Below are 54,914 nucleotides of genomic sequence, written 5' to 3'. Positions count from 1 at the left end.
CCTATGTTGAAATGTTGTGGTTGCCAGACCAACTCCATTCTAGCACTAGGAGGTTCTTTCCTTTTCTCTAAGAATTTTTACTGACCCCCAATTTAACTGAGGGTTTAGTCATGCCTATTCGGCGTACAACAAAAAGCTCGAGTTATATCGTTTCTAGATATAACTCGAGCTTTATTTAAATTATGTGTATTAAACAAACACTAGTATTGGTAATATTTTTATTCGTGAGGTGTTGTATAGTTAATATCTTGTGCCTTGTAACTTTCACCATGAGCTAATACATGAACGATGGTTTCCAATGTGGCACGTACAGTTTCAACAGCCATGCTTGGTTGATTTGGTTTATCCACCACTTGGGATGGCAAGTATGGAATGTGCATGAAGCCCGCCTTAATATTGCCTTTTTGTGCTGCATAATGACACACGCCATACATCAAGTGATTGCATACAAAGGTACCAGCTGTATTAGAAACCTTTGCAGGAATGCCATTTTGATGCAATGCGTTAACAATGTTTTTAATTGGCAACGTTGCAAAATAGGCACTAGGACCATCGGCTACAACAGGTTCATCTTCAGGTTGGTTGCCTCCATTGTCCGGAATGCGGAAGTCATCGCAGTTAATAGCAACGCGTTCCACTGTAATATCTGGGCGACCCCCTGCTTGACCTACACAGAGAATGAAATCTGGTTGGCACTCTTCAGCCGCTGCTTTTACAGTATCAACAGATTTATAACGAATAGTAGGAACCATTTGAGTCACTACCTTGTAGTCACCATCAGTATAACCATCCATTGTTTTTACCGCTTCCCAAGCGGGATTAATAGGTTCACCGCCGAATGGATCAAAGCCGGTAATTAAAATTGTTTTCATCACACTACCTCATAACGATATCTTATGGTTCATTAGAATAATCAAATATGATACATAATCTTAGAAGGATATATCATATAGTTTCATAAGCATATCGTACTTTCACAAAAGGGTTAAATAAAGTAATACATTAATAGAATATTCAATACGAGCATAATCAATGCAATTGGAAGTTGTGCTTTAATAACGCCGTATTGATCGCGCATTTCAAGGAGTGCTACCGGTACAATATTAAAGTTGGCCGCCATAGGTGTCATCAAAGTACCGCAATAGCCAGCAAGCATTGCAATAGCACCGACAGCTGCTGGGTTAGCACCATGAGCTACAACGAGCATTGGGATACCGATGGCACTTGTAATCATCGCAAATGCGGCAAACGCGTTACCCATAATCATTGTAAAGATAACCATACCGATGCAGTAAGCCACAACAACGAGGAATACATTATCTGCTGGTACTACACTTGCGACTGCACTGGAGATAAGTTTACCAACGCCAGCCAAATTAAATAGATACCCAAGAGCCGCTAATAACTGGGACAAAATAGCAGTCCAACTGATAGCATCGATAAGTCGACGGCCTTCATGGAAACCTTGGTTAAGTTCGCCCTTTGTAATATAAAGAGCAGCACACATAGCAATGATTGCGGCAATACCTAGACCAACAAGAGCTCCTAACTTAGTAAAGAAACCAATGAAGAATGTAATAATACCAACAAGTAACGCTGGTACGAAGATAACATTACCAATACGAACAGCTTCGCCTTTTTTGAATTCGATAGGAGATTCAAAGTAATGGCCTTTGCCGAGTTGTTTTACTAATACGATAGCTGCCATAGCAATTACAAGCCAGCCATTAATTTCCTTGGAGAGATAAGAACCAAAGATAAAGGATATGCTATATAAGAGCCAAAATAAGCCTGTACCAATGCGATATTTATGTTCTTTATCTAAAAATGATTGAATAGCAAAGATAAATAGAATAATCCCTACGAGAAGATATACATAATCTAAGGGCTGCATTTTATAAAGTATTTCTAACATATTATTCAGCCTCCTTCTTCAATTCTTCTGGTGTAACAAGAATATTTAACTCATTAGGTACTAATTTACCAGCTTTCATATCCGCTTCGTCACGAGCTACAGAGGCTTGAATTGTTTTATCAAAGATAATAAAGCGAATAAAGTTAACGATATAAGCACAAACAGCAGTTGGCAATCCGTACAATACCATATCTGTTAACTCTACAGAATAACCTAATTGTTCCATAACGCCTTTGATGAGTAATAACCCACCAGCAGCAAGGAATAAGTTTTGACCGAAGAAGTTACCTATATTATCTGCAGAAGCAGCCACACCGCGCACCTTATCAAGCGTACGTTGAGATACTGGACGGCCTTGAGCTACCGCAGCTTCACTCATAGGAGCAATCAATGGACGAACCATAGCAACCATACCGGACATGTTAATGCCAAAGGCTACAGTTACTTGACGCACAAATAAGTAAATCATAAAGATACGACCTGCCGTAGCAGCGTTGATCTTACCAATCAAAATTTCTGCCCGTTCACGCAAGCCGTGACGTTCCATAAGACCAATAACAGGTAAAATCAAAATAAATAATGACATATAACGATTTTTAACAAAGGCCTCTCCAATAGCACCAACGATATCGTTGATACTGAGACCACCTGCAAGGCCCGTTACAAAACCTGCGGCTACGACAACTAACAAGGCATTAAATCGCAGCATCAGACCGATGACCATCACTAAAATACCTGCCAAAATCAACATATGGACACATCCTTTCTACAAATCATCCATAACACATATAACCATAAAGATACGTTATATGTATATATTATATACTGAATAGTCATAATCTTACACAAAAAAATACCTTGTATCTAAATTTAGTGAATGTCCCTGATCTGCGATCAGAGCATAAAACACTCAAATAGAGTACAAGGTAATTTACGTAATTAATATAACGCTTTCTTTATTAATTTAATTCTTTCTTGAATAATATAGTTGTATGCTGTTTTCCTCTAAAATGAACCTTATCATACGCCGTAAACCCAAAGGATTCATACATTTTAGGCAACCACGGATGCTCCTTAGCCGTTCCTAGTGTAACAATATGTGTTTTAAACTGTTCTTTTAAAAGCTCCTCTGCATAGCCCAAGACTTCCCGTGCATATCCTTTGCCTTTGAAAGCTGGCGCCGTTACAAAATGAGCAATATGCGGATATTTATCCGGCGTTGAGTATTTCACCCAAGGCATACAAAACGTAATAGAACTAACTAATTGCCCATCAATATACAAGCCGTATACAGGATAATTTTCAATCCATTCCTTAGATTCCTCTTCCGTAAAATCAATTGCATCGAAGCTAATGGGATAGTCTTTTATAGCTGCGTAACCGTCAATTAATACCTTATGATATTCTGCTGTGTCTGCTACTGTTAATTGTCTAAATTCTTTCATGGTCTTTCCCTCATATCTATATTTTTATTCACGAAAACGAATATTAATTCACTTTGTGAAAGTAATTATACACCTATATGTATTTATTTGCAATATAATTACATAAATATTATACGAAATTATAATATCTATAAAGAAAATCGCATATGCAATAATGTAATACGTACACCAGGCCTCGGCTATACTAAGCATCAGATAAATTAAAGATCTAAATCTCAACAAAAGAAGGTTCGTATAAAAATAAGCACAATACAATTAAAATCTCAATCAAAGACTTTATCCTCTCTAACCCTGATTGACGTATTCGTATAAAATCAGCACAATACCACAAAAAGATTTAGACAAAAAAACAGGATGTATCAAAGATACATCCTGTTTTGAGCTTTTACAAACTCTAGAAAAGTTAATTCTATTGATTATTGTATATACGGGAACCGTATACGTCACGTTCATTTTTAGGTTCGTTATTAACGCGAACACGTTCAGTTTTATGACGATCGTTATCATCACCAGAAATACGATCAACACGGAAGTGGTTAAGACGAATATTTTGTAATTCAGGACCGAATTCATTCAATGCACGTTTCATATTTTCGTCAATAGGAGCACCATTTTGAAGTGCACGGTACAACATGGTAGCGAATTCGTAACGAGTCATCTTAACATCGCCTTTGAATGTGCCATCAGGGTAGCCAACAAGGATACCATTACCAGCCAATTGGCTAATATATTGGTAAGCCCAGTGGTTGCGAGGAACGTCTGGGAATTCAGCAGTTTTGCTTGGATCAATTGCATGTGGAGTCAAGATTTGTAACAAGTTATTATATTTGTTTTCCATATCTTGAAGACGTGCGTTCAATTCAGCAATTTCACGACCCATAGCTACGCGGGAACGGGATTCAGGGGAACGTTTACCTAGGCGAATAGATACACCTGCGTTCAATTGAGTTTCACCAGTACCTACAGTGCCACCAACGGAGAACATTGTATCTTCGTTAGGGCGGTAGAATGCGCCCAACGCAGCGGAGTTAGCATTATGGTAGTGACCATAACCAGCAGCAATTGTCCATTTGTCATCTGGGTTGAAGTCCAATGGATGCAATGCAGCCAATGCAGCAGAACCTGCACCTACTTTATTAACGCGTCTTTCAACAGTACCAACACGACTAGTCAAGTTCTTAATATTGTTATTGATTTGGCCAGGTGTGGAATTGTTGATTTGTGTTTGTAAGTCATTAGCTACGGAATATAATTGGCTACCGTTTACAGCATCTGTAGAAGTAGCGGAGATTTCCCCAGCCGCAACATTTTTAATTTGACGCTCAGCACCAACTTTACCTACAGACACGGAACCATTAGCAGCAGAACCTACGCCAGCAAAGCCACCGAACGTATGACCAGCGATTGTTGCACTACTTTGTGCTGTAGCTTCGCTTGTAGTGGAACCTGTACCTAAAGCGATAGAGTTTAAATGTGTTGCATTTGCATGATCACCAATCGCCATAGCATAGTCAGCTGTAGCACTTGCATCAGAACCAAACGCATTAGAACGCACGTTAGTTGCCTGTGCACCAGCGCCAAATGCTTGAGCATGATCACCAGATGCAAGAGCAGAGGAACCCATAGCAACAGAATGATTATTGGTTGCTTGTGCGCTAGAACCAATCGCATTAGATTTATAGCCAGACGCTAGTGCTTCATAGCCAATAGCTTGTGAGCGAACTTCGGAAGCCTTTGCACGAGTACCAATAGCGGTAGACCATGTACGTTGTGCTTCAGCAAAATGACCAATAGCAATAGATTCATTCATCAACGCTTTGGAAGAATTCCCCATTGCTAATGCAGAGGTACCTGCTGCAGTATTGTTAACACCTATAGCGACAGAATTACTTTTCCAGTCACCAGTTCTCTTTGTAGCATCATCTGGCTCATTTTCATAATCACGATCACGGAAGTTTGCATCAGATTCTTTTACAGTATTACCACTACCATACGCAACTGCATTATTAGCACCTGTAACAACATTAGTGTTGTCCATTACAACAGAAGCAGCGTCTACTGGATTAACATTCGCACCAACAGCAGTGACAGCAGCCAATACAGCAAATGCTAATTTTTTGGAATGTTTCATTTCTCTCATCTTACACCCTCACTAAATTAAAAAATTATCCAAATTACAATACAATTTTTCATTCTCTCTATGTTCCGTCTCTCACCTCGGTCTGAACAGGCGCATATTCTAAATTAGCATAAAGAAATACCCCTAATCAGTTTAAGAAAAATTTATATTGTCGATTACCCGCATAGCATATCAAAGTTTTACGATATACACAACCCTTTTTTCTAACACAAACCAAATTACCAAGTCTTTATACCTATCAAAATCCGCTTTATTCCTAGCTTTACAGGGAAATAAATTTTACTCATTATTTCCCCTTATGAGTTAAATTTTTCGCAACTTTGTAAACTTTTCTCATATAACAAACTGTATAACTTATAAATAAATAACCACCTTATAAGTACGCAAAATATACCTTATATCCTCATTAATTCACATTCACACTTAATTCATGAATTATATGTGAATTAAACTGTTTTGTATATTTAATCAACAACTTAACATTTTATTATAATTTTATATTTCTATAGCGCCAGTATCTATCAATGCAAATCGGTGCCCCAAAAAACGCTAACGAGAATGTTATGAGAATAAACATGACAAATACAATTTATATTGACTAATATTTTATGTATATGTTTAAAAAAAGAAGGCCCCTATTCTTCATGAAAATACCCCTTTTACTGATTATCCAGTAAAGGGGGTACATATCAAAAATAGGGGTTTTATAACAAGAATCTTTCTTTATTATATGTAATTATGCTAATAATGCACTTACAAGTGCTTCTGCTTTATTAAAGTCGGATTCTTCTGGGTTCCAGTTGCATTTGATTTCAGGTTCTACTACAGAGAATCCATATTTAGTCAACTCTTCACGGAGTACCTTTGTAGATTCACCAGACCAACCATAGGTACCGAATACAGCAGCCTTTTTATTTTTAAATTTCAACTCACGCAAGAAATCGAGCCAACCAGCTACGGAAGATAATACGCTATTACCTACTGTTGGGGACCCTACAGCAATGGCTTTAGACTTAAAAACTTCCGTCATGATGTCATTTTTATTGGTTTTGCTAATGTTAAAAATCTTAACACGTGTTTCAGGGGATTGTTTCGCAATTTCTTCAGCAATCTTATGGGCCAATTTCTTGGTGCCATCCCACATCGTGTCGTATACAATTGTGACTTGGTCTTCTTGATACGCTTGAGACCATTCATAGTATTTTTCTACGATTTGCATTGGATTTTCGCGCCAAATTGCACCATGACTTGTAGCGATGATATCGATTGGCAAATTGAGTTTTTGAATTTCTTCAACTTTGGCTTTTACCAATGGAGAGAATGGGTTCAAGATATTAGCGTAATACTTCATCGCCTCTTCCCATAGACGGCATTGATCCGCCTTGTCTGCCCACAGTTCTTCTACGGCAAAATGTTGACCGAATGCATCGTTGGAGAACAAGATATTGTCCCCTGTCATATACGTCGCCATGGAATCAGGCCAGTGAAGCATGCGCATTTCTACGAACACCAAGGATTTTCCGTTTCCAACATCTACGGAATCCCCTGTTTTAACGGTTTTAAAGTTCCATTCAGGGTGATGATATTGACCAACCAAGGACTTAACAGCATTTTCCGTACAATAAATAGGCGTATTAGGGATTTTTTCCATTAAAGCAGGCAAAGAGCCGCTGTGATCTACTTCGCCGTGGTTACATACGATGAAATCAATCGTATTCAAATCAATTTCAGATTCCAAATTATCAATGAACTCAGAGGAATGAGGTTTCCATACAGTATCAATGAGGACCGTCTTCTCCTCTTCAATCAAATAGGCATTTTGGCTAGACCCATTATTAATGGTGTAATCGGAACCGTGAAACTCTTGCAATTCCCAGTCGATTTTACCAACCCATGATACGTTGTTTTTAATGTGCTTTCTCATAATAACCTCCATGTTCTGTGAAAGTAAATATACTCACCTCATATCTTTTAATGAGTCTATAAAGGCCCACAGATGAGAGGAGCAACTTTCACCGGTATTACCCAATATATGGACCCATGTTGTATCAATAGATACAACACAAATCGGTCATTAACTATGGTTCTATTATACGGACATCACATAATGAAGTCTGTACCTGTAGGTACAGATTTGAGAATTATTATAAAAACCACTCATAGGTAATCACATGCCGTACATTAGTACACATCGATTTCCCATGAGTGGTTACGAGTATATGTAATTATATGATTATTTATTACCCGATTTAGATAGTCCAGGGATAGCTTTATAGATATATAATGCAATATATCCATCAACCAAACTATGAACGATGGTGCCGCCGCCTACAAGAACAAATACAACGTAGATGAGATCAATGTTTGGCATCGTAGTTGTAGTATAGAACAATAGGCATGCTAGTACCTCACCAATAGCATGAACGATAGCACAAGCAAGGTTAAACGCAACAAAGGATAGAGCCCCTGTTAATACGCCTGGATGATGTTTAATATAGTAAGCCCCCATCAAGGCAAAGATGATATGAGATGCAGCACGCATAACGATAACAAGTGGGAAGCCTGCTACAAAGAAGCCGAGCGTAGAACCTATGACAACACAAGCTGCCATCTTACGAGATAAGAACATGGCCAGGAATATAGGAACATGACTCGCCAATGTATACGATGCCGGTGGAATCACAACTTTCAAAGGCATCACAATAGGAATCATAATGGCTAATGCCATCAATAAAGCAGTAATGGTTAAATTTCGATACATCGAAGAATTCATAAAGGCCTCCTTAAAGAATATCTTGCCATACATCTACCAATATAGCACTCTAATATATGAAGAGCAACTACACATACCGCTAGGCGTCCTACAAAAAAGAGAGGGCCTTACAACCCTCTCTTATTTAATTAGACAAATATATTATAATATCTGTATTTTAACACTTATGATACGATTTTGAAAATGACGTAACTCACGTTAATAACTTTAAGGAATCTTAATTCATTGCTTTTATAAACGTTCGATTACAGCTTGCGCCATTTCTGTGGTGCCTACCCGTTTTAAACCTTCGCGGTAGATATCTCCTGTACGGTAACCATCAACGAGCACTTGTTCCACAGCACGTTCAATAGCATCAGCCACTTGAGGTAAATCAAGGGAATGACGGCACATCATAGCTGCGGACAAGATTGTACCCAATGGGTTCGCCAAGTTTTGACCCATGATGTCTGGTGCAGAGCCGTGAATTGGCTCATACAATGCTGTGCCTGTACCCATGGATGCAGATGGTAAAAGCCCGATAGAACCAGAGATAACAGCGCCTTCGTCAGACAAGATATCGCCAAACAAGTTTGTAGTAACGATAACATCAAATTGTGCAGGATTTACAACGAGTTGCATCGCTGTGTTATCTACATAGAAGTAATCTGTTGCAATATCAGGATTAGCAGCCGCTTTCTCTCGGGCGATTTTACGCCACAAGCGAGAAGAAGCCAATACATTTGCTTTATCTACGGATACGACCTTTTTATTGCGTTTACGAGCTGTTTCCATGGCAATATCCATGATGCGTTCTACTTCGTAACGGCTGTATGTTTCTTTATCCCAAGCGAACTCGTTAGCGCCTTCACCTTGCGCCTCTTCCCGTTCACCGAAGTAAATACCACCAGTTAACTCACGAACGATAACAAAATCTACATCTTGTACGAGCTCCTTTTTAAGCGGAGAATACTCTTGCAAAGATGGATAAATTTTTACAGGACGCAAGTTACAGAACAAACCAAGCTCCTTGCGAAGACCTAGAATTGCCTTTTCAGGACGGATGGACGGATCTACATTATCCCATTTAGGACCGCCTACAGCACCAAGCAATACAGCATCAGCCGCTTTACAAGCCTCGATAGTATCCTCAGTCAAAGGCACACCATGCGCATCAATAGACGCACCGCCCGCTTTCTTATCAATCCAATTAACCTTTACACCGGCTTTCTCAAAAGCCATATCACACACAGCCTTCGCTGCTGCAATAATCTCAGTACCGATACCATCACCAGGAATCAATACAATATTCTTTTCGCTCATCTTACCTCTCCAATATATAGTAAATACTCATAGATGAACCACAACCCCATCAGCCTTTATTCCACTATTTAATTCTATATGCCGGGGTCGAACCTTCACACTCCCGAGAGCCGAATGCTCGTCGAAAACGACTTTGGCCCTGCGGAGGCCGCAGGCCGGAGTCAGACCTGGCCAGTGGAGGCTTGAGACGAGTGTTCGGCTCGCCCCTATTTGCGGTTTTTCGCAAAGTTCACAAGACCACCGGCTGCCGCAATGTCTTGAATGAATTGTGGCAACTCAGTCCCTTGGTATTGTTCGTTTTTCGTCAAATTGTACACGATACCTTTAGACAAATCTACGCCGATTGCATCGCCTGCATCGATACGATCAACTTGTTCACCGATTTCCACAACTGGTAAACCAATGTTGATAGCATTACGGAAGAAGATACGAGCAAAGGAGTGTGCAATGATAACAGGCACGCCTTTTGCTTTGATAACGCCTGGGGCATGTTCACGCGAAGAACCACAGCCAAAGTTTTTGCCAGCTACCATGATTTCGCCAGCTTTCACATTAGGAGCGAACGTCGTATCAATATCTTCCATCGCATGTTCGGCCAATTCGTTCCAGTCAGCAATCGCCAAGTAACGAGCCGGAATGATTACGTCTGTATCTACATCGTCGCCGTAGCGCCAGATTTTCTTGCTTTCAAAATCCATATTAAACCTCCTCAGGGCCTGCAATACGGCCTAGTACAGCACTCGCTGCCGCCACATACGGGCTTGCCAAATACACCTCGGAATCCACATGTCCCATACGACCACGGAAGTTACGGTTTGTAGTGGAAACGGTACGTTCCCCTTCAGCCATGATTCCCATGTAACCACCTAGGCATGGACCACATGTTGGCGTGGACACTGCGCAGTCAGCTTGAATGAAGATATCTAAAAGGCCATCTTTCATAGCTTGGTCGTACACATCTTGGGATCCAGGGATTACGATGCAACGAACAAATGGAGCCACCTTGCGGCCTTTGAAGATTTCTGCAGCTGCTACCAAGTCTTCGTAACGGCCATTTGTACAGGAACCGATGATAACTTGGTCAATTTTAATATCTTTGTCGATTTCGTTGATGTAATGTGTGTTGGATGGCAAATGAGGGAATGCTACCACTGGTTGCAATTTGGACAAGTCGATGGTAATAGTTTGAGCATATACCGCATCAGCATCTGGAGCGATTGGCTCAACAGGACGATTGACACGGCCTTTGATATATTCTTCAGTAATTGCATCATAAGGGAATACACCACATTTACCACCAGCTTCGATAGCCATGTTACAGATTGTGAGGCGATCAGCCATAGTCATATGTTGTACGCCTTCGCCGGCGAATTCAAGGGCCATGTAACGAGCGCCGTCTACGCCGATTTGACCGATTAAATCAAGGATTACGTCTTTACCAGTTACCCATTTGTTAGGTTTGCCGATAAGCTCAACCTTAATTGTTTCAGGTACTTTGAACCAAGTTTTACCTTCTGCCATAGCAACGCCCGCATCAGTGGAGCCTACGCCTGTGGAGAATGCATTTACCGCACCATATGTACAAGTGTGGGAGTCAGCACCGATCATCATTTCGCCAGGGCCGATAAGACCTTTTTCTGGCAAAATAACGTGCTCGATACCCATTCTACCGACTTCAAAGTAGTTTGTAATGCCATGTTCGCGCACGAAGTCGCGCATTACTTTCGCTTGTGTAGCGGATTGAATATCTTTATTTGGTGTAAAATGATCCGGCACTAAGTAGATTTTATGACGATCAAATACAGGTTTGCCAATCTTCAAAAACTCTTTACGAGCCGGTGGGAATGTGATGTCGTTCATCAATACCGCATCCAACTGACATTCGATGATTTGTCCCGGTTTAACGACATCAAGACCCGCGTGGCGAGCCATATTCTTTTCAGTAATGGTCATACCCATATTATTCTTCCTCCTGTTGTTCTAGCTCCATAGCTAGGAATACTGAGTTTACTGCATTAATATATGCATTTACACTTGATTTAACGATATCTGTGCTGATACCACGACCATGGTACAAGCGACCGTTATATTCTACCTTGAGGGTTGCTTCCCCAAGGGCATCTTTACCGGCTGTGATAGCACGGATTTGGTAGTCTTTTAAGCTAATTGGCAAGCCAACAACACGTTCAACCGCTTTAAGGGATGCGTCTACTGGACCATCACCAACGGCAGCATCCGCTCTTTCACCATCTGGAGTCATGAGACGAACGTCAGCGTATGCGTAGCCTTTTTCACCCAATTTGTAATATTGAGCCACGAGCTCGAACGCTTTTTTGTGGTGAAGATTATCTACAACAAGGGCTACGATATCATCATCGTATACTTGTTTTTTGCGGTCTGCTAACTCTTTAAACTTAGCGAAAAGATCGTTGATTTTTTCCTCAGCAAAAGATTGGAACCCAAGTTTTGCCAAGTGATCCGCAAAGGCATGACGACCGGAGTGTTTGCCCAATACGAGGTCTGTTTTTTCAGCCCCTACGGACTCAGGAGTCATGATTTCATACGTTTCAGGATTGCTCATCATGCCATGTTGATGAATACCAGACTCATGAGCAAAGGCGTTAGAACCCACGATTGGTTTATTTGGAGGAACTACAACCCCTGTTAAACGGCTCACAAGTTTAGATGCTTTCGTAAATTGTTTTGTATCGATGTTCACTTGAAGGTCATCAAAATAATCATGGCGTGTTTTAAGAGCCATTACCACTTCTTCAATCGCTACGTTACCAGCCCGTTCACCCAGACCATTAATTGTGCCTTCTACTTGGCGTGCACCTGCTTTAATAGCGGCTAACGTATTCGCATTGGCAAGGCCTAAGTCGTCATGGCAGTGAACAGAGATAATTGCATTTTCAATTCCTGATGTATGTTCTTTAATGTAGCGGATTTTATCACCGAACTCATTAGGGTTCATATAACCTACTGTATCTGGTACGTTAATAATTGTAGCGCCACCAGCAATTGCAACACCAAATACTTGGCATGCGAAATCTAAATCAGCGCGTGCCGCGTCTTCACCAGAGAACTCGATTTCATCAACCTTACCTTTTGCATATGCCAACACGGATTTAACCTTATCCAATACCTCTTGGCGAGTCATTTTTAATTTATATTCCATATGAAGTTCGGAAATAGCAATGAATACATGTAAACGGCTACGTTCCGCATCTTTCAACGCATCAATCGCTTTTTGTACGTCCTTTTCATTAGCACGAGCCAACGCACAAATTGTTGCACCTTTGACTTCGCGTGCAATCGTTTGTACCGCTTCAAAATCTCCAGGGGATGCCGCCGGGAAACCGGCCTCAATAACGTCAATGCCGAGACGTACTAGGCCTTTCGCAATTTCAATTTTTTCAGGAGTTTGTAAAGATACACCTGGTGTTTGTTCCCCATCACGAAGGGTTGTATCAAAGAAATATACGCGATTCTGTTCCATAATAGCCACCTTTTCTATCCTCATAAAACATAACACTTTATTATATCTATCCATAGTGAAAGTTTGTAAAATCGCCAATGTCGACACCATATATAATCTGTGACTTACTAGACTTTCACAAATAAAAAAGCCCCTCAGAACAACTGTCGTTGCTCAAAGGGGCGTTATATTCATAACACGGTACCACCCTAATTGGGACTCGTTTCGGGTATAACGGAACCACCGTCAATGACTACTGCTGTATTCGCCATCAAAGCTCACGGGAGAGTGTCAGCGTACAACCTCTATTGCCTCGCACCAGCCGGCAACTCTCTGAAAGCAGGATTTGTAAACCTTTATACCCGTTCATCGCTTGATTTAAGATATAAAAGTATTATACGGCATTCTATAGAACTGTGTCAACAGGATGGACATGTGAGTTTTGTGAAAGCACAGTTTTATCGTTACAATTTGACATTCCCCATGATTTCACGCATACTGAAAATAGGCAGTACCAATGATTGGAGGAATTATTATGAGTGGTTCAAGCAAATTCTTCTTTATTGTATCGGGTATTGTAAGCATTATCCTGGGGATATTCTTACTATTAAACCCCGTTATTAATCTCATGGCTTTTGCCTGGCTTTTTTCTATTATCTTTTTCGTCAATGCGGTCAGCTCCATTATAAATTATTTTATGTTACCGGCTGAATTACGTAGCGGCTGGTATCTCATCAGCGGCATTATCAATGCTCTATTCGGTATCTTTCTCGTATGCGGCGGATTTGCATTCCTACCGTTAGTATTCCCGATCACAATCGGCATCTGGATGGTATTTGAAGCCATCTTTATTTTCATTAAATCAAGAAAGTCCGACAGCATGGTATCACTCATGGGACGTAATGCAAAATGGCTTGCACTAATTCTTTTACTATTAGGCCTATTACTTATATTCGAGCCGATCGCTTTTGGTGAAGCATTTATCTATTGCATCGCTTTCGGCTTCTTATTTGACGGGATTTATTCCATCGGTGAGGCTTTCAGAAAATAAAATAACAATACACTGTTAGATTGACCATGTACTGCCAAAGCAGCTGTCATAAATTACGATGTCTATTTCGTATTTGTGACAGCTATTTTATTTGAAAATATCTATCCAAAAGCATACCTCTAGGCAATCAATCTTAAAAGCGTATCCACTCTAAATTCACAAAATTTTTTAGAATTCGTTTATCCACTTTTACAACTTGATTAGTAAGCTCTATTCGATTATTAACAAATGAAATATCTGTATACCATCCCTTTAAACTAGCATACACTTCATTCTCTAAATCAATAATGATGGATTCTATGGGATTCCATATTTTGCATCTTACAGACTCTACCATAACCATACTACCTATGAAAGTAACATCTCTACCATAAATCCAAAATGGCAATACTTTGCCCTTTATAGAAATAGAATATATAGCATCTCCATGAGGCGGTTCCGTTTCATATTTCGTGTGTATTTGGTACCTTTCCATAATTTCATTACTACCATTTTCTATATATGATAGCTTTGAAATCTTGTAATTTTCTGCTTTCATTAGTTTATCTCCACTATCTAAAAAAATCCCCCAGAGCTACAACTCTGAGGGACTTCGTAGTTAATTGCACAACTATCAATTGGCTATCTAGAATATACTACACTTAAAGTATTTTTTCAATATTCTACACGCTTAATCATTTCTCTAGCTCGCTCAACAGAAACTGGCTCATTAAACAAAAACACGTGATTCTGTCCCTCATATTCCCAAGATGCCAAATACACAGCATCATCCACCATTCGATAGGTTACCGTCATCCCATTTACAACATCTGTTTTTTGAGGTAAGTAATCCTTATAATCGCCTGCGATATTACCTGATAGAGTCGATACACGATACTTAATATATTTCGGCATATCATCTACACGATCAAAATATCTCCCTTTTAAAAGCTCATGATAGGCATGCACGACTTGTAATACATCGTGATCCACAATAGATACATGTACAGGACATAATCCCCCTAATCCACTTGGCAAATGCGGTTTAAAGTTCAAATGCTGTTTAGCCTCATATAGAGTATCAAACACCTCTAGCGATTGACCTTTACGAGTGCTTCTATAATCCTCATCAGTCATAGTGCAACTTCCAAGTCTATCTGGACAAGGAAACTCATTTCGATCACCATAAGGCTGATTATAAATAGAATTACCATTAAGACGGAACCGCATCAAGTCATCTGCGGATGCAACATTGATGGAACCTATGAAAGCTAATGCAGACAATGCACACACAATCTTTTTCATGATACATTCCCCTGTAAACAAACTACATTTATTAAGTAAATTATATCACTTAAAATTCTAATATTTTTATATTCTTATATTTATAAGGATTTTCTCTACAGAAAAAGAAAAGCATTTTGATTGCAAAATGCAATCATTTGATTGCGAATATAAATTATTTGCATTACAATATAAGTAACAGGAGGTGATACTATGGCTAAAACAGCCTCTATCAGTTTGCGTATCGAGCCAGCTGTAAAAGCACAATTAGAAGCATTATATGCTAGCTTTGGCATATCCGTAACTGATGCGATTAATATTTTTCTCCACACATCACTAATGGAAGGTGGATTTCCATTTCAACCTAAACAACCTCGTTATAATGCAGAAACAGAAGCTGCTATTCAAGAAACGAAAGATATATTAGCAGGAAAAGTAAAAGCAAAATCATATGCTAATGTAAAAGAAATGATTGAGGATTTAGGATTGGAGTAATCAGTTATGTTGAGATTAGTGCTTAGCAGTAAGTTCAAAAAGGACCTAAAGCGCTCCAAGAAACGCGGTAAAGATCTCAATAAACTCTATTCAATCATCACTAAATTACAGAATCAAACGCTATTAGATCCTAGTTATAAAGATCATCCATTAACAGGAAACTACGAAGGCTTTAGAGAATTACACATCGAGCCAGATTGGCTTCTAATTTATGCAATTAAAGATGATATGTTAGTATTATCTTTAACTCGCACAGGCAGTCACTCAGATTTATTCTAACCAAGTTAAAGAGGAATGCGAAAGCATTCCTCTATTCTATTTCCCCAAAAAATTTAAAACAGCTATCATCATAAATCTATCACATTTGATAGTATCTATCGTAAATTATTCTACTATTCAAAATTACTGTAGATGCTATAATGTACTCAACAAAAGGAACAGGTGCTCATATGATACTAAATGCACTTTTCCAAAACTATAGTTAGTAGTTTATAAAAGGAGATCATCATGACACATACACAATTAACACAACTCGTGCAAGCTTTATTAGATGCACCTACAAGCAACCCTACAGTAAAAGAATTTGCTCAATCTTGGATCAACGCAGAAGGCAAACCTGAGCAAGAAGAGCTTACAAAACAACTCGTACCATTAGCAGAGCAAAACATTGCACTCATCGATGAAACAATCGGCTTTGCAGGCTCTGAATTAGCTACACAAATCCTTGGCGAAGAAGGCGCAGCTAACCTATTACAACATGCTAAAGACATTAAAGCAAAAGGCGCTGAATTCTGCGACTGCCCTGGTTGCGTAGCTGCTAAAAATATAATTGATTTGAAAGCGAAAATTGAATAAACCTATATATTTCAAATTAACTATTAAGTGGTTACCGACGTATTGCTGGCAACCACTTTTTTATCATATTAAATAAGCATATGTAACTAATCTATACTGGACTCACTATTAGAAGAATTACAACTAAGCCAAGTCTCATATGGTAACAAAATATTCTGACTTCTTATATAAGTTATTGCAATCGCTTTACCAACACTCGTAAGTACTGCTTTAGATAGATATGAGTTATCCCATAATTTAATTATTTCTCTAAAACAGGGCTCTGTATTAAGTAATTCATTCATATCATTTGGATCATTAGAAATTCCAACACCAAAACATACCTCCATATAAGGCTCAAACGTAGCAAAAGCGGGATGCATAAACGCATTAGTTGGAGTAATACATCTACTATAAGCTAAATGATCAAATACGATTTCAGTATTAGTATTAGTACATTTTTTTATAAACTCTAAAACAATGTTAAAATAATCTATGATTTCATATCTATTAACTGCGTGATTTTTAACATATCGCATAAAGAAAATAGCAGCCAATATATTTAAATGTTCTTTAGTTAATAAATTAATTACATTTAAGGATTCATTTAATATAATTTTACTTAGGTCATCTTCATGCTGATTGACTCGTTCTATTAAAAGTGTTATTAGCAAATCTTCAACATCTTTATCACCCGACTTTGCATACGCAATTTGCGCATTTACCAATGTATATTGCATATCAGGGTCTTGAAAGACTTCAGGCTTTATAAGTCCTCTCTCCGCTAACTTTTGAAGAAATCCATTTATAAGTTCTTCAGCTCTTTTAGTTGCAATAGCTTCTGCGGCTTCCTTCAATTTATAAAAATTTAACTGAAACAAATCATTACATATTGCTTTTGCCTCCATGTATGTTATCCCATTATTAAAATGATTAACGTCTCTTCCAGCCATAACTGTAGTTGAATTATCCCCTGTTTCTATCCTTTGTTTCTCTAACATTATTAATGTCCCCCAAATTCACATCATTATTTGACTGAATATTAATTGAATTTTTTCCTGCTCTTATCTTTTGCGATACATTTGCAGATTTACCAAAAATAGATTTTATTAATACAATTAATCCAACTACCCCTCCACTTCCTAAAACCCAAGAATTCTCCTTAATGAAATCTAGTATCGAATTAAAATCCATGTTAATTTTCCTCCAACTAACTCACTACTTATATATTTCTTCAATTTAACAAAATCTCCTGCATATATAAGTATTATTAATTTAATTTATAAAAATTATACTTATGATAATCATAATTATTGCTGGATACCTCCAAACACTTACGTACTTAAATAATAAATATATAGCAAAAGGCCCCTGTTTCAAACAGGGGCTCTTTGCTTTTTACTCACTCGCTTCCACGAGTGCTTGTGTATATGGATGTACCGCTTCTTTTAATCGTTTTGATTCGATGGTTTCTACGATTTGTCCGTCTTTCATGACGATGATTCGGTCTGTTACGGCTTGTAATAGTCCGATGTCATGGCTGACGAATACGTAGCCGAAGGGTTGTTCCGTATGGAGTTTTTGTAATAGGTCTAGCACCAGTTTTTGATTCACTGCATCAAGGGCTGATGTAGGTTCATCAAAGAGTACTAGTTTTGGATTCATCAACATTATTCGTGCTAATACAACGCGTTGCAATTGACCGCCGCTGACCTCATGCGGGTATTTGTTAACGATCGTTTCAGGTAGGTCTACATGTTGAATCCACTTACGGATATCGTCCTTTGCTGCCGCTATATCCATAAGCTCATAGTTGATATACGGCTCTAAGAGAAATGCTTCTAAGTTCATTCTCGGTGGAATCACCGCCAAGGGATTTTGGAACATCATCTGCATAGAGCGATATATTTCTGTATGATTTTGAATGGAATGGATTTCCTCACCAAAGAGTCGCAAGGTGCCAGATGTAGGTTTTTCTAGCATAGCAATCAGCCTAAGCAGCGTGCTTTTACCAGAACCACTACCACCAGCAATACCTACCCGTTCATTCTCCACTACAGAAAAAGATACATCATCAACAGCACGAACCGTATGATGGTGGTTTGTATATTGTTTACATAAATGCTCAACTTGAATCATACTACACCACTTTCATTACGGAATCTAACAAGATGCGAGTATACTCATCCTTTGGATGGGCCATGACCTCTTCGGTGGATCCCACTTCAACGAGTTGCCCCTTATTCATAACACCGATGCTATTGGCAATGCGCGCGGCCGCCTTGATATTATGAGTTACAATAATCACCGTTGCCCCAAGAGCCTGCGTTACCTCTTTCATAAGATCCAATACAGAGGCTTGCACCAGCATATCTAAGGCACTAGTCGGTTCGTCAGCAAATACGATACCAGGCTTCAAGATGAGGCTCAAGGCTATTGCTAACCGTTGTTGCATACCACCGCTCAATTGAAACGGATAGGACTGCAAGATACGCTCTCCGTCAGTTAAGTGAACAAGATTAAGCATATCTATAACGCGGCTTACATCATAGCTTTCACCATGAGCACGGAATAAATCTTTGAAGTGATTTTCTACGGTGCGATTTGGATTTAGATAGGCGCTGGGATTTTGAAAGATCATAGAAATCTTCGCGCCCCGCAATTGTCGCCAATCACCATCACTCAATGTAGAAACATCGGTGCCATTTAGCAAAATTTGGCCGCTAATGCTAGCTTGTTTTAACATGCCAAAGGCGGCACGAACTAACGTAGATTTACCAGAGCCGCTTTCACCAACGATGGCAAAGACCTCACCATTGGGCACGGAGAAGGATACATCGCGTACCGCTTGCTCCGCACCATATGAAATTGTAACCTTATCAAATACGATACAATCAGATTTATTCAATAGTAGAATCCTTTGTTAATAAGTAGTAATCGATTGGATGTACCGGTACATTTTTAACTTTTGTAGTAGATACAACTGTTGCACTTGGATACAACAAATAGATATCTGCTACGTCATCAACTAAGATTTGTTGTGCTTGTTTTGCAATATTAGAGCGTTCGTTTTGATCAAATGTTACTGACAATTGGTCGATTAACGCATCTACTTGAGGGTTAGAGTAGCCACCAACGTTTGCTTTCGCACCAGTTTTGTAGAATAAGCTGAGGAACCAGTAAGGATCGTTTGTAGACATAGTCACTACATTGCGTTCTACTAAATCAAAACCATCTGTACCAAGTGTATCTACTTCATCAGGGCTTTGTAATTTCTTAAGAGTTACAGCAATACCTGCTTTTTTCAATTCTTGTTGAATTTCTTCGTATAAGCTTGTGTCTTTACCCCAAATAGCAATAGTAATCGCTAATTCTTTGCCATCTTTTGCATACATGCCGTTTGCATTCTTAGCGTAACCAGCTTGAGTCAAGATTTGGTCAGCTTTTGCTACATCTGTCATCGGTTTATTAGCAATCGCATCATAACCTAAATTGGCAGATGGAGGGAATGGTGCTGCCCCTGGTGTAGAGCCATTGCCGATGATTTTAGCCATGGAATCATAGTTAATGATATGAGCAATAGCGGAACGCACAGCTTTATCATGCAATGGAGATGCTTCTGTGTGGTTTGCTTTCAACATAAACACACGAACGCCAGCAACGTCTTGAATATTAAAACCGTCTTTGAACAAGCTGCGGTTAGCAGAGTCCACTTTTTGAATTACGTCTACGTCTTTAGATTGCAACGCCATAGCGCGTTTGTTATTGTCTTCGATGTCTTTTACAGTTACAGTATCAAGACCTGGTTTGCCACCCCAGTAATCTGCGAAGGCTGCAAGTTCAATTGTTTCACCTTTTTTGAAAGCAGTGATTTTATAAGGGCCTGTAAGAACTGGTTTAGATGCTACATCTTTAAGATCTGCAGTATCCATGATAACAAAAGCAGGTTCAGTCAAGCTAGATAACAAGGAACCATTAGGCTCTGTAGTCTTAATAATCAAGTTTTGACCATCTACTGTGATGGACTCGATTTTAACAGCTTTAGCGGAACGAGCACTTTGTTTCATCGTATACTCAATGGACTCTTTTACCTTTTGAGGTGTCATCGGAGTACCATTGTGGAATTTTACGTTTTCACGGATGTGGAATTTCCATGTTGTAGGGTCTACATTTTCCCAAGAATCTGCCAATTGTGGGGCAAATTTCATATCCGGTGTTACAACGGCTAAGGTTTCACCTGCACCGATACGAGTCAATGTCCACGCATCCCATTCGTGAGTTGGGTCTAATGTTTCACCAAACCAATACAAACCAACATTCATATGCTTCCCTTGTTTGCCATCTTTAGCAGTATCATTGCCACAGCCAACCAAGAGAGCTACCATGCATAGCATGGACAAACATGCTAACAACCAACGTTTCATAATATCTCCTTTAAAATACATTGCCTCGTCGAGGCTTTCACCATAAAAAATCTATACACAGCACGGTTAACGAGATACATCAAGGGCATCGCGCAACGCATCACCAATATAGTTAAATAAAACAACGGTAATAAAAATAGCGAGCCCCGGATAAATTAGCAGCCACGGTGCCGTTTGTAGAAAATCTCGGGAGCTCAACAAGATAGCGCCCCACTCCGGATCCGGCGGTTGTACACCGATGCCGATGAGCGAAAAACTGGCTACCAAAATGATGGCGTCCCCTAAATGTTGAATAATAACGATCACCAACGGTGGCAATACATTCGGCAGAATATAGCGCCACAGAATTCGTAGATTTGAAGCACCTGACATACGAGCAAAGGTAATGTACTCCGCGTAGCGTTCAATCTGTACGAGGCCTCTAGTGATACGGGCATATTCCGCCCATTTCGTAATGCACAAGGAAATGATTACATTCGTTATGCTAGGTCCCATAATACCGATGAAAGCAATGGCAATCACCATGTTCGGGAACCCTAGTACCAAATCAATCAAGCGAGATAACCAACGGTCAATGCTAGGTGTAGAGAATCCTGCTAACCCACCAATAGCGATACCGATGGCCCCACTAATGCCAATGATGGTGAAAGCAATCCCTAAAGAGGCTTTACCACCGTACAGAATACGAGACCACACATCACGACCGAGTTGGTCAGTACCTAATAGATGGGTACTACTAATGTCTTGTAAGCGGTCCGCAATACTCGTCGTTTCAGGATCAAAGGGTGCTATATAGGGAGCACATAAGAAAAATACGATCCACAGAGCTGCTAATACTAACATAGCGTATAAAGTATAGGGCTTTTGTCTATTCATAAGAGCCTCCTTTTATAGCGACTCTTCGCTTCGGATTCAGCCAAACACCCAATACATCAATGATGATATTTATCACGATGAACACCAAGGTAATCCAGATGATATAGCCTTGCATCAATACATAATCGCGAGCCATAATACCCTGCACCATCATGTAGCCGATTCCTTTAATGGAGAATACCGTTTCAATAACGGCAGAACCCCCAAGCATGGCCCCCATGGTTACGCCCATCATAGGCAACAACATAAGTCCCACATGAGGGAATATGTAACGGGTGTAGACCATCCATTCTGGCAAGCCCAATGCTCGCGCCCCCTGTACAAAGGGCTGTCGCGACACTTCTAAAATAGCATTGCGCAATCGACGAATGTAGAGACCACATATCCATAAAGCAAGGGTTACCGCGGGCAATACATAGGCAGAAAAGCCATTGGTATTCGTTATCGACACTAGCTGTAATTTAACACCAAATAAGTACAGTAATAATAAACCGACCCAGAACCCAGGGATTGCTAATGCTAGGAATGTAACGAGACGAACCCCATGATCAATCCATGAGTCTTGATACTTTGCAGATAACATACCGAGCGGTATGGTTACCACTATCCCCATAACAAGAGCTAAGGATACTAGCCCCAAGGTATTAGGCAAGGCGCCACCAAGAATAGTCGCCACTGGTAAAGCATACAGAATGGACTCACCAAAGTCTCCTTGCACAATTTGACTAAGCCAACGCATATATTGTTGCCACCAAGGGTCATTGAGACCTAACTGCTCTCGTATCTGTGCAACTACAACTGGATCTGGTGTAGCCCCTACAAGATTAAACTTCATCGACACGGGATCAATAGGAGATAATTTTATCAATACAAATGTACCGATGGTAACAACAAATAAAATACCTACAATACTCGCCAAACGCTGTAGTATTAATCGATACAACACATCACCTGCCTTCTTTATCACAAAATAGCTATATTTATATTTTAACAATGGTTCAAATTTTTATATATACCCATATAGGTATATCAGAATGATTCTCATTATGAAATTTTAACATATATACCAAAACGGCTCCTCATCAATCATAGAGGAGCCGTTTTACTTAACAATATATTTGTGAAAGCTTTACTTTTACAGTCTACTCAGGCGTTTATTGTATCCGTTGAAGCATTTTAAAGCTCACAACGATATTAACGAAAATAATCAAAAGTGTTAGGAACGAATAGGCTAATAGCATATAGTTTGCCGACACTGCATCATATATCTGATATGTGCAATATCCAGCTGTGATAATGCCGCTGAGGACACCCGGTATATACTGTCGCAGAAATATACTTTGAAATACATGCCCGATCACGTGATATATATAGGCTATGATTATGGTAATATAAAAATCGAAGCTTTCAAAATATATACTTAATCCCAGTATAATCAACAAAAGTATGAATTCCTGACAGACGATGGCATTGAATCTGAAGGGGGTAAAAGTGGCTGATAAAAATTGTTGTTGCAGTTTTGGATTCCTTCGCATGAATTGTGGAAATAGAAGAATCTCTTCAAATTCGTGCAATATAAAAATGCTTGGGAATAATAAGAAAAAACTATTCAGATCCATAAAACGCCTCCTTTATAAATCCGATTAAGTTTATTATGACGCTCTATAATTATCCCTTTTTCACTTGCACACGCAACACGGTTTTCAATTTTGCGGGCTCCACCTTTCGCGCATCGGACAAATAGATTTCCCGATGCCACTCGTTGTTAGCACGTTGCAAATTATGAGCAGCGCAGAAATCATCTACTTTCATAAATGATTCCGGCTCGTCATCATAAGATCCGACGTGCAATATCTGTACGCAATCTCCATCCTCTATTGATTCAAGACGCACATCCTTAAATCGAGGCAACGATTTTTTCTTAGACACATTAACAATCGCCGCCTCCAACACTTCAGACGTCACAAAATCCGGTTGTCTGATCATCACCCGGTATTGCAGATTATTCTTGTCAAACTGCTTCGTATGCTCAATCTGCTTCCAGAGTGCCTCCAACGGATACACGGTGTAATCAAAGTATCCATCCGGCGTCACGCCTTTTTTCGGCAACATCTTTATCCCGTAGGACAACGAATATAAAGCCTCGATATCATCGGCAAAAGCCGCATGATTAGGATTTCCCACGCCATCTAGCACGAGGAACTTCATGCTCGGCACCGTAACCTGCACCGCCTGCTGCTTCGGACAATACAAATCCTTTTCGTGCTTACGCCATTCATGCTTTACTGCTGTCATAATTAACCCCTCTTTCTGAAAGAAAATATATGATTTCTTTTATGGTAAAGGAGGATTATGAAAGTTGATTAAAGAGACCCTACTAGATTAAATTTCATTGACATGCAATCTAAGGTACATTAAATTCCTTCACATTATGAAAGTTTTGCATACCAATAAAAACGGCCCCTCATATGAGGAGCCGTTCCATATAAAACCCTTACAGTGTCCATGCGAGTGCTTCACTACAGCTCGCATGCCTATCCCATTAGGCCTGGACTTTTATATTATTTTGTATGCTGTTTTGGAGCTACTGTATTAGCAACGATGGCTTTAGCCATGTCACGAGTTACAGGCCGTTCAAAATACATCCCATGAGTTTGTCCGTCTTTTGTCCAACCTATGAGATATACCATTTTATTACCGCCTTTGAAAACAACCTTTGTGCCGTTTACTTTTTCATTAGCTGTTACACGAAAATCGTTATAATCGCCGCTGATATCTTCTTTTATTTCATTGGCTATACGATGGACGATGCGTTTGCCTGCAGCTTGATTACGAGTAGCATCTTCACCAGCTTGGTAAACATAAACCACTTGCAATACATCCTTATCAATAGTACTTACAGATTCAATATTGTAACCTACAGGTAATACCTTAGGCATTTGAGGTGTAATGTTCATATATTTAGCCGCTTCATCTACAGTAGAAAACTCATGAAACGGACTTGGCATACCAACCGTTGGCGCTTCTTGTTGAGCTACCACAGATTTAGGTTGATCTGGTTTTACATCAAGAGTACCTTGAGCACCAACAACAGTATAAGAACCTACACATGCACAAGCAACTGCCATCAATACAAATTTCTTCAACATTAATATAATCTCCGCTCTCTTACAAATACATCTGTACAAACACAACACATGTATTAAGAATATTATAATATAAAAATACATTTTATAAAATATTCTTTATCAAAACTTTTTTATAATTATATCCTAAATGATAGGGAATTTCAAGTAGTTATTTCTTATATAAAGCCTTGAGTTCTATATTAGCTACTATACAAATCTATATTCCAAATGGATAGTGAGACGCTAACAAGAAGTATCTATTTCTATATATAATCCATTCCTATCTACTATTTGGCAGTAGCTAGGTAATTAAATTTTGGCCCGCTGAGCTTAAACTCGAAGCTAGTCAAATCCACCTCGCCAACACATGCATCGCTATCATAAAGGGTAAGCAAAAAGTCTGCAGTCTGTTCACTGCTATGATACTTTTCAAATGAAGCATCGTAATCAAATCCATTTTTACCTGAAGCTACATCACAAAACTCGCTTTTAGTAGCCGCAGGCGCTAAGATTTTAGCCTGCATGTTAGCATCCGTATCCTGTACAAGCTCATGATACAAGCCCTCTGTGAAAGCACTTACAAAAAATTTTGTTCCACAATACGGTACTACGCCGGGCGCTAAAAAATAGCCACCCACGGAGGAAACATTTATCAACTGTGTTTGTTTACATTTATAATCTCGCACGAATAAACTAGAAAGTATCGCAAGTGCAGTTACATTTAAATCTATCATTTTTACCATTTTTTGAATATCATGATTCCCCATGAATCCAAAATCGCCAAAGCCTGCATTATTGATAAGAGCCTTTAACTCATAGCTTTTAAGGTCATCCCAAAGTGCTAAAACATTTTCGCTACGCGAGAGATCACAAGGTTTTACAATAACGTCCGAATCAGGCGAAATGTTAGCAATCTCGTCTTTCAAATTTTCTAATAATTCTGCTCTCCGTGCAATAACGATTAAATTTTCTCCACGACGTGCAAAAGCTTTTGCCGTAGCTGCTCCTATGCCTGAACTTGCTCCTGTAATAACGATATATTTTTTCATTTTTTTGCCTTTCCTTTATAAATAAGAGTATCCGGCTTTATTGCACTTGCTTTGCCTCCTTAGTTAACATACGAGACCTTTACTCAGCTTCACATTAAATCATAGGATGTCTTATTTCTTATGCACCATAAACCCAGCTGCTTGTTGGTTCGCCATGATTGTGACATCAGAAATTTGCAAGCGTTTAGGTTGGTTTGTTACATATAGCACAACATCCGCCACATCCTCAGGTTGGATCGCATCAATGCCTGCATAGACAGCTTTAGCTCTTTCCGCATCACCGTGAAAGCGAACTTCACTAAATGGAGTCTCTACGATGCCCGGTTGAATGGTTGTGACCTTAATATCCGTTGCAATCGTATCCATGCGAATACCGTCGCTCAACGTCTTAACGGCCGCCTTTGTAGCACAGTAAACAGCACCACCTGGATATGCATAAATACCAGCGGTAGAGCCCATATTCACAATATGACCTGCATTTTTATCGATCATATAAGGTAGTACGGCTTTTGTTACATATAAAAGACCTTTCACATTCGTATCGATCATGGTCACCGCATCATCGACAGCACTATCTTGGAAAGGATCTAAACCTTGCGCAAGACCTGCGTTATTTACGAGGACATCAACGCCACCAAAAGCCTCAATTGCTGCTGGAACCTTGCTTTCAACATCCTCACGACTACGCACATCAAGAACCAACGTCTCAACGCGCACGCCGTATTCCTTAGACAAACGAGCCTGTACCTCAGCCAACACCTCAGCACGGCGGCCGGAAATCAAAACATTATCACCATACTTTGCATACGCCTCAGCAATACAAAGACCAATACCAGACGTTGCACCAGTAACAAAAACATTACGAGCCATAAAAACCTCCTTATCAATCCGAACTATATCTATATCCTAATTATACCACTTTAATACGTAATGGACTCTAGGCTACTACGCGTACCACACTCTCCTACTCCCCAAAATGACATATTGACGCATTTTAAGGTAAAACGCATAGAAATGAAAAAGGATTACCGTTCTGGAAGCGACTTTCCCTTTGTATAAATAATATGTCGGAGCATTTGTTTATAATACACTAATATTTGAGCTCTACAGCAGCAGTAAGCCAAATAGGGATACCTATTCGAAGCCGCCTTGGGCGCATTTCCCTTCTCTCTAAAATGATATGTCGGCGCAGGTGGTATTTAAAAGAACACATAAAGTGGCATATGGATTAAGGAATATGATAATAAAAAGAGGATACCCTTTCTGAAACCGACTTAGCTCGCTTTGGAGGCTTTCGGGAAGGGTATCCTCTTTCCTTATTGTATTACAATTCTAATGCCACTTTATGCACATCTTTTATTTCAAATGCGCCAACATATCATTTAAAACTTCCATGCAATCCCCCACTATCCCATAGTTAGCGTGTTGGAAGATTTCTGCATTTGGATCGTTGTTGATAGCCACGATTGTGTCAGCCCCAGAGATACCGCTCACGTGTTGAATAGCACCGGAGATACCGAATGCCAAGTATAGTTTAGGGCTTACAGTTTTACCTGTTTGGCCTACTTGGTATGGCAATTCAATCCAACCTTTTTCAACGAGAGGACGTGTAGCACCTACAACGCCGCCGATAGCATCGGCAAGTTCGTAAAGCTTATCAAAGTTTTCTTTGGAACCCATGCCACGACCACCGGCTACGATGATATCCGCTTCTTGAATGTTGTACCCAGCTTTGCTGAACGGAATGAAGTCAAGACGCTTCATACGAATATCTTCAGGTTTAAGGTCAAATGCTTCAATTTGAATGCGTCCCCAACTATCTGCAATGCGTTCAGGCTTTTTAAATACATTAGGACGGACAGAACCCATTTGTGGGCGATGATTTGGGGAAATAATTTCAGCTAAAATATTTCCCCCCAAGGCAGGGCGTGTCCATTCTACAAGGCCTTCCTCAGTATCTACTGTCAAAATGGTACAGTCAGCTACGACGCCGTTTTTCATGCGACCAGACATACGAGGTGCTAGGTCACGACCATTATTTGTTGCACCAATCAAAAGAATATTAGGCTTATGATCTTCAAAGAAGTCCGTCAAAACCTTTGTATAGCCGTCCGTTGTATAGTATTTCAAAAGAGGGCTTTCAAAAACGTGAACAATATCGGCACCATGTGCTACAAGTTCCTCCGCCTCGGATTGAACATTCTCACCAAGCAGCATAACTTGAACGAGTTGACCCAATTCCTTGGCAATACGGCGAGCTTGACCGATAAGTTCGTACGTAACCGGATGCACTACGTCATCGATGGTATCTGCTACGACAAAGACGTCTCTATATTCATCAAAATTTGTCACTCCCATTATCGATCACCTCCTTTGGAACCTTCTTCACCTTTAACAGCTGCTAAAACCTTAAACTCACTGGAGGATACACTTTCAACTGTGGCAGCCCGCTGCACAGGATCTTTTACATCTACGCCCTCATCATTGGTATCTACAGGCTCTTCAACCAGTTCTTCGCTAGGCACTAATAGATGAGAAAACTTTTCTGGCTTGATATTATAAGCCAATTCAAGAATTTTCTTAGCCCCTTCATCCACGGATGAAAGCATTTCTACCTTGCCTCGAAGCGGTGGTTGGTATACCTTGCGCACACGTGTAGGAGAGCCATTGAGACCAATACGGCTTTCATCAATATGCGGCATATCTCGCAATGTAATATGTGTAATCGTATACCGTTTAGCGTAAATCGAGCTCCAAAGACCGGGTTGGCGAGGTTCATTGAGTTCAGCCGTAGCCGTTACCAATAAAGGTAATGGAACTTCCACAATTTCGTAACCATTTTCATGTTCTCGTTTTACAATCGCTTTTTGGGCTGCTTGATCTACGGATAATTCACAAGCATAGGTAGCTTGCGCCATGCCCAATTCCTCAGCAATTTGAGGCCCTACCTGAGCCGTATCACCATCGATAGCCTGCTTGCCGCAGAAAATGATTTGGAATTCACGATTCATGGTACGTTGAATATGACGAATGGCTGAGGCAATTGTATAGCTTGTCGCCAATGTGTCTGCACCGCCAAAAGCACGGTCTGTAATGAGCACCGCATCATCCGCACCGAGGGATAAACACTCGCGAAGTGCCGCCTCGGCTTGAGGAGGCCCCATAGTGACAACGGTTACACGGCTATCTTCATATTGATCTTTTACCGCAAGAGCTGCCTCTAACGCATGCATATCATAAGGGTTTACAATACTAGGCAGACCTGTGCGGATGAGATTATTCGTTTCTGGATCCAGCTTAATCTCAGATGTATCTGGAACCTGTTTGATACATACTAATAACTCCATACACTCACCCCTGTCTAAATTCTACGCCCTTAGCGTTACGCGGATATTTCCAAGTTTTTACGATGGTTTCGCCACAGAGAACACGGCAGGTACCGCATTCAAGGCAACCAGCGAAATCAAAGGCTAAATCGCCATTCTCTTGTAATGTATATAAACCAGCAGGACAGCCATTTACGAGTTTCATTTTCTCTTCCAGATCAAAGCCAGCGCCATCCACAATGATATGAGGAGACGTTTCATCTACATAGTATTTATTGGCGCCCAAGCGCTCTTCTAATTTCATAGGGAACGCACCCCTTTCCAAGCATCACGAATCAAGGTAACTAAACCTACATCACTTACACTACTCATCAATTTTTTCATCATTGGTACTGCCCCATCACCGTTTACAGTGAATACATCGCGCATCACATTATTCACAAGAGCTGGATACTCTTTGAATATACGAGGGTTGGATGCGAGGAAGGCAGGCATATTTTTATAAAGCTTCATGTCCTTATATAGCCAAGAATTCTTGATTTGACGTTCATACAATTTAGCAACGCGTTCCATATTTTCATCGCGCAAGGCTACGTTAACCGCATCGGCTGCACACATGCCAGATTCGATGGCAAGGTCCATCCCACGAATGGTATACCCCAAGTTCATACACATGCGCGCCGCATCACCAACGATAACATACCCATTACCGCCCAACTTAGGCAGCGCTTTGAACCCGCCTTCTGGCACGAGATGCGCACTATGCTCCTTCAATTGTCCATTTTTTAATAGTGGTGCGATTCTTGGATGGCTTGTGAAAGCTAACAGCATATCATCTACCGATTTAGTAGCTTTGCCGATATCTTCAAGGCCTACAACCATACCTACAGAAAGGCTATCTTTATTCGTATAAATAAATCCACCACCTAATAGGCCATCGGTCATATCGCCCAATGTAAGCCACGCCATCCCCTCATCGCCAGATAGCATAAGGCGATTTTCAAGATCCTCTTTTTTGAGTTTATATACCTCTTTTACCCCTACAGCCATTGTTCTTGGATCTGTAGGGCCTGTAAGACCAGCCTGTTCCAATAATAATGTATTAGAACCTTCTGCGATAACAACTAGTTTTGCATATACTTCATCATCGTGACAACGAACCCCTATTACGCGGCGATGTTTTCCTTCACCTTCGGTAATAAGCTCTGTTACCTGTACATTAGATACGAGGAGAGCCCCTTTTTTCTCTGCCTCTTCTGCTAGCCATTTATCAAATTTAGCACGCAATACTACGTAGGATTCTTCATTAGGTTCACCATCTTCGTAACTATACTCGATGGTGGTCATTTCATTACCTGTACCAATAGAAATGCGCTCTTTTGTTACCTTTCGTTCCAACGGCGCACGGTCTCTAAAGTCCGGTACAAGACGCTCCAAAGAATGTGTATAGATGCGTCCACCCATCATATTTTTAGCACCTGGTGCGGTCCCACGTTCGATAAGTAAAACTTTTACCCTCTGCTCCGCAAGGCGTAATGCTGCCGCAGAACCCGCTGGCCCTGCGCCAACAACGATAACATCAAATGTTTCATTGCGATCAATTGCCATATACTCAGCTCCTTTAAATGAAAGCTTAGACTTACATAAGTTCATATAGTATATATATTTCTCTATTTAGAACCAAAATACCTTTAAAAATTATCACAGAAAGATGAATATATTCTATATTTTTCAGGAATATATTATAAAAGTCTCTACAGGTTGTATATATACTCATTATATATTAATACTAATGTATACTTTCCCTTCTAAATAAGTGCAATAAAATTCATCAATTCGTGAAATTTATAAGTAAGTCTAGCTTTCACGGTGAAAGTAGCGTATGATAAAAGTAGCAAAAACCCTATACGGAGCAAGACGCGTATAATACGACCGCATAATGCAAGTCCACGGTCAAGGTTGGGAACTCGTTATTTTTTAATTAAGAGGAGGCCCTATGGACCCGTTAAAAATCTTGAAAGCATTATCCAATCCGCATCGGTTAGATATTATATTGTGGCTAAAACACCCAGAGAAAGAATTCGGTGTACAAGTACACGCTAATACGCTTATCGACTTTCCATATAGTGTAAGCGTTAAGAGTATACAAAAGCGCTGCGGTGTATCGCAATCTTCTATTTCTACATTTATGAGCATCTTAGAGAATGCTGAACTTGTAGAATCGCGTAAAATCGACCAATATACCTATTTCCGTCGCAACGAAGAGGTTATTCACGAATTTGGCGAATGGTACAACAAAGAAGTATCCATACAGTCTGACGAAATTGACAAATTATTAGAAACGGTTATCTTAGAAGACACTTCATATCCATCAATTGATGAAAGCTCCATACCTAGCGAGCAACTGGCAGTCGAAATACGTACTAAGGGACCGCAGCATGATAAAGAAAGTAAATAAAAGCCCTTCCCTACTTACCATATCTAGGGAAAAACGAAAAGAGCTATAATATTCAAAATTATAGCTCTTTTTTATGTGATACTATACCACTTATAGTATATATACAGCTCATAACTTAAAAAGAGTGCCTTCCCATTTGGGAGGGCACTCTTTACTTTTATACATTTCGTTGTGCTTCGTAAGCTCTGAATAGTTTAGATAATAATTCAGGAGCCAAGCGCAATAAATCTGGGTTTTCACAGAAAGACACACGCAATTGTGTTTTACCAGGGTTATTATCGCCATTTTTACCGCTATAGAAGCCATTGAGCGGCGCCATGAGGAGTGTATATTCCTTGCCATCATCAAGGCTTACTGCACCGTGTTCGGCACACCAAGAAGCAAATTCTACACCATCAAAGCCAGGTTTTGCAACCTTTCTCACGTCGATTACAAAGTAAATAGACGCTTCAGGGCGAGACACGATAAAGTCCGGTTCTGCCTCTTTAAAACCTTTGTGGAGTTCAAAGATCATTTGACGATAGTAGTCGCGTTGTTGCTCATACCAGTTGTGCAATTGCGCGTAGGACTCATGTTTCAATGCGCCAAAGATATATTGGCCCAATGTATTAGCGCTGAGGTTTGCCGTATATTCCGCAACAGATTTTTCATAACATAATTTATTATCCGTAATGATAGCTCCAATGCGAAGGCCACACGCATTCCAAACCTTACTAGCTGTTTCAAGGCTAATACGGCGGCCTTCGATGCCAGGCACATCTTTATCGGTTAAAGCCCAAATACTAGATGTTTCTTTCCCCTTTTCATAAGCCAATTCGCGGTACGCTTCGTCAGAGATAATCCACAAATTATGTTTAACGCACAATTTTGTATATTCAATGAGCGTTTCTTTGCTAAACAATTGACCAGTCGGATTGTCATAAGGAATGATGAGCAACGCACCAGGTTTTGTGTCGATAATGCGCTTCTCTACAGTCTCTACGGACGGCAATTCAAACTCACCATTTTCATTAAGCTCCCGCTCTACAGTAACCGTTTTACGGCCTATGCGAAGACCTACTGCATCATAGTTTGTATAAGAAGGGTTGAACATCAAGAGAGGGCGTTCCTCTTCGCCTGCACCACCACATACGCCGAGCATGATGATTTCCATCGCCATGGATGCACCGTCTGTTACGAGTACATCGAGGCCTGTTGTATCAAAACCTTGACTGCGCAAAATATGTAGAAATGCTTCACGGCATTCATCAGTGCCCGTAGTTGGTACGTATGGCACAATGCCATTGTGGAACGGACTATTAACACCACCCAAATCAAACAACCTACGCTGCATGGCGGGATGCATAGGACGCATTACATTGCCAATAGAACCATTCACCAAGATAGGTGGGTTCTTACGTTCCAAGAATTTAATTTGTCCTAGGCGAATGCCAGACGGCTTGCGAGCCATCATATACGGCGATAATTCTGGTTGTTTCATTTCGATCCAACTCCTCTAAAAATCAACCTTCTCCATGGGAAGGTTTTGATAACTGTGAAAGTAACAAAACATTTACTATACAAGCAAATATATGTGTACATCACAAAACATAAACTATGAATACCTATAGATAGATACATAATATTATAGAGCTTTTACTATAGAAAATCTATAGTTTTATAACATATACTTATTTACCTATACCTAATTTATCGGTTATTGAAAATAACTCTCATGGTGCTTAGTGCGGTCTCAATATATCATCAAAAATTATAATAAAAATGAAAGAGCCCCATAAGAGGCTCTTTCACCATGATATAGATTACATTTTGAAGCTATACAAATAACTATGATGTAATTGTCAATTATTAGTATAGCTTTATAATCGAACGATTACAGTAGTTATATCTATTAGCCATTGCAGTAGTTATATCTATTAGATAGTCACTTCTACACCTAGACGGAAGTTGCGACCTTGACCTGGCCACCAGTCACCAGGGTTACCCCAACGAACGCTAGATTGTTCCGCATAGTATGTATCAAAGATATTATTGATACGACCAAATACAGTAACATTTTCGCGTACCCGATAGTTAGCGCTGATATCAGCCAACCAGTATGTTTTACGTGGAAATACATTATCTGCTGTACCAGGACGATTGATAATACCACGAATATCCAAATGAGCATCCCATTTAGCATCGTTGTAATCAAGGCCTGCGTTAACAGCATGTTTTGGTACATATCCATCACGGTTTGCTTTGCGAGTTGGTGTTGCATCGATATGAGTATACGTATAGCCAAGACGTGCGGACAAGTGATTAGTCAATTGTTTACGCACATCCGCATTGATGCCACGAGCTTTTTCAGTGTCAAAATTGCGATATTGACCTGTGAAGTTTGCCGGATCAGTCATAACCCAACCGATCTTATCCTTTGTACTACGGCTAAAGAAGCTGAGATTACCATTCCAAGTTTTACCGAATTTATGGTGTACACCTAAATCAAATTCATGACCTGTTTCAGGTTTCAAGTTGCGGTTGCCATTGAAACCATCAAATAATTGGTATGGTGTAGGTGCCAAGAAGTACTCTTTATACGCAGCATACACATTTGTCTTCTCATTTACATCATAGCCAAGGCTGATGGATGGAGATGTATGTGTACCGAAAGCAGAATGATGGTCTACACGGATACCAGGCGTTACAGTCCACTTAGGAGCGAATTTCCATTCATCTTGAATGAAGTAAGACGCATTCGTAAGCTTCACGCCACCCATGTTAACCACTTTATCTTGACGCCAGTCGAAGCCGCCTACAACGGTATGGTCTTTTGCTTTATACGTAACTTGATCGCCGATACCACGAGTCTTCACATCTGTTAAGTACCCATCGTATGTTGTTTTGTAGTGATTGTTCATCAAGTATAATTGATGGCTCCAACGATTGCTGATTTTGTTGTTCCAAATAGCGCGTAAGGAGTCATTTGCTTCATTACCATAACGAATGTGATTAAGGGCACCCAAATGGTCGGAGTACATTACATCACCACGATATGTGTCGTAAGATATTTTTACATCGTTCTTATCATTGATTGTATTGCCCACCATGAAGGATGCAGTATGGCTGTTGCCATGTTGAGGAATGCGCACGCCATGACCATCTTTGTAGGAGCCAATGATATCTTTTTGTACGCCTACACGCCAGTACCAATCTTTTTTGCTACCTTCGTTTGTAATAGCGTATTGTTCTAAATCATTGCTGCCTCCCATCACACGAAGTTTAGTTTGTACCCCTTGCTCAGGTTTTGCAGTGATTACGTTTACTACACCACCGATGGCACCGGAACCATACAATGTAGAGCCTGCACCACGTTGGACTTCAATGCGGTCAATGCTAGACATATCTTTCAAAATAGTCATCGGCGGATTCACACCTGCTGCGCCCATATTGATGCCATCTACCAAATACAATACTTGGTCAGACCCATTGATGCGGAATGCATTGGAGTTCGTGTAACCTACGCCACCACCATACGTATTAATATCTACGCCCGGTACGATGTTCAAGGCTTCGTTCATATTCGTAGCATGGCGCTCACGAATATCGTCACCTGTTACTACGCCTACACTAGCTGGCACTTCTGAAAGTTGTTGTTCACTACGAGTTGCGGTAACAACAATGGTATGCGCTTCTTTCGCATCACCAGCTTCAACAGCTAATACATTAGGAGCACTCAAAGTGCTACCAAATACGAGGGCTAACCCTACGTATAGGGATAATCGTTGCATTCTTGATACTTTCATAAAAACCTCCACACACACTAAATTACTTGCTATATATATTTTGTGCCATAGAAACCATTGCGCGGGTCATAAATTGGGAATAAGTCATGACCTGCGATGAATCTACGAAGAACACACGGCGATTGGCGATGGCCTTAACCCCTTGCAAAGCAGGATCAGAATAGAGTTGTTCTGCCGTTGCTGGCGTAGTACCATCAGAAGTATAAGCCACCGATGGGATGATAATAATATCCGGATTCGCTTTAATTAAATCCTCTCGCGTTCCATTATCAAAAGGTCCTAAGCCTAATTGAGCCGCCGCATTGGTAACCTTCAGATATTTAGTCATATCATCAAAGGTTGATCCCTTGCCGCCGGTTAAACCAAATTGCGTATAAAATGCCACTACAGGGCGTTCACCGGTATGTTTATTTGCTAATTCTTCGACAGTTTTCAAATCTGCATCCATACTAGCAATCATCTTTTCATCAGAAGCATGTAAAAGTCCAGCAATTTCATGGATAACTGCTTTTGCTTCCTCTACCGTAGTCGGAGTCTTATAGACGTAAACAGGAATTTGCATATTTCGCATTTCCCCAATCGCATCTGGAGACATCCAGTTTGGAACTAACACTAAATCAGGTTGTACAGATAGCATGGATTCAGCAGTTGCTTTCACATGTTTCTCAACCTTGGCAGACTCGTCAGGCACATTGTTAGGTACCGTGCCAACAGCTGCCACTCGGCTCGGATCAACCAAAGATAACACGATATCCTCTGTGCTCGCAGCGACGGGAACGATGCGCTTCGGCTCGTTAGGCACCGTAACGGCTACCCCTGTACCATCCGTAACTTGATGTGTGGTGCCCGTAGTCCCCGTCTGCGTAGGACCACAGCCGACCACCAGAAGTACCATCATTAATATGGTACATATAATAGATATTCTTTGTTTCATATTAACGACCTTCTATAACACCTTCCATTGAAATATATAGAGACTGCAATTCCTCCAGCATATCTGGAGCTGCATACCAATAGCCACGTTGAGCGGCTTCTAACAAAATTTCTGCAATGCGCTGTAAGGCCCAAGGGTTTACATTGCGCATCCAGTCTTGCACCACTTTGTCTAAGGCATATTTGTTAGCATACCCCTCATAAACCCAGTCAGGCACCACATCACTGGTAACATCCCAGCCAAAACTATGAGAAACCACATTAGACATATCCGATGCCCCTTTGTAGCCATGGTTCATCATGGCCTGAATGAATTTCGGATTCTGCGTTTCCCCTTGTACAACGCGGCGAAACTCATCCGATAAGGACCGCATCACGACGCGGCTGCGATCTGTACTATCCCCCACATAGGCACGAGGGGCACTACCTTTTGCATTTCGCACCGCCGCAATGAGACCACCATGATAGCTGTAATAATCATCAGCACTCAAAATGTGCGTTTCCCGATTATCTTCGTTCTTAATGGTTACATCCATCGTAGTTAATCGCCGTTGGAATAGCCTCATATCCTGAGGAATGTCCTCATGCAGGTGAAAGCTACTCCACTTGCTGTAAACTTGTGCAATGTCGCTTAAGGACTCCCAATTTTTCCCTTCAATCAGGGCACCCACACCCGTGCCATAGGCTTGTGGTGGGTCGCCAAAGATACGAAGGCGCGCCTTTTTAGTGGCTAGCATAGGATCTTCACCTTGTTCAACAAGCCAATCCACATCATCATGAATATGCTTTTTCACGTAGTTGTCTTCCAAGGACTCATCTAATTCTGCTACCATTTCAACTGCCTTGTCGAGCCAACTAATGGCAGTAGGCATCATATCTCGAATAAGACCACTGATGCGGCCCATCACGTCGATACGAGGGCGTTGTAATTCATCTAGCGGAATAACCTCGAGACCTGAAATACGACCGTTAGATTGCCATTTAGGACGAACCCCCAACAAGTAGAGGAATTCACCTAAACACTGACCATGACTTCTAGAGTTGCTACTAGCCCATAAGATAATCCCTATCGTCTCGGGATAGCGCTGTTCATTTAAAATATAATCAGCCATAACTTGATCTGCAAGCTCTATACCTAATTGGTAGGCTATCTTTGTAGGCAAGGCTCTTTCATCTAAACCATAAAAGTTACGACCCGTAGGTAATACATCGACTTGACCACTCGATGGGGCTCCACCGGGGCCAGGTTCAACATAGGTTCCTTGTAACGCTTTAGAGATAGAGCTGAGCTCATTTTGGGTTTGACCTAATTTAGGTATATACTCACGAACTATGGCATCTACCAAAGGCTCTAAACTTTGAGGCGCCTTATAATCTGGTTTATGTATAATATTAGACACAAACGCTCGTAATTCCTGCCAAATTCGATCGATAATCACACTATTACGAATTCCGTCATCATTGATTTCGCCAGCATGTTCCTCTAGATACGACCAATTATGCCCTAACTCAGCGGCTAGCGTTTCAAGACCTGATGCAATATCTCCTTGAGGGGTCCGTATGATAGCGGTAATAAATTCTTCTAAATCTGTCCCCTCAGGGCCTTGACCCAAGATATGTAAACCATTGCGCATTTGCATATGTTTCAAATCGCTTAGCTTTTCGTGAACTTCTGTAATTATATCGTCCACCACCATAGTAGGTCCCTTTTTTTCATCGATAAGATGACAGGCCAAGGCCTTTTCGCGAATCACTTCGCCTATATCAGCTACACTCTCAGGATGCTCCTGTTCAAAATGACTATGCTCATCTAGTAAAGCTTCTAGTTCTTCAAATCCATCGTAAAGTCCCGCCGTCGTCATCGGTGGCGACAAGTGGCCCACTAAACAGGCTGAACTACGCCGCTTAGCCTGTATGCCTTCTCCAATGATGGTTGTCCAGTACGGGTAAATATTTGGCAAACTAGAGATGCCGATTTCCGGATAACAACTAGCGCTGAGTCCAGCCCCCTTACCGGGCAGCCATTCTAGAGAGCCATGGGTACCAACATGGATAACTGCATCAGCTTCAAAGACATCGCGCACCCAGTGATAAAACGCTAAGTATTGATGTGGTGGAGGCAAGCAAGGATCGTGATAAATGGCCGATACATTCTCCCCAAATCCACGGGGTGGCTGTACCGTAATCCACAGATTGCCATTAGAGAAACCTGGGATAATCACGTCATCATCGTAGACGAATACATCCCCTGGGGCTTCGCCCCAAGATTTAATCATCGCCACCTGCGTATCTTCCGGCAGCGTAGCAAAATATGCTTTGTAATCATCGCTACTTAACCGACCTTCTGCAGAGGCTAGTAGTTCATCGGTGAGCATGAAGCGGTCATTCGTCATATGAGACGTTACCACATCCATCAAGTCTGCACTTGTTTCTGGCACCGTGTCGATGGTATAACCTTCCGCCTTCATATCTCGCAATAACCGTAGCACCGACTCAGGTGTATCAAGACCTGCGGCAGAGCCAATGTTGGAGTTCTTAGGCGGATAGTTATGTAATATAACGGCCACTTTTCGCTCCGATACAGGGATATGGCGCAATGTAGACCATTTAATAGCTCGTTGTACAATAGCAACGATGCGTTCTTTCACAGGCAAGTACACATAGTGTCCACGCTCATCATAGGTTTGGCATGCCACAACACCGCCTTGAATAACACCATCTAGCTCAGGCTGAGATATAGATAAATTCACGTCTAAAGGTGTTACACCTTGTGGATTCTCGGCCCAGGATTTCTCATCCATGTATATGGTATACCCTTGAACGATAGGTACGTCCTGTAATTTTAACTCCTCCAAGGTTTGAGCCCCTAAGGACTGGAAGGAGAATTTACAAGTGTTGATAAGCACGTCAAAGGGGAATATATCCTTCCCAAAAAGATGGTTCATGGACAATTTCATATTCGGAATGCCTACGCGAGGATTCGAACCGTATTGCCCATAAAAAATAATCGGATTGTACTGATGTTTATAAATTTCTTCAAATAAGGCCTGTTGATAATAAATATCCCCCATAATCCACTCGTCACGGTAAAAGTACACCGCTATAGATGGCCAATCTCGATGCCCTTCGGCATCCATAAACTCATCATAAGTTTCGTAGATATTGCCTTCTCGACCCATAATGGCTTGCCAAGGAATAGGATCTGGCTCTTCCCATTCAGAGGTAGGTTTTGTACTGAAAGCACCATTGATTAAGCGTACATAATTCATGACCCCACTGGTTCGGCGGTAGCTTTCAAGAAGGACCCGTTTATCCTCATCCAAATTGCGATATAAAATATCTGTTTTCTTAGGTTCTACTACATCAATCCAGTATTTAGGATGATGTGCATATAACCAGCGTTCCAGACGTTCTAAGAAGGGCGAGTCTAAACCAACCCCCATATTCGTTACCAGAACTACATCGGCAGCGCGTAAGCGACTTTCAAAGTCAGCATCCCATTGAGGAGGCTTTTTCATATTGCAAAGGTCCACCTCGCCCTGTAAGAGTTCCGGGTAAGTAGCAACAGCTTTTTCTATATATTGGATTTGTTTTCCTAAATTAGAAATATACAGGAGTCGACTCATGATCTACCTCCGCGATACGCGCAAAATACTATCTGACGTAATAGAGTCCATCGCATAATAACTGCCATTCATTAATTTACACAATTCCTTAGCTAAGCCGAGCTTGATAAAGCCCGTTTCCGTATCGATAACGATATAGTCTACTGGCAAGGTCCCTAAAATACGAGCCCATTGTTTCGCCTCTCCTACAGGGTCCTCAGAAGCACCCGAAGTAGCACGACCATCGGTAATACAAATCATTTGAATCCGCTCCGCCGAATGTCTGCGAAGCAATCTATCACACATAGTATAGGCGACTCGTAAACCTTGGGCTAAGGGCGTCTTGCCCCCCGTTGGCAATGTAGCTAACAGTCGTTCTGCTCGCTCTACACTACGGGTGAAAGGCAATAATACCTCTGCGGAGTCCTTGCGAAATACAATGAGTCCCACCGAATCACGGTGAACATAAGAATCACGCAAGAGGCTCAAAATCGCACCTTTTGTCGCCTCCATGCGATGGCGAGCTGCCATAGAGCCACTAGCATCCACTACGAAAAGCTGATACGCACCAATCCTCTTTTCCCGAGCCTTTCGGCGGTAATCTTGAGGTTTTACTACAATAGATAGCCCTTTTAAATCATGACGCTCTGCTTGTGGGTCCATTTGACATAAGCATTCCGATGTAACAGATTGCTCCACTACATTTAATGGGGTATCTACCTGTAATTGTTTTACCCTTTCAACGGCCCGCAATCGTTGATACGGTGCGGCTGCACGCAATGTGTCAATTAAAGCCAAATCCTCTAAAGCCTGTTCATCTTGATACGCTCGAATCATGCGCCCCCTAGTATCCTTTGTTCTAGTCATAAGGCGCCGACCAGAACCTTTACGATACTGACGGTCTACCGTTTTAGAAGATTGCAATTTCCATTGAAAGAACTGGTTAGCTATACGGGCAACAGTATCGGGCAAACATAAAGAAGATATTCCATTAGATGTGTCACTATAAGTATTTATTGAATCAGAAGTTCCCCACTCATTCGCTGTAGACTCTAATGTTTCTGGATGATTGGATGTCCTTGATTTACCATCATCAAAATCCATATCACGTGAGCCGTCATGACCATCGATATTTGAATTATCCAACCCATTAGAGTTTAACTCGTCAGAATGGGATTCATCACGCTTGGAATCTCTAAAATCAGAGTTATTAGAGTCGTCTACATCCGAATCATCCGTTGCTGATTCGGTATTCTCCTGCAACTGGTTTTGGTCACTTGCACTATTAGATGCCTCTCCTTGTGAAGTCTGAGACTCAGGTGTATCATTGCGTTTCATGCGATGAGGCAGTACATAGAGAGCGGCTCGTTCCGCATGAGATGGCTTACAGTAAGAACTACCATCAAGAACTGCCAGTGATTTCATCACTTGTAATAATACATACTCTGCTCCATGACCTACGGTTCGAGCTTGCAATGCATAGGATATAGCCAGTGAAAGCATAGCATCAGGAACAACTATAGATTGAACTTGTTTAGAATCTATTAGGCTCAATAAATCCTCAGATGAAGGCTCAATTTCATCTCGCCTTCGTTGTAACACCTTCACCTTAGATTGTAGTGTAGGTACATCCATAGATACATGCACATCTACGAGTTCCCACTCCACATCATTTAAGGTTCTATCCTCATGGTTTATGGTCAGTATCAGTAGTATTTGACGACGTTTCGCTTCTACCAATAGTGCATGACGGACTTCAGGCGACAGAACGTGAGCATCATCGACAACCCAGCATCGATTACTCGTATCACCTAATAAGCCAGATGCCATAACCATCTTACCCTGTGCAAAGGATGCTTCAAAATCGATGGACTCTTGTAGTTGTGAAGTATCTATATAAACAGGTATCAAACGATATGGAATTTGCCATTTCTCGAGGCACTGACGAAGTACATAGCTTTTACCAACACCGGTACCTCCAGAAATAACAATGGTATGAATCTGGTCGTTTACAAGGCCTATTTTGAGGGCCTCTTGTACAGATGTTTCCATAACTAGCCCTCAAGCACTGCCGATACCACTGTATCAATGCGCTCCTCATCGTAACCTTGTTCTTCAAATGGCAAGCGACGTAAGCGATGTTTTAAAGCTAATCGTGCCGCCACCTTGAGGTCTTCCGCTGTAATTTGGTTGCGACTGTGAAAGGCTGCATGAGCACGAGCCGTATGCATCATCGTAATGTCTGGGCGATGTCCATCAACGCCGACACCTATGCTGATACTCGCTATTTGCAACAACACATCATCAGATGGGATGATGCCTGGCAATACTTCACGAGCTTGTAATAAACGTTCGTGCAGGCTACGTTCTGATTCCTTGTAAGACGCTACAAAGCTTTCAGCATTGTCGCCAAAGGCGAGGCGACGCTTGATTACCTCCATACGTTGTGCCGGGTCCTGTTCTCCATAGACCATAACAGATAGTCCGAAACGGTCTAACAGCTGAGGTCTAAGGTCGCCTTCTTCAGGATTCATCGTTCCTACGAGGATAAAACGAGATGGATGAGAGTGGCTCACCCCTTCCCGTTCTACCGTATTCACCCCCATAGCTGCCACGTCTAACAAAATATCTACAATGTGGTCATCTAATAGATTAACCTCATCTACGTAGAGAATATTTTGATGGGCTGCATGTAAAATATCCGGTTCAAAGGCTTTTACCCCCTCTTGTAATGCCTTTTCCAAATTTATGGATCCTACAACACGATCTTCCGTAGCATTGATAGGTAGCTCAACAACAGACATCGCTGATGCGCCTGTTTCCATAGGAGGTAACAGATTCGCTAACGCACGTACAGCCGTAGACTTTGCAGTGCCCTTTTCGCCTTCAATTAACACACCGCCGATTGATGGGTTTATGGCATTGAGCAACAAGGCCAATTTCATTTCATCTTGACCAACAATAGCAGTAAATGGATATAGCATACACCTAACCTCACTCAGATTCGCAATACAAAATAATCACCATACATAATAAATCAATAACCCCTAGGAAAACGCTAAGTATCGTAATCCATTCTAACTATTTCAGATTTGGATCAATAGACATTTCTGAAGTAACTTCGGTTTGTTTGAAGTCATCAATCTTTGTAGTTCCTTTTGGGAATACAAAGATACGTTGTTGTTTAAAGTACGGATCGTCATAGACCGCAGCCGATAAACGGAACGCATTTCGTAAATTTTCTGCCGTCAATACATCTCGAGGTGCACCTACATCAACGATGTGACCATCACTCACCAAAACGAGTTTGGTGCAATATTTGGCAGCTAACTCTAAGTCATGAACGACGATTAAAATCGTTTTGCCTTCGTCACATAATCGGCGGCCTTCATGGAAAATATCGTCAGCATACACTAAATCGAGCGCAGCCGTCGGCTCATCTAGTAATAAGACCTCTGTTTGTTGAGCTAATGCCTTTGCTAAGAATACCCGTTGTCGCTCACCGCCACTCAGGTTTTGTACGGAGCGATTACGCAGATGATAAACACCGACCTCTTTCATAGCCTGTTCAACGATAACCTTATCTTCTGGTCCCTCTTGTTGCCACCATTTAAGATACGGATAACGAGCGGTCATCACAATATCGATGGCTTCATAATCGAAGGAAACATTTACGGACTGTTGCATATACGCCACATGATGAGCGATTTCCTTGTCGCTCAAAGAAGCGATGCTTTTACCATCCCACAAAACATCGCCACCAGACGTAGGATAGAGACCACGCAAGGTTTTTAATAACGTCGTTTTACCAGAACCATTAGGCCCGATAATGCCGACAAACTCACCCCTATCAATAGAAAAGGACGCATCCTTTAGAATGGTGGTTTCCCCTAATGTGACGGATAGAGATTGAACATCTAGTTTCATTAGGCCCCTCCTTTACTACGCAAGCGATGAAGTAAATAAAGAAAATACGGTGCCCCTAAGAGAGCCGTCATAATACCAACGCGAATCTCAATTGGTTGAGCAATGACGCGGCCTAATGTATCGCAGAATACGAGGAATAAGGCACCTCCAACAGCCGCCATAGGCAATAGTATTCGATGATCCGGCCCAACCAAAAGCCGTACAATATGAGGTACTACAAGACCTACAAAGCCGATGGATCCGCTGACACATACAGCGGTAGCTGTAACTACGGATGCTAGAAATAGGAATACCATGCGATATGCCATAACAGGCAAGCCTAAGGCACGCGCCTCTGTATCACCCAGAACGAGCACATTCAAGTGACGACCGAGCATCATCAATATAACGCTGCCCGTCATGATAGGACCCACGGCGAGCAAAACGTGATCCCAACGGCGGAAATCTAGGCCCCCCACCATCCAGAATAAGAATTCACGCAACCGGTACTCATTGATCATGGTCAAGATGCCCGATGTAAAAGCGCCGAGCAGCATACTAACAGCTACACCCGCCAGCAACAAGGTTGTGGTATCGAGCTTGTTATTACGCCAAGTTAACAAAATAGTAATTCCAACGGATACAAAGGCCCCTACGAAGGCAAAAGCAGGCATGTAAAACATACTAAGGGATGTTACGCCAAGAGCAATGGCGATAACCGCACCGAGAGATGCCCCAGCGGATACGCCCATAATACCTGGATCTGCCAATGGATTGGAGAATACCCCTTGCATAACCGCACCAGCCAATGCCAAGGCGCCTCCCACGAGAAGTCCAATGATAAGGCGTGGCATGCGGATATACCACAGTACAGCCTCTTGTTCAGCCGTAATGGGCTCCGTGAAGCTCACAGGTATGCCCATGCCATTTAAAATACTTTGCACGCCCCCTCCGATAGGGATCATAATGGTCCCTACATGGAGTGCCAATAAACTCACAATACATAGCAATACCCCAATCAGAGTTATGGCCATGATGCGTTGTTTCTGTCTAGTCATGAGAATTCCTTTCTAATTGAGGATACACAGTATGCATAATGGCTAGCATCGCTTCACCAATATGCTGATTCATTGTATACAGGTACGCTGCTGGTAAGGGTTTAACTCGATTTTCCTTAATAGCAGGTAGATTTTGAAAGGCCGGATTCTTTAAATATCTATCCGCCAAATTTTTGTCCATTCCCTTATAGGATGGAATAAAAATATAGTCTGGGTTCATGGCTAGCACACGCTCCTCCCCAAAAGGTATTCGTGGTGGTAAACCAATTCGATCAGGTGCATTATAGATGCTCATATAGTGACACATATCATCAAAAAGGCTTCCTGTGCCCGTGTATCCGTCCATAGATGACACAAAGAGAACCGTCTTGCGCTGCTCAAGTGGAATAGATTCCGCTAGGTGCTTTATTTCATCTATTTCACGGTGAATCTTCCGATTGTAAAAGCTACCCTTTTCATCTTCCCCGATAATATGAGCAATCTCCATCACATTCTGAATCACTCCGTCCACCGTAGAAGGAGTAGGTACCACAACAGTGGCTATACCCATGTGCCGTAAACCATAGATAACATCAGCCGATATATAATCTGGCGCTATAACGAGATCCGGTTTCAAGGCTATAATTTTCTCCAAAGGATACGAGCTCAACACAGGTTTTACCAACTTTGCGCGCTTTGCCTCTAGCGAATATTCCTCATAGGTAGACAATTTATTAATGCCTGCTAAACGCTCTGGTTCTATAAGTCCTAATAAAATTGTGTCGACCGCAGAAGACAGTGATAAAATCCGTTTTGGATGCTCTGGAACAGCAACTTGAACGCCATCATGACTGTCAACATAACGAGTATATGGCGTTACATTTGCCTCCGATTGAGGTCCACAACCCGCTATACATACACAAAGGAGTATCATCAAACATATGAAAAATCCAATTTTCTTGTTCATGATGATACTCCTTGTATAGTTCTAATTAGTGATTACATAAAGACTAGAATTTTTGAGTATAGCTGAGTTGGTAATTAAATGGTTCATCCCAGTATTCCCAGTCGCCGTTGGAAATAACATTATGACGGTTTAACAAGTTACGTGCATCTAGCCGCAAGGATGAGTTTTCATTGAACTGATAGCCTACGTATGCATTCCAAGCTATAAGATTTGGGTTTGTACCGCCATCGCGGTTCTTCATCCGTTTTGTGACAAAGTTGATGCTACTACCTGCAGTCCAGGTTGAGCTATTGTAATGGATACCCCCTGTAAATTGCAATTTAGGGTTAGCTTGTTTCCAATAGGTCTTATCGATTTCTCGTTGTTTTGGATTAGAATACGATGCACCCACAGTCATTTTTAAGTGATCTGTTAATTTACGACCATATTGGGCTTCGATACCGACATTTCTATAGCGACCACCATTTACGCGAATCGTGTTTTTACCATTGCTATCCGGTTTCCAAGAGAAGAAGTTTTTAAAGTCCATATAGAAGAGCGCTACTTTCCAGCTATCTTTGTTAGTAATGTGTTTATAGCCTAATTCGTAATTCCAACCTTCTTCAGGTTTCAAATTACGTCCACTAACAGAGGCATAGCCTTTATTAATTTTCTTGAAAGTATCGCTTAAGTTCGGCATTCTAAAGGCTTTACCAACATTTATGTACATGGATGATTCCTTGTTGATACGATGTTGTAATTGGAACTGTGGAATTAATACGCGCTGATTTTTTACAGGATCTTTAATATCCGAATAACGCAAGCCTAAAATACTAGTCCATTTAGGATTGATTTGATAGGAGTATGTACCATAAATGGCATAACTATTGCGATGTGGATTTCCATAGTATGGACCAGATTTAGTGCGATATGTTTCTCGTTTACCAAGTACACCTGCAATGAAATAATCCTTACCACCGCGGAAGTCCCATTCATGTTGCACATCGAAACCATATTGTCGAGCAATATAGTTGTTATCACTCAACGTATATGTCTTTTTACTATGTATGCGACTTTTACCATACAAATCTCTATCATTGTAGAAGATTGTACCTGTAGTATTGCCATCTTTATAAACTAAAGACGCATTATTTTTAGTATCTTTATAAGCATATGTTGTAGAGTGAAGCTTTTGCTTAATAGGATTCGTTTCCGTACTCAACTGTCCAAAGGAAGAATTACCTTCAAAACGGCTAAAGTTCAAAGTCAACTTATCATTTAATTTACCGCTCATAAATACACCTAAGGAATTCCCTTTGTTACGAGCTGTATAATATTCATAGCCTCTAGCATAAGCACCGATATCGGAGCGGATAGGGGTTTCTGGATCTTGAGCACCAAAGAAGTTACGTTCCACACCAATTAAGAAGCGAGGCGTGCCATAGTTAATTTTATAAGTTTGGCGACCCATATTACCAAAACCTATCGTAGCAGAGCCCCCTTCTTTACTTGGAGTCTTAGTAATTACATTGATAACACCACTCATAGCATCAGCGCCATATAAAGCAGACGCTGCACCTTTTAATACTTCAATGCGTTCAATAGAGCTAGTCGGAATAGAGCTAAGTCCGCCCTTGCCATTGAGGTTCATCGGTACCCCATTCATGAGAATCAAAGAGCCCCGTTCAAGACCACGGATATTCACACGGCTATCCATAGCCCCATATTCAAGACCAGATGCACCATAGGAAAAAGACGTAATGCCGGGTACCATATTAACCGCATCAAATGCATTTTTGGCACCACTATTAGCTAAGTCCTTTTGAGTAATAACATCCATCGCAGCCGGCGTATCTAAATCTAAAAGAGCCATGCGATTTGCTGTTACATTAATAGTATGGATTTCAGATACTCCATTAGTTTCACTTGATGCAGCTGTAGTGGGAGTCTTATCAGCACTTACCTCTGCTGCATATCCATTCACAGACAATCCTATCAATGCTAAACCCACAAGTATAGATATACGATGCTTAATTTGTTGTCTCATACCAAATGCCTCACTTAACACATATATATATTCACACAATTATATAAACTACATATTTGTATTATTACACATTTATTTGGACCGCACAAAACCCATACCCCTACCACTACTGCATTCTCGGGGGATTGTATCGTTAATACATATTAAAATTTTTGTGTATAACTTAATTCATAATTGAATGGTGCATCCCAATATTCATAATCTCCATTGGATACCACATTATGACGATTCAAAAGATTGCGTGCATCGAGGCGTAATGTAGCATCTTTATTAAAGTGATACCCAACGTAAGCATTCCAAAGAGCAATGTTAGGGTTCAAGCCACCATCGCGATTGCGCAAACGTTTGGTTACAAAGTTCAAAGATGTGCCTGCATCCCACGTAGAGCTTTTATAATGAACACCGGTTGTAAACTGTAACTTAGGAGCCGCTTGTTTCCAATAGGTTTCATTCATTTCCTTTTGTTTTGGATTAGAATAAGAACCACTTACACTCATTTTGAGTCGATCTGACAAATGTCTACTATACTCAGCTTCAATCCCAACATTGTGGAATTTACCACCGTTTACGCGAACGGTTGGGCGACCATTTACATCAGGTTGCCATTGGAAGAAGTTCTTGAAGTCCATATAGAACACGTCCACCTTCCAGCTATCCTTCTTATTAAGGCGTTTATAACCTAATTCATAGTTCCAACCCTCTTCAGGCTTAAGATTTTTACCACTTACTGCTGTGTATTGGCGGTTTACACTGCGGAATGTATCACTCAAGCTAGGCATCGTATACGCTTTCCCTATATTTAAGTACATGGAGGAATCTTTATTGATGGTATGCAACAATTGGAACTGAGGCGTTAACACATGTTGGTCCTTAATAGGATCACTAATAGCTGTATAGCGCAAGCCCAAAATGGCAGTCCATTTTGGATTGATTTCACGAGAATAGCTACTGTACACCGCATAGGTATTACGATGAGGCCGTGTGTACACAGGGGCCTGTGTGGCACGATAGGTTTCTTGCTTACCTGTAACCCCGGCAATCAGGTAGTCCTTACCGCCTCTAAAGTCCCATTCATGTTGTACATCTATACCATATTGACGAGCTACATAACTGGTTTCGGTCGGCTTGAACTGTTTAGCACTATGAACACGGCTTTCACCACGCATAGTACGGTCATTATAAAACAATGTTCCCGTCGTATTGTCATCCTTATAAGTCAAAGATGCATTGTTGCGGTCATCCTTGTAATGATATGTCGTAGAATGATGAGCCTGTCTCATAGGATTTGTTTCTGTACTAATCAGACCAAAGGAGGAACGGCTTTCAGCGCGATTATAATTTAAGGTTATCTTATCTGAAAGCTTACCACTCATGAACACGCCTAAGGAATTACCCTTGTTGCGCGTAGTGTAGTAATCATAACCCTTGCGACCCGTATAGTCATACCGCACAGGTGTAGATGGATCTTGAGTTCCCCAGTATTTTCTATCAATTCCAATAAGAAAACGATCAGTACCATAAGAAAGATCAAATCGCTTAGCCCCTCGATTGCCCACGGCTACTGTAGCAGAACCGCCCTCTTTTGACGGCGTCTTTGTAATGATATTTATAACGCCACCCAAAGCTTCTGCACCATATAAGGTGGAGGCTGCCCCCTTCACGACTTCGATGCGCTCAATCGCACTAGTAGGTATAGAGCCAATTCCGCTCTTACCATTTAAGTTCATAGGTACACCGTTTACAAGAACAAGTGCACCGCGGTCGAGGCCACGAATATTCGTACGGCTATCCATGCCACCAAAATCTGCGCCAGACGCACTAAAGGAATTAATGGTTACACCCGGTACATTGGCGACCGCATCAAAGGCAGTCTTAGCGCCGCTATTTTGTATATCCTCTTGGGTAATAACAGAAGTCGATACCGGTGTATCTAAATCTAATAACGCTGTGCGATTAGCTGTTATATTAATAATATTTGCCGCCTCTTGACTTTGATTAGTTGTTACATCTACAGTATAACCATTAGTAGTCACACTAAATAAACCTATCATTGTGGCCGCATATACATATTTATTCATTCCATTTATCATCCTATATCTTCTATTAAAAACTATTTAAAATCTATTAATTTATAGCTTAAATACTACAACACCGGGCAATTTAGTGTAGGGGATACGAGTATCCTCATATCCCCTACATAATATATATTCCATATTAAAGTTGCTTTTTATTCATTTTATTCCAACTAAATCTAGCTATTCAAATCACTACTCAAAGCTATATCTTATATAAAAAACATCTGATTTGGGTTCGCCAGTTGTATTTATAGCACCGCCTGACCTAGCTGCAAGTGCAAGTGCATCATTATCTAGAAGACTAGAGCCACTGCTTTCTTCAATTTTAGCACTTACATAATTACCTTCACCATCAAAATAAACTCTAATAGTAACTACTCCGGTAATACCTCGTCGAACAGCTTGTGGCGGCATTACTTTATTAGCATCTAAGCTAGCTCGGTATTCAGAAACATCAAAGTAACCCGTACCTTCCGTATTACTAGTACCAGGATTTCCCACTTCTGAGCCTAGCCCATCATTAGCTTTACCACCATTGCCAACGTTACCACCACCAGGGCCTGGTACATTGCCACTTCCTGGATTACCAACAGGATTATCAGTATTACCATTCAAATTGACTGATGCCGTCTCATTGCCACCTAAGTAAGGATTCAGATTTTTTAAGCCTTCTGTGGGCTTTCCCGATAAATCAGGCAACACACTACCTGCTTTACCGCCCCCTGCGACGGGTTTGTCGTCAGGGTGAATCTTTAGTTTCTCAGGATCCTTCTTTTCTTGAGGAGGTTCTTGCTGCCCCATATCGAGGTTGATAACCAAGTCTTTTTTTTGTGTTTCTGGAGGTTTTATATGACCAAACCAATCACCTACAACACCCCAATATACAAGATTTAATACCAATGCAGCTACGAAAGGAATTCCATATCGTTTGTCTACCATAGAATCACTTCCGTTCTGTAGCTACGCTAACAAACCGAGCACCACTAATTTTAAGATTATCTAAAATATTGATAACGTCCTTATATGCAATATCCTCAGAGGCACGTACAATAAATGCCTGTTGAGGTTCTTTTGCAACAATCCCTTGAATTTCATTACCCAATTGATCAGGGGCAATCTCACGTTCATTCAAATACATTTTATGTGTAGCTGTTAATGAAATCGTGATAGGCTCAATCGTCTTCGCAGAGGAAGAGGAGGCCTTTGGTAAGTTAAGAGGAATTTGTTCCTCTGTATTCATGTATAGCGTACTCATCATGAAAAATACGAGCAAGAAGAATACGATATCAATCATAGGTATAATCATGATGGTAGGTTCTTTTTGTATGCCTACTGAACTACGTTTCATCGTTGACTCCTAATATATAAATCCATAATAGAACCTAATTTTTGCTCTAACTTTGCAATATCAGAATTTACTTTATCTGTACACCAACTATGGATAGCTAATGCTACGATGGCTACTGAAAGCCCCGTTGCAGTGGCAACCAGCGCTTCGGATACGCCGCCTGTAATAACAGTAGGCGCACCAATATCACCACCAACGGCTGCGAAGGAGCGGATCATACCAACAACAGTACCCAAAAGGCCAAGTAATGGAGCCATTGTTACCATCATGCTAAGCCAGTTAAGGCCACGTTTTAAACGTTCATCCATGTAACCTACCACATCATGTAAACGGTTCTCTAAACCTTCCGCACTATATACAGACTCCACGATAGGAGACACGAATCTACTCAATGCGTCATCACTATTTTTTATAGAATTTTCTAGAGTAGACCAATTATTACTATTACGACCTGCATCAATGCTATCGGACAACTGTTGTAACTCATGATTGATGTTTCTGTACGTACGAATACGTTCAAATAAAATAGTACATGCTGCTAACATGAATAGTACAAGTGGATACATAACGAAACCACCTGCATTAAATAGGTGAATTGTATACTCCATCATAGCCTCCATATAATGTATAAAATTACGTATTATTTAACAAAAAAATGGTCATCTATATTATTAGATTAACCACCAACATTGACATTATCCTATAAAGCATGTATAAGTACAATAACCCTATACCCCCTACCGTTATGGTATTTCTATAGGATTCCATTCTAACTACATATTTCATCCACCTTAAATATACATCTGTCCGCCATATATAGACAACACTAAGTTATCGCATAAATAATTCATAAATATTACAAGAAATATAATAAAACCTTCTATAGAAACTATGTTTAACAAGATAATTTCTTATATTTCATGGTATAAACCCATTACAATTCACTTTCCATTCTCAAAAGATTCTCTGTATTTTTATGAATCTATTATTGCTTTATGAATATAATTTATTTACACATGAATAATAATTATACTTATGATCAACAATATCTTTACAGTCTATTTCTTACTCGTATATCCCTCAATACATCTTATAAACTTATTAACATATAAACTTATTAACATATAAACTTATTAACATATAAACTTATACTCAAACTATAAAAATTACAATCCATATAAAAAGAGGACTAAGCCTTCATGGGCTCAGTCCTCTGATTATTCTGATTATAATAACATAAATCCTTAAAGCAAATTATATGCCATTTATAACTCTCATTTATTTTTTAGCTTTATCAGCTTTTATCTTTTTATTTTCTTTTACCTTTTTAGGTTTTTCTTGTTTAACCTTCACTGGTTTTTTCGCATTAACAGCAGAACCTGCAGGCTTTACAAATGCATTGTTAAGATTTGTTGCCACTTGTAATGCTACATCTGCATTTGGCGTAGAAACAATGGATTGACCAGCTACCGTTACAGTGTCACCACTATAGGATGCAGAACCTGGTGTCACTTGATTGTTATGATACAATCGTGCCAATTTACCAGCCATGTAATAAGCACGCTCTTCGCCTGTGTAGCGGCCACTACCTGCTGGAGTATAGATATTATCACCGTTTACGTACACAGTACCATTCGATACATTTACATGGTTCCCAGAATAGGCGTACATGCGAGAAATATTATTGTTCACCCGATCGGACAACTTTGGATGGTTATTAGGTGCTACCACCTGTGAAAGCCCTTCACGGTAGTGTTCCCCCACTTTGTTGCGCAGTACTGCCATAGAACCAGCAGCACCACCTACATTATATGGAGATTCACTTAAAATCTTAAAGCCTAACTCATCAGCAGCTTTTTCTTGACTCATCGTAAACACTTGATTGGATAAGTAATTACCTGCCACATTAGATAAAATAGCCGCGCCTTCACTACCACCAGCGGCTATACCGACTGCTGTAGAAAGACCAATTTGTTTCTTAGCGCCATTAATAATATCTTTATGCTCGCCATGAGAAATTTCATGGGCCATTACATAGGCTAATTGATCATCATCAAGTGTATCTAAAGCACCCTTGTTAATGGACATAACACGGCCAAGTGTGGCAAACGCATTAAACTCCTCATCAGGATTTGCATATACAACGTAAGAACGCTTTACACTAGGTGTAGCCTCTAATGTCTTCATGATTCGATTTACACGCTCTTGGGCTGCACTATCGTTTAAGTAACCAGTTTTCTCTTTTGTGCGCGCCAAACTCTCCTGTTGCCCCTCTGCAGAATTATCCATTTTATTTAATGCAGTAGATACGTAAGCCATAGCAATAGCACCACCAGCTAAAGATTGTACCGCAGCAGACGCAGCATTAACAGAAGCCGTTTGCATCATAGTAGGTGCCATTGTCACTGCCATAGCAATAGATAAAGTAGCCACTGTAAGTTTCTTGTTCATTCTCTCAACCTCTTAAACAATGATATAGCTATATAATAAAACAATATATAATGTAAGAAAACGCCAGAATTTCCACACTACCTATATAATATTACTTCATGATAAATATAGAATGAATAATGGAACAATCATTCATCTATCATAAGATGGTGCAATCTATTATGGTTAATTCAAACATTTCTAACTATTGATCTGTCGTTACTGGTTTAGCTGAAAGTACTACCGCTTCTTTACCATCTTTAGAAACAGCGCCACCATGTGTATAGCCTACTACATCAAAGCCTGCCTCAGCACACTGCTCTGCAATGCTTTCATAATTTTCATTCTTACCACGCGTACATGTAGAAAGATGTACCGTAGTAACACCTTTTTTCTTAAAAGACTCAATCTTCTTAGCTAGATCCCCACCACTATGTGTGAACCCCACCAACTCAATATCCTCATCAGCATAACGCTCAAAGGAATCCGCTTTATTCATAAATGCTTTCAAACAACCGCCACAAGAACAGCGCTGCATTGTATCCTCATTCACGAGAACCGCAATTTTTTTAGCCATATGACCTCCTATAAATATGATATAAGCCTAAGTATACCATATCCATGAGAAAAATATGTGCTTCAAAGCACGATAATTAATGCTAATTATATAAGTAACTACTTCAACGTCTACTGCTTTGCTCATTAGTTCCCTTAAAAGAATAAAAATCCATACAAAAAAAGACACACCCTCAGGTGTGCCTTTAAGCAATCAGCGGCTTCCTATCCTCCCAGGCCGTCTCCAGCCAAGTACTTTCGGCGTTTATGAGCTTAACTACTGTGTTCGA

At 40.7% G+C, this 54,914-nt stretch carries 50 protein-coding genes and 1 other annotated feature; of the genes, 5 read left to right on the top strand and 45 right to left on the bottom strand.

What is annotated here, in order from left to right:
- Positions 1–218 precede the first annotated feature (218 nt).
- The 11 genes from pcp to E7L28_RS08675 all read right to left on the bottom strand — a co-directional run bounded on the left by pcp (position 219) and on the right by E7L28_RS08675 (position 13,074).
- Entirely contained in the window at positions 219–872 is a 654-nt protein-coding gene (gene pcp / locus E7L28_RS08725; protein ID WP_008715146.1) for a pyroglutamyl-peptidase I, read from the bottom strand.
- Between the two features lie 113 nt (positions 873–985).
- The gene (locus tag E7L28_RS08720; protein ID WP_215676179.1) at positions 986–1,915 is read right to left on the bottom strand and encodes a DUF979 domain-containing protein; all 930 of its coding nucleotides are present in this window, start codon (positions 1,913–1,915) and stop codon (positions 986–988) included.
- Position 1,916: 1 nt separating this feature from the next.
- Positions 1,917–2,666 (bottom strand): DUF969 domain-containing protein, encoded by a 750-nt coding sequence (locus E7L28_RS08715; RefSeq protein ID WP_316066701.1) that lies wholly within the window; start codon positions 2,664–2,666, stop codon positions 1,917–1,919.
- 208 nt (positions 2,667–2,874) lie between these two features.
- Positions 2,875–3,360, bottom strand: coding sequence for a GNAT family N-acetyltransferase (locus E7L28_RS08710; RefSeq protein ID WP_004694271.1), 486 nt, complete (start codon positions 3,358–3,360; stop codon positions 2,875–2,877).
- A gap of 409 nt (positions 3,361–3,769) precedes the next feature.
- Positions 3,770–5,500: an S-layer homology domain-containing protein gene (locus E7L28_RS08705; RefSeq protein WP_316060136.1), complete on the bottom strand. Its 1,731-nt coding sequence runs from the start codon at positions 5,498–5,500 to the stop codon at positions 3,770–3,772.
- Between the two features lie 736 nt (positions 5,501–6,236).
- Positions 6,237–7,424 (bottom strand): oxygen-binding di-iron domain-containing protein, encoded by a 1,188-nt coding sequence (locus E7L28_RS08700; RefSeq protein ID WP_038125740.1) that lies wholly within the window; start codon positions 7,422–7,424, stop codon positions 6,237–6,239.
- A gap of 309 nt (positions 7,425–7,733) precedes the next feature.
- Positions 7,734–8,273, bottom strand: a complete 540-nt coding sequence (locus tag E7L28_RS08695) for a hypothetical protein (RefSeq protein WP_012863703.1) — start codon at positions 8,271–8,273, stop codon at positions 7,734–7,736.
- A 231-nt stretch (positions 8,274–8,504) separates the two neighbouring features.
- Positions 8,505–9,575 carry a 3-isopropylmalate dehydrogenase gene (gene leuB, locus E7L28_RS08690; RefSeq protein ID WP_316711602.1) on the bottom strand — a complete coding sequence of 357 codons (1,071 nt, stop codon included), beginning with the start codon at positions 9,573–9,575 and terminating at the stop codon, positions 8,505–8,507.
- A 206-nt stretch (positions 9,576–9,781) separates the two neighbouring features.
- Positions 9,782–10,273 carry a 3-isopropylmalate dehydratase small subunit gene (locus E7L28_RS08685; protein ID WP_004694284.1) on the bottom strand — a complete coding sequence of 164 codons (492 nt, stop codon included), beginning with the start codon at positions 10,271–10,273 and terminating at the stop codon, positions 9,782–9,784.
- A 1-nt stretch (position 10,274) separates the two neighbouring features.
- Positions 10,275–11,534, bottom strand: a complete 1,260-nt coding sequence (gene leuC, locus E7L28_RS08680; protein WP_174892136.1) for a 3-isopropylmalate dehydratase large subunit — start codon at positions 11,532–11,534, stop codon at positions 10,275–10,277.
- 1 nt (position 11,535) lies between these two features.
- On the bottom strand, positions 11,536–13,074 hold the full coding sequence (locus E7L28_RS08675; RefSeq protein WP_077708644.1) for a 2-isopropylmalate synthase: 1,539 nt from the start codon (positions 13,072–13,074) through the stop codon (positions 11,536–11,538).
- A 154-nt stretch (positions 13,075–13,228) separates the two neighbouring features.
- Positions 13,229–13,432: a binding site (T-box leader), on the bottom strand.
- Positions 13,433–13,588: 156 nt separating this feature from the next.
- On the opposite strand from E7L28_RS08675, the gene E7L28_RS08670 reads away from it, so the two are divergent.
- The gene (locus E7L28_RS08670) at positions 13,589–14,104 is read left to right on the top strand and encodes a DUF308 domain-containing protein (RefSeq protein ID WP_021147564.1); all 516 of its coding nucleotides are present in this window, start codon (positions 13,589–13,591) and stop codon (positions 14,102–14,104) included.
- A 133-nt stretch (positions 14,105–14,237) separates the two neighbouring features.
- On the opposite strand, the gene E7L28_RS08665 is transcribed toward E7L28_RS08670, so the two are convergent.
- Both E7L28_RS08665 and E7L28_RS08660 read right to left on the bottom strand, forming a co-directional pair.
- Entirely contained in the window at positions 14,238–14,642 is a 405-nt protein-coding gene (locus E7L28_RS08665; RefSeq protein WP_316711601.1) for a hypothetical protein, read from the bottom strand.
- A 116-nt stretch (positions 14,643–14,758) separates the two neighbouring features.
- The gene (locus tag E7L28_RS08660; protein WP_118091131.1) at positions 14,759–15,388 is read right to left on the bottom strand and encodes a hypothetical protein; all 630 of its coding nucleotides are present in this window, start codon (positions 15,386–15,388) and stop codon (positions 14,759–14,761) included.
- A gap of 192 nt (positions 15,389–15,580) precedes the next feature.
- Here E7L28_RS08660 and E7L28_RS08655 point away from each other — a divergent pair, with 192 nt between their 5' ends.
- The 3 genes from E7L28_RS08655 (at position 15,581) to E7L28_RS08645 (ending at position 16,717) form a co-directional block, all read left to right on the top strand.
- Positions 15,581–15,862, top strand: a complete 282-nt coding sequence (locus E7L28_RS08655; protein WP_004697933.1) for a type II toxin-antitoxin system RelB/DinJ family antitoxin — start codon at positions 15,581–15,583, stop codon at positions 15,860–15,862.
- Positions 15,863–15,868: 6 nt separating this feature from the next.
- On the top strand, positions 15,869–16,141 hold the full coding sequence (locus E7L28_RS08650; RefSeq protein ID WP_021147561.1) for a type II toxin-antitoxin system RelE/ParE family toxin: 273 nt from the start codon (positions 15,869–15,871) through the stop codon (positions 16,139–16,141).
- A gap of 228 nt (positions 16,142–16,369) precedes the next feature.
- The gene (locus E7L28_RS08645; protein WP_021147560.1) at positions 16,370–16,717 is read left to right on the top strand and encodes a hypothetical protein; all 348 of its coding nucleotides are present in this window, start codon (positions 16,370–16,372) and stop codon (positions 16,715–16,717) included.
- Between the two features lie 86 nt (positions 16,718–16,803).
- Here the strand turns inward: E7L28_RS08645 and E7L28_RS08640 are convergent, their stop codons facing one another.
- The 16 genes from E7L28_RS08640 to E7L28_RS08565 all read right to left on the bottom strand — a co-directional run bounded on the left by E7L28_RS08640 (position 16,804) and on the right by E7L28_RS08565 (position 31,107).
- Positions 16,804–17,697, bottom strand: a complete 894-nt coding sequence (locus tag E7L28_RS08640; RefSeq protein ID WP_021147559.1) for an LPO_1073/Vpar_1526 family protein — start codon at positions 17,695–17,697, stop codon at positions 16,804–16,806.
- On the bottom strand, positions 17,663–17,890 hold the full coding sequence (locus E7L28_RS08635; RefSeq protein ID WP_042986318.1) for a hypothetical protein: 228 nt from the start codon (positions 17,888–17,890) through the stop codon (positions 17,663–17,665). The genes E7L28_RS08640 and E7L28_RS08635 overlap by 35 nt, the downstream gene beginning before the upstream one ends.
- A gap of 204 nt (positions 17,891–18,094) precedes the next feature.
- Entirely contained in the window at positions 18,095–18,835 is a 741-nt protein-coding gene (locus tag E7L28_RS08630) for an ABC transporter ATP-binding protein (RefSeq protein WP_118091132.1), read from the bottom strand.
- 1 nt (position 18,836) lies between these two features.
- The gene (locus tag E7L28_RS08625; protein WP_118091133.1) at positions 18,837–19,604 is read right to left on the bottom strand and encodes an ABC transporter ATP-binding protein; all 768 of its coding nucleotides are present in this window, start codon (positions 19,602–19,604) and stop codon (positions 18,837–18,839) included.
- On the bottom strand, positions 19,597–21,120 hold the full coding sequence (locus tag E7L28_RS08620) for an ABC transporter substrate-binding protein (protein WP_004697952.1): 1,524 nt from the start codon (positions 21,118–21,120) through the stop codon (positions 19,597–19,599). Before E7L28_RS08620 ends, E7L28_RS08625 begins: the two co-directional genes overlap by 8 nt.
- A 66-nt stretch (positions 21,121–21,186) precedes the next feature.
- Complete coding sequence (locus E7L28_RS08615; protein ID WP_004697655.1) at positions 21,187–21,996, bottom strand: ABC transporter permease; 810 nt, start codon at positions 21,994–21,996, stop codon at positions 21,187–21,189.
- Positions 21,989–22,939 (bottom strand): ABC transporter permease, encoded by a 951-nt coding sequence (locus E7L28_RS08610; protein WP_316711600.1) that lies wholly within the window; start codon positions 22,937–22,939, stop codon positions 21,989–21,991. The genes E7L28_RS08615 and E7L28_RS08610 overlap by 8 nt, the downstream gene beginning before the upstream one ends.
- Positions 22,940–23,150: 211 nt before the next feature.
- Positions 23,151–23,615 carry an HXXEE domain-containing protein gene (locus E7L28_RS08605; RefSeq protein WP_316692002.1) on the bottom strand — a complete coding sequence of 155 codons (465 nt, stop codon included), beginning with the start codon at positions 23,613–23,615 and terminating at the stop codon, positions 23,151–23,153.
- Between the two features lie 49 nt (positions 23,616–23,664).
- Positions 23,665–24,291 carry a GyrI-like domain-containing protein gene (locus E7L28_RS08600; RefSeq protein ID WP_316692003.1) on the bottom strand — a complete coding sequence of 209 codons (627 nt, stop codon included), beginning with the start codon at positions 24,289–24,291 and terminating at the stop codon, positions 23,665–23,667.
- A gap of 266 nt (positions 24,292–24,557) precedes the next feature.
- The gene (locus tag E7L28_RS08595; protein ID WP_316711599.1) at positions 24,558–25,145 is read right to left on the bottom strand and encodes a hypothetical protein; all 588 of its coding nucleotides are present in this window, start codon (positions 25,143–25,145) and stop codon (positions 24,558–24,560) included.
- Positions 25,146–25,411: 266 nt separating this feature from the next.
- Entirely contained in the window at positions 25,412–26,173 is a 762-nt protein-coding gene (locus tag E7L28_RS08590; RefSeq protein WP_287509894.1) for an SDR family NAD(P)-dependent oxidoreductase, read from the bottom strand.
- Positions 26,174–26,284: 111 nt separating this feature from the next.
- Complete coding sequence (locus tag E7L28_RS08585) at positions 26,285–27,043, bottom strand: SDR family NAD(P)-dependent oxidoreductase (protein ID WP_316069162.1); 759 nt, start codon at positions 27,041–27,043, stop codon at positions 26,285–26,287.
- A gap of 486 nt (positions 27,044–27,529) precedes the next feature.
- On the bottom strand, positions 27,530–28,531 hold the full coding sequence (locus tag E7L28_RS08580; protein WP_316711598.1) for an electron transfer flavoprotein subunit alpha/FixB family protein: 1,002 nt from the start codon (positions 28,529–28,531) through the stop codon (positions 27,530–27,532).
- Positions 28,531–29,520: an electron transfer flavoprotein subunit beta/FixA family protein gene (locus tag E7L28_RS08575; RefSeq protein ID WP_316711597.1), complete on the bottom strand. Its 990-nt coding sequence runs from the start codon at positions 29,518–29,520 to the stop codon at positions 28,531–28,533. The genes E7L28_RS08580 and E7L28_RS08575 overlap by 1 nt, the downstream gene beginning before the upstream one ends.
- 4 nt (positions 29,521–29,524) lie before the next feature.
- Entirely contained in the window at positions 29,525–29,803 is a 279-nt protein-coding gene (locus E7L28_RS08570; protein WP_278470881.1) for a ferredoxin family protein, read from the bottom strand.
- Complete coding sequence (locus tag E7L28_RS08565) at positions 29,800–31,107, bottom strand: FAD-dependent oxidoreductase (protein ID WP_278470884.1); 1,308 nt, start codon at positions 31,105–31,107, stop codon at positions 29,800–29,802. The genes E7L28_RS08570 and E7L28_RS08565 overlap by 4 nt, the downstream gene beginning before the upstream one ends.
- A gap of 388 nt (positions 31,108–31,495) precedes the next feature.
- Here E7L28_RS08565 and E7L28_RS08560 point away from each other — a divergent pair, with 388 nt between their 5' ends.
- Positions 31,496–31,957, top strand: coding sequence for an ArsR/SmtB family transcription factor (locus tag E7L28_RS08560; protein WP_316711595.1), 462 nt, complete (start codon positions 31,496–31,498; stop codon positions 31,955–31,957).
- A gap of 157 nt (positions 31,958–32,114) precedes the next feature.
- Here the strand turns inward: E7L28_RS08560 and E7L28_RS08555 are convergent, their stop codons facing one another.
- The 16 genes from E7L28_RS08555 to E7L28_RS08480 all read right to left on the bottom strand — a co-directional run bounded on the left by E7L28_RS08555 (position 32,115) and on the right by E7L28_RS08480 (position 54,646).
- Positions 32,115–33,437: a pyridoxal phosphate-dependent aminotransferase gene (locus tag E7L28_RS08555; protein ID WP_118091141.1), complete on the bottom strand. Its 1,323-nt coding sequence runs from the start codon at positions 33,435–33,437 to the stop codon at positions 32,115–32,117.
- A gap of 436 nt (positions 33,438–33,873) precedes the next feature.
- Entirely contained in the window at positions 33,874–35,742 is a 1,869-nt protein-coding gene (locus E7L28_RS08550; protein WP_316069157.1) for a TonB-dependent receptor plug domain-containing protein, read from the bottom strand.
- 22 nt (positions 35,743–35,764) lie between these two features.
- Positions 35,765–36,676 carry an ABC transporter substrate-binding protein gene (locus E7L28_RS08545; protein ID WP_004697851.1) on the bottom strand — a complete coding sequence of 304 codons (912 nt, stop codon included), beginning with the start codon at positions 36,674–36,676 and terminating at the stop codon, positions 35,765–35,767.
- A gap of 1 nt (position 36,677) precedes the next feature.
- Entirely contained in the window at positions 36,678–40,301 is a 3,624-nt protein-coding gene (gene cobN, locus E7L28_RS08540) for a cobaltochelatase subunit CobN (RefSeq protein WP_316596769.1), read from the bottom strand.
- 3 nt (positions 40,302–40,304) lie between these two features.
- Entirely contained in the window at positions 40,305–42,332 is a 2,028-nt protein-coding gene (locus tag E7L28_RS08535) for a VWA domain-containing protein (protein ID WP_316711594.1), read from the bottom strand.
- 2 nt (positions 42,333–42,334) lie between these two features.
- On the bottom strand, positions 42,335–43,264 hold the full coding sequence (locus E7L28_RS08530) for an ATP-binding protein (RefSeq protein WP_316711592.1): 930 nt from the start codon (positions 43,262–43,264) through the stop codon (positions 42,335–42,337).
- Positions 43,265–43,361: 97 nt separating this feature from the next.
- Positions 43,362–44,207 carry an ABC transporter ATP-binding protein gene (locus E7L28_RS08525; RefSeq protein ID WP_278452080.1) on the bottom strand — a complete coding sequence of 282 codons (846 nt, stop codon included), beginning with the start codon at positions 44,205–44,207 and terminating at the stop codon, positions 43,362–43,364.
- Positions 44,207–45,244, bottom strand: a complete 1,038-nt coding sequence (locus tag E7L28_RS08520; protein WP_278452079.1) for a FecCD family ABC transporter permease — start codon at positions 45,242–45,244, stop codon at positions 44,207–44,209. Before E7L28_RS08520 ends, E7L28_RS08525 begins: the two co-directional genes overlap by 1 nt.
- Entirely contained in the window at positions 45,237–46,190 is a 954-nt protein-coding gene (locus E7L28_RS08515) for an ABC transporter substrate-binding protein (RefSeq protein WP_278452078.1), read from the bottom strand. The genes E7L28_RS08520 and E7L28_RS08515 overlap by 8 nt, the downstream gene beginning before the upstream one ends.
- A gap of 43 nt (positions 46,191–46,233) precedes the next feature.
- On the bottom strand, positions 46,234–48,216 hold the full coding sequence (locus E7L28_RS08510; RefSeq protein ID WP_278452077.1) for a TonB-dependent receptor plug domain-containing protein: 1,983 nt from the start codon (positions 48,214–48,216) through the stop codon (positions 46,234–46,236).
- A gap of 143 nt (positions 48,217–48,359) precedes the next feature.
- Positions 48,360–50,306: a TonB-dependent receptor gene (locus E7L28_RS08505; RefSeq protein ID WP_316711591.1), complete on the bottom strand. Its 1,947-nt coding sequence runs from the start codon at positions 50,304–50,306 to the stop codon at positions 48,360–48,362.
- A gap of 177 nt (positions 50,307–50,483) precedes the next feature.
- The gene (locus E7L28_RS08500) at positions 50,484–51,230 is read right to left on the bottom strand and encodes an energy transducer TonB (RefSeq protein ID WP_316711590.1); all 747 of its coding nucleotides are present in this window, start codon (positions 51,228–51,230) and stop codon (positions 50,484–50,486) included.
- A gap of 4 nt (positions 51,231–51,234) precedes the next feature.
- Positions 51,235–51,639: an ExbD/TolR family protein gene (locus E7L28_RS08495; RefSeq protein WP_012863667.1), complete on the bottom strand. Its 405-nt coding sequence runs from the start codon at positions 51,637–51,639 to the stop codon at positions 51,235–51,237.
- Positions 51,636–52,247: a MotA/TolQ/ExbB proton channel family protein gene (locus E7L28_RS08490; protein ID WP_004694376.1), complete on the bottom strand. Its 612-nt coding sequence runs from the start codon at positions 52,245–52,247 to the stop codon at positions 51,636–51,638. The genes E7L28_RS08495 and E7L28_RS08490 overlap by 4 nt, the downstream gene beginning before the upstream one ends.
- Before the next feature lie 670 nt (positions 52,248–52,917).
- Positions 52,918–54,090, bottom strand: coding sequence for a M48 family metallopeptidase (locus tag E7L28_RS08485; protein ID WP_316711589.1), 1,173 nt, complete (start codon positions 54,088–54,090; stop codon positions 52,918–52,920).
- A gap of 184 nt (positions 54,091–54,274) precedes the next feature.
- Positions 54,275–54,646: a CGGC domain-containing protein gene (locus tag E7L28_RS08480; protein WP_278467304.1), complete on the bottom strand. Its 372-nt coding sequence runs from the start codon at positions 54,644–54,646 to the stop codon at positions 54,275–54,277.
- Positions 54,647–54,914 lie beyond the last annotated feature (268 nt).

The sequence above is a fragment of the Veillonella parvula genome, from assembly GCF_032575955.1.
GTDB lineage: Bacteria > Bacillota > Negativicutes > Veillonellales > Veillonellaceae > Veillonella > Veillonella parvula_J.
This window is presented reverse-complemented; position numbering and strand designations above follow the sequence as displayed.

Excerpts from the sequence above, each read along its gene's own strand:
- E7L28_RS08590 (WP_287509894.1), bottom strand. The coding sequence starts at position 26,173 with ATGAAAAAATATATCGTTATTACAGGAGCAAGTTCAGGCATAGGAGCA.
- E7L28_RS08665 (WP_316711601.1), bottom strand. The coding sequence starts at position 14,642 with ATGAAAGCAGAAAATTACAAGATTTCAAAGCTATCATATATAGAAAAT.
- E7L28_RS08565 (WP_278470884.1), bottom strand. The coding sequence starts at position 31,107 with ATGGCAATTGATCGCAATGAAACATTTGATGTTATCGTTGTTGGCGCA.
- E7L28_RS08595 (WP_316711599.1), bottom strand. The coding sequence starts at position 25,145 with ATGTTGAAGAAATTTGTATTGATGGCAGTTGCTTGTGCATGTGTAGGT.
- leuB (WP_316711602.1), bottom strand. The coding sequence starts at position 9,575 with ATGAGCGAAAAGAATATTGTATTGATTCCTGGTGATGGTATCGGTACT.
- E7L28_RS08585 (WP_316069162.1), bottom strand. The coding sequence starts at position 27,043 with ATGGCTCGTAATGTTTTTGTTACTGGTGCAACGTCTGGTATTGGTCTT.
- E7L28_RS08575 (WP_316711597.1), bottom strand. The coding sequence starts at position 29,520 with ATGGAGTTATTAGTATGTATCAAACAGGTTCCAGATACATCTGAGATT.
- E7L28_RS08640 (WP_021147559.1), bottom strand. The coding sequence starts at position 17,697 with ATGTTAGAGAAACAAAGGATAGAAACAGGGGATAATTCAACTACAGTT.
- E7L28_RS08705 (WP_316060136.1), bottom strand. The coding sequence starts at position 5,500 with ATGAGAGAAATGAAACATTCCAAAAAATTAGCATTTGCTGTATTGGCT.
- pcp (WP_008715146.1), bottom strand. The coding sequence starts at position 872 with ATGAAAACAATTTTAATTACCGGCTTTGATCCATTCGGCGGTGAACCT.
- E7L28_RS08685 (WP_004694284.1), bottom strand. The coding sequence starts at position 10,273 with ATGGATTTTGAAAGCAAGAAAATCTGGCGCTACGGCGACGATGTAGAT.
- E7L28_RS08485 (WP_316711589.1), bottom strand. The coding sequence starts at position 54,090 with ATGAACAAGAAACTTACAGTGGCTACTTTATCTATTGCTATGGCAGTG.
- E7L28_RS08605 (WP_316692002.1), bottom strand. The coding sequence starts at position 23,615 with ATGGATCTGAATAGTTTTTTCTTATTATTCCCAAGCATTTTTATATTG.
- leuC (WP_174892136.1), bottom strand. The coding sequence starts at position 11,534 with ATGGGTATGACCATTACTGAAAAGAATATGGCTCGCCACGCGGGTCTT.
- E7L28_RS08520 (WP_278452079.1), bottom strand. The coding sequence starts at position 45,244 with ATGACTAGACAGAAACAACGCATCATGGCCATAACTCTGATTGGGGTA.
- E7L28_RS08560 (WP_316711595.1), top strand. The coding sequence starts at position 31,496 with ATGGACCCGTTAAAAATCTTGAAAGCATTATCCAATCCGCATCGGTTA.
- E7L28_RS08555 (WP_118091141.1), bottom strand. The coding sequence starts at position 33,437 with ATGAAACAACCAGAATTATCGCCGTATATGATGGCTCGCAAGCCGTCT.
- E7L28_RS08660 (WP_118091131.1), bottom strand. The coding sequence starts at position 15,388 with ATGAAAAAGATTGTGTGTGCATTGTCTGCATTAGCTTTCATAGGTTCC.
- E7L28_RS08675 (WP_077708644.1), bottom strand. The coding sequence starts at position 13,074 with ATGGAACAGAATCGCGTATATTTCTTTGATACAACCCTTCGTGATGGG.
- E7L28_RS08550 (WP_316069157.1), bottom strand. The coding sequence starts at position 35,742 with ATGAAAGTATCAAGAATGCAACGATTATCCCTATACGTAGGGTTAGCC.
- E7L28_RS08620 (WP_004697952.1), bottom strand. The coding sequence starts at position 21,120 with ATGAAACGTTGGTTGTTAGCATGTTTGTCCATGCTATGCATGGTAGCT.
- E7L28_RS08600 (WP_316692003.1), bottom strand. The coding sequence starts at position 24,291 with ATGACAGCAGTAAAGCATGAATGGCGTAAGCACGAAAAGGATTTGTAT.
- E7L28_RS08480 (WP_278467304.1), bottom strand. The coding sequence starts at position 54,646 with ATGGCTAAAAAAATTGCGGTTCTCGTGAATGAGGATACAATGCAGCGC.
- E7L28_RS08720 (WP_215676179.1), bottom strand. The coding sequence starts at position 1,915 with ATGTTAGAAATACTTTATAAAATGCAGCCCTTAGATTATGTATATCTT.
- E7L28_RS08715 (WP_316066701.1), bottom strand. The coding sequence starts at position 2,666 with ATGTTGATTTTGGCAGGTATTTTAGTGATGGTCATCGGTCTGATGCTG.
- E7L28_RS08645 (WP_021147560.1), top strand. The coding sequence starts at position 16,370 with ATGACACATACACAATTAACACAACTCGTGCAAGCTTTATTAGATGCA.
- E7L28_RS08635 (WP_042986318.1), bottom strand. The coding sequence starts at position 17,890 with ATGGATTTTAATTCGATACTAGATTTCATTAAGGAGAATTCTTGGGTT.
- E7L28_RS08495 (WP_012863667.1), bottom strand. The coding sequence starts at position 51,639 with ATGAAACGTAGTTCAGTAGGCATACAAAAAGAACCTACCATCATGATT.
- E7L28_RS08615 (WP_004697655.1), bottom strand. The coding sequence starts at position 21,996 with ATGAATAGACAAAAGCCCTATACTTTATACGCTATGTTAGTATTAGCA.
- E7L28_RS08535 (WP_316711594.1), bottom strand. The coding sequence starts at position 42,332 with ATGGAAACATCTGTACAAGAGGCCCTCAAAATAGGCCTTGTAAACGAC.
- E7L28_RS08710 (WP_004694271.1), bottom strand. The coding sequence starts at position 3,360 with ATGAAAGAATTTAGACAATTAACAGTAGCAGACACAGCAGAATATCAT.
- E7L28_RS08510 (WP_278452077.1), bottom strand. The coding sequence starts at position 48,216 with ATGAGACAACAAATTAAGCATCGTATATCTATACTTGTGGGTTTAGCA.
- E7L28_RS08490 (WP_004694376.1), bottom strand. The coding sequence starts at position 52,247 with ATGGAGTATACAATTCACCTATTTAATGCAGGTGGTTTCGTTATGTAT.
- E7L28_RS08630 (WP_118091132.1), bottom strand. The coding sequence starts at position 18,835 with ATGATTCAAGTTGAGCATTTATGTAAACAATATACAAACCACCATCAT.
- E7L28_RS08670 (WP_021147564.1), top strand. The coding sequence starts at position 13,589 with ATGAGTGGTTCAAGCAAATTCTTCTTTATTGTATCGGGTATTGTAAGC.
- E7L28_RS08650 (WP_021147561.1), top strand. The coding sequence starts at position 15,869 with ATGTTGAGATTAGTGCTTAGCAGTAAGTTCAAAAAGGACCTAAAGCGC.
- E7L28_RS08545 (WP_004697851.1), bottom strand. The coding sequence starts at position 36,676 with ATGAAACAAAGAATATCTATTATATGTACCATATTAATGATGGTACTT.
- E7L28_RS08515 (WP_278452078.1), bottom strand. The coding sequence starts at position 46,190 with ATGAACAAGAAAATTGGATTTTTCATATGTTTGATGATACTCCTTTGT.
- cobN (WP_316596769.1), bottom strand. The coding sequence starts at position 40,301 with ATGAGTCGACTCCTGTATATTTCTAATTTAGGAAAACAAATCCAATAT.
- E7L28_RS08525 (WP_278452080.1), bottom strand. The coding sequence starts at position 44,207 with ATGAAACTAGATGTTCAATCTCTATCCGTCACATTAGGGGAAACCACC.
- E7L28_RS08570 (WP_278470881.1), bottom strand. The coding sequence starts at position 29,803 with ATGAAATTAGAAGAGCGCTTGGGCGCCAATAAATACTATGTAGATGAA.
- E7L28_RS08580 (WP_316711598.1), bottom strand. The coding sequence starts at position 28,531 with ATGGGAGTGACAAATTTTGATGAATATAGAGACGTCTTTGTCGTAGCA.
- E7L28_RS08655 (WP_004697933.1), top strand. The coding sequence starts at position 15,581 with ATGGCTAAAACAGCCTCTATCAGTTTGCGTATCGAGCCAGCTGTAAAA.
- E7L28_RS08505 (WP_316711591.1), bottom strand. The coding sequence starts at position 50,306 with ATGATAAATGGAATGAATAAATATGTATATGCGGCCACAATGATAGGT.
- E7L28_RS08500 (WP_316711590.1), bottom strand. The coding sequence starts at position 51,230 with ATGGTAGACAAACGATATGGAATTCCTTTCGTAGCTGCATTGGTATTA.
- E7L28_RS08700 (WP_038125740.1), bottom strand. The coding sequence starts at position 7,424 with ATGAGAAAGCACATTAAAAACAACGTATCATGGGTTGGTAAAATCGAC.
- E7L28_RS08530 (WP_316711592.1), bottom strand. The coding sequence starts at position 43,264 with ATGCTATATCCATTTACTGCTATTGTTGGTCAAGATGAAATGAAATTG.
- E7L28_RS08695 (WP_012863703.1), bottom strand. The coding sequence starts at position 8,273 with ATGAATTCTTCGATGTATCGAAATTTAACCATTACTGCTTTATTGATG.